Origin of the sequence: Bradyrhizobium sp. CSS354 (assembly GCF_029051725.1) — a bacterium.
Taxonomy (GTDB): Bacteria; Pseudomonadota; Alphaproteobacteria; order Rhizobiales; family Xanthobacteraceae; genus Bradyrhizobium.
Window position 1 is genome coordinate 302,749 of record NZ_JAACFU010000007.1, and the last position, 57,031, is coordinate 359,779.

Consider the following 57,031-nt stretch of genomic DNA (forward strand, 5'->3'; position numbering starts at 1 on the left):
TGCGCGATGGCGTCCTCGAAGAAGGCGGGATCGCGCGGCCGCGAATTGTCGAACCCACGAAATCTGATCCATTTGATCGAGACGATCGTTAAGAGATAGAGCAGCAGCGCCCCGAAAACGCACCATTCCGCCAGCGTCATGGTTCTTCCCCCTGCGCACGGACCCTAGCGAAACCGGCCCAATCTTGACAAGTTCGGAACAACGCGCGACGCAACGGATCATGATGACAATCGCCCCCACCCAGACCGCGATGCCGGCCACGCAGCCCGCCCCCTCGCGCGTCGGCGTGCTCCTGGTCAATCTCGGCACGCCCGATACCGCCGACGCGCGCGGCGTGCGGGTCTATTTAAAGGAATTCCTCTCGGACGCCCGCGTCATCGAGAATCAGGGCTTGATCTGGAAGGTGGTGCTGAACGGCATCATCCTGCGCACCCGCCCCCGTGCCAAGGCGCGCGACTATCTCAAGATCTGGAACACCGAGAAGAACGAGTCGCCGCTCAAGACCATCACGCGCTCGCAGAGCGACAAGCTCGGAGCCATGCTGTCGGACCGCGACCAGGTCACGGTGGAATGGGCGATGCGCTATGGTAATCCTTCGATGAAGTCGGGCATCGATGCCCTGATCGCGAAGGGCTGCGATCGCATCCTTGCTGTACCCCTCTATCCGCAATATTCCGCCGCGACGTCGGCCACCGTCTGCGACGAGGTGTTTCGCGTGTTTGCGCGGCTGCGCGCGCAGCCGACGCTGCGGGTGACGCCCCCTTATTACGAGGACGAAACCTATATCGAGGCGCTCGCCGCCTCGATCGAGACGCATCTGGCGAACCTGCCGTTCAAACCGGAGCTGATCGTCGCCTCCTTCCACGGCATGCCGAAGGCCTATGTCGACAAGGGGGACCCGTATCAGAGCCAGTGCGTCGCGACCACCGAGGCGCTGCGGCGCCGGCTCGGCATGGACGAGACGAAACTGCTGCTGACCTTCCAGTCGCGCTTCGGATTCGACGAGTGGCTGCAGCCCTACACCGACAAGACCATGGAGCGTCTGGCGAAAGAGGGCGTGCGCCGCATCGCGGTGATCACGCCGGGGTTTTCCGCCGACTGCCTCGAGACGCTGGAGGAGATCGCGCAGGAGAATGCCGAGATCTTCGAGCACAATGGCGGCGAGCAGTTTTCCGCGATCCCCTGCCTCAACGACAGCGACCCCGGCATGAACGTGATCCGAACGCTGGTGCTGCGCGAGCTCCAGGGCTGGATCTAGTGAGCCTGGATCTGAGGAGCGCCCCATGAACCGCCGCGAGGTTCTGGCGCTTCTTGGGGTGACCGCGGCGCTGCCGGCCTCGGTGCTGGCGCAAACGAATGCGACGCGCCGGCTCGGCGTGCTCTCGGTCACTGCGGCCGACGATGCGATCGGGCAGACCCGTAGCGCGGTCCTGGTCCAAGCGCTTGCCGGTCATGGCTGGAAGGAGCGCGACAACTCAAGATCGATTGGGCAACGGCGGCGGCGACCGCGCACGGATCGCGCAATTCGCCGATGAGCTGATCGCTCTCAAGCCCGACATCCTGCTCGCGGTCGGCACGCCCTCGGTGGAAGAGCTGCGCCGGCGCACGACGACGATCCCGATCGTTTTCGCCGTCGTCACCGATCCTGTCAGCCAGGGCTTTGTCCAGAATCTCGCTCATCCCGGCGGCAATGTCACCGGCTTCACCGATTACGACGGCCCGCTGGCCGGCAAATGGCTGGAGATGCTGACGCAGGTCACGCCAAGACCGTCCCGTGTGTTCGTGGTCTACAATCCCGCCACCGCGCCGTTCGCGCCCCTGATGCTGGGTACGATTGAGGACGCTGGCCGCGCGCTCGATGTGACGGTGGAGTCCGCGCCGGTGCATGACACGGCCTCGATCGTCGCCCTGGCTTCGCGGAAAGACGGCGGCCTGCTGGTGCTGCCGGACTTCTTCACCATGTCCAACCGTGCGCTTCTCCTGGCGGCCATCAACGAAGCGCGTGTGCCGGCAGTGTTCTGGAGCCGCACCTTCGTCGACGAGGGTGGCTTGATGTCCTACAGCACCGACAGCGCCGAGCAGCTCCGCCGCGCCGCCTCCTATATCGATCGCATTCTGAAGGGTGCGCGGGCGGCCGACTTGCCGGTCCAGAATCCGACCACGTTCGAGCTGGCGATCAACTTGAAGACGGCCAAGGCGATCGGCGTCACGCTTCCGCCAAGCCTGCTCGCAACCGCGAACGAGGTCATCGAGTAGGATTTGGCTGCGACCGCCGGCATGGACGGATTCGTTAACGTTGTCGCTAGGTCTGCGCCGGCACGCTTTCAAGAGCGCGTCGCAAATACATAATCGCGACCATTCCTTATCCCGGCGTCTTGTGTAGAATCCTGCCGATGCCGAAATCATCCACGACCGCTGAACACTGAATCCTTTACTGAACGCTTTACTGAACCCTTGGGGTCGTGATCCCGACCAATGACAGCGCGGAAAAGGGTCTTTTCCCGACAATCTTTCCCGCCTTGGAGGAAATATGAGCGGTTTCGACATTTTCGCGATTGTGCTGGTTTTGCTCGTCATCGTCACGTTGGTGGCCGGTGTGAAAACGGTGCCGCAGGGCTATGACTGGACCATCGAGCGGTTCGGCAAATACACCCAGACCCTGAGCCCCGGGCTCAATCTGATCGTGCCCTATTTCGATCGCGTCGGACGCAAGATCAACATGATGGAGCAGGTGATCGACATTCCCGAGCAGGAGGTGATCACCAAGGACAACGCCACCGTGACGGTCGACGGCGTCGCCTTCTTTCAGGTGTTCGACGCCGCCAAGGCGAGCTACGAAGTCTCCAACCTGACCCAGGCCGTCACCGTTCTGACCATGACCAACATCCGTTCGGTGATGGGCTCGATGGATCTCGATCAGGTGTTGTCGCACCGTGACGAAATCAACGAGCGCCTGCTGCGTGTGGTCGATGCCGCCGTCTCGCCCTGGGGCCTCAAGGTCAATCGTATCGAGATCAAGGACATAGTCCCGCCGGCAGACCTCGTCGAAGCCATGGGCCGACAGATGAAGGCCGAGCGCGTCAAGCGCGCCGACATCCTTCAGGCTGAAGGTGCACGCCAGTCCGAGATCCTGCGCGCCGAGGGTGCCAAGCAGGGCCAGATCCTCCAGGCGGAAGGTCGCCGCGAGGCCGCTTTCCGCGACGCCGAAGCACGCGAGCGGTCGGCGGAAGCCGAGGCCAAGGCGACGCAGATGGTCAGCGAAGCGATCTCCAAGGGCGACGTCGCGGCGCTGAACTATTTTATCGCCGACAAATATATCAAGGCGTTCGGGCAACTGGCTGAGTCGCCGAACCAGAAGGTCATCATGCTTCCGGTCGAAGCGATGAGCATGCTGGGCTCGCTCGCCGGCATCGGCGAGATCGCCAAGGCGACGTTCGGCGAGAGTGCGGCATCCGCCGCAGTCGCCGCTCGTCGCGGGCCGGTGCCGACGACCGGCAGCCCGCCGCCGGCGGTGCCGCCGCGGCAGGGGTAAGAAAGAGGTCGTGTCATGACCGACATGTTCGTATCGCTCGGCACCTGGAACTGGCTGATCTTCGGCTTCGTCCTGATGGCGCTGGAGGTGCTGGCGCCGGGAATCTTCCTGTTCTGGCTCGGGCTCGCCGCGTTGCTGGTCGGGCTGATCTCGTTCGGAGTAGCGATATCCTGGCAGATCCAGCTCGTGATGTTCGCGATCTTCGCTGCCGCCGCGGTGCCGGTGTGGCGCCGCCTCGCCCTTCCGAAGTCTGATGCGAGCGCGAGCCCATTCCTCAACAAGCGCGCGGATGCGCTGCTCGGCCGCGAGTTCACGCTGGAGAAGCCGATCGTCGACGGCAACGGCACCATGCGTATCGGCGACACGGTCTGGCGCGTCGCTGGTCCGGATACGCCGGCGGGCACGCGTGTGAAGGTGGTGCAGGTGGACGGTGCGAATCTGACGGTTGCGGCGGCGTAGACGAGCTTGCCGGGACGGCATCGCCAGACTTACGCGCCGCTCTTGCTGCGCCACCTCTCCGCAAACCGGTGCAGCGGCATGAACGTCTCGCACAATTCTCGCCCGAGCGCCGTCAGCCCGTAACCGCTGGCTTCGCCGAGTTCCACGAATCCGGCCTCGCGCAAATCGTCCAACCGCGCCTGCAGCACCGTCGGCGAGGCCTCGTCGCAGGCGGTTCGCAATGCACGCGAGGTGAGGGGGGCGTCGCGCAATTCCCACAGGATTCGCAGGCTCCAGCGTCGCCCCAGGATGTCGAGCAGCGCCATGATCGGTCGCCCGGAGCGCGAGCCACGGACGTTGCGCGATCTGGGGGAGGTCTGTTTCGTCATCGTGGCCCTCTTGCACACTGCTACAAATAATGTAGCGTGTTGCTACAATAAATGTAGCAAAGGAGACGGCCAATGTCCCAGGCCCCGCCGCGCATTGCCCCGCTCACCCCGCCTTATCCCCCGGAGATTCAGGCGCAGTTCGACCGCATCATGCGCGGTGCGCCGCCGCTGCTGCTGTTCCGGGTAATGGCGGGCCATACCCGCGCCTGGAACAAGTTTCGCGCCGGCGGCCTGCTTGATCCCGGCCCGCTGTCGTTGCGCCAGCGCGAGATCGTCATCGACCGCACCTGCGCGCTGAACAAATGCGAATATGAATGGGGCGTGCACGTCGCGATCTTTGCCGTGCCGGCGGGGCTCAGCGAGCCGGAGGTGCGGGCCACCGTGCAGGGCGATGCGACGTCGCCGTGCTGGTCCCCGGCCGAGCAGGCGCTGATCGCCGCCGTCGACGCGCTGCATCACCGTGCGACGTTTGACGACGCCGAGTTCGCCGCGCTGTCGGCGCATTACGACGAGGCGCAGATCCTGGAGATTATGCTGCTGTGCGGCTTCTACCGCACGGTCTCCTACCTGGCGAACGGGCTGAGATTGCCGCTGGAGGAGACGGCGGCGCGGTTTCCGGCGCCGCTCTAACCGCCGTCATTGCGAGCGTAGCGAAGCAATCCAGAATCTTTCCGCAGAGGCAGTCTGGATTGCTTCGCTGCGCTCGCAATGACGAAAGAGAAAGGGACGCGCTACGCCACGCCCGCCCGCAGCAGATCGTGCAGATGCACGATACCGACCACCTTGTCCGCCTCGGTCACGACCAGCGTCGTGATCTTGCGGGTGTTGAGCACCTCGATCATCTCGGTGGCGAGCATCGAGGGCGGCACTGTCTTCGGCTGCCTGGTCATGACGTCGTCGACCGACGCCGTCAGCAGGTCCGGTCGCATGTGGCGGCGCAGGTCACCGTCGGTGATGATGCCGACAGCCTCGGCCGCATCGTTGACGATGCAGACGCAGCCGAGGCCCTTGGCCGACATCTCCATCACCGCGTCCGACATCTTGGTGCCGAGCGGCTTGACGGGGATCTCCGCACCGGTGCGCATGTAGTCGCGGACGAATTTCAGCATCGCCCCTAGCTTGCCGCCGGGGTGGAAATGCGCGAACTCCAGCGCGGTGAAACCGCGGCCCTCGAGCAGCGCGATCGCGATGGCATCGCCGATCGCGACCTGCATCATCGTCGAGGTGGTCGGGGCCAGATTGTGCGGGCAGGCCTCGCGCGCCTTTGGCAGCTCGAGGACGATATCGGCCGCTTGTCCCAGCGAGGACGCCGCGTTCGACGTCACCGCAATCATGGGGATGGCGAACCTTGCGGAATAGTTCACGAGGGTCTTCATCTCCGGCTGCTCGCCGGACCAGGACAGCGCCATGATGACGTCATCGGTGGTGATCATGCCGAGATCGCCATGGGCGGCTTCGGCGGTGTGGACGAAGAAGGCGGGCGTGCCGGTCGAGGCCAGCGTCGCCGCGATCTTACGGCCCATATGACCCGACTTGCCGAGCCCGGTGACGATGACGCGGCCCTTCGCGTTGCGGATCAGATCGACCGCCTGGGCGAAGCTCGCGCCAAGCGGGCCGCGCAGGGCGGCAGCGAGCGCGTTGATGCCGCCGCTCTCCGTTTCCAGCGTGCGGAGTGCGGATTCGACGCTGTCGGGAATGGGGCCGGATGATTGGGTCATCAGCGGTTTCGAACTCGGCATGTTCTGGTCCAGGGAGGAGGGGCGTTCGCCCGTTGGTGCCTGCTTAGCACGCCACGGTCTTGCATGCGACGAGGGCGGCCCGACCCTCAACCGGTCGTTAACCATAATTGTTTTAACTCCATTAACGATGGTTCCCGCCGATCGGTGGGGATAATCGCGAAAGTGTTTGATTTCGTTGGAGTTCTTCCATCGTGGGGTCGTCTCCAGGCAGGAGCCGGAGCAAACGCGCGCATTTCCTGCGCGCGGCTTTGCCGTGCTTTGCGCTGACGGTCCTTGGAAGCGCCCCCGTGGCGGCCCAGAGCCTCACCCCCGACCTGTTCAGTCCCAACCGGGGTGGCTTCGCCTCGCCCGACACGCTGCCGACGCGCCGCACCGCGGGCGTGCCGCAGGCGCCGTCGGATGCGCTGCCGGCGCTGCCCGATCCCAACGCCGAGTTGCGCAAGCGCCAGCAGACGCCGGCGCGCCCTGGCCAAAACCCGACCAACCAGAACCCGACCGGCCAGGTCCCGACCTATGGCCTGCCTGCCGCCAATGGTGCGAGCAGCTCCGGCTACGACTCGCTGAACCGAAAGCGGCAGCAGCCGAAGCTCTATCCGGGTCAGCCCAAGCCGAAGCGCCCTGCCGGTCCCGGCTCGCGGGCACCGACTACAACGCCGGCCCCATCCACGCTCGGCCCGCCGAAGATCGCGCCGCCGCCGTCCGCCTCCGCAAACAAAGCGCCGGTGCCGCCGGCGCTGGCCGGCAACGTGCCCGGCCAGCCGCTGCGCCGCCGCCTCAAGCTCGACGAGGATGCGTTCGGCGCGGTCGGCGACTATGCCGGCAGCTTCCTGATCAAGGGCGGGCTCGAGCTCTCCACCGGCTACGACACCAACCCGGCGCGCCTAAACAAGCCAGTCGGCTCGCCGGCCTATGTCGTCGCGCCCGATCTGCTCGTGGCGTCCGACTGGGAGCGCCACGCACTGGTCGCGGATCTGCGCGGCTCGTTCTCCGGCTACACCAACAACATGCCGGCGACGATCGACGGCTTTGCCTCGCCTTCGCCGGTCGAGGTTGACCGCCCCGACTTCACCGGCCATGTCGACGGCCGCATCGACGTCAATCGCGATCTCAAGCTGACCACGCAGCTGCGCCTGCGGCTCGCCACCGACAATCCCGGCAGCCCGAACGTGCAGGCCGGCCTGCAAAAATATCCTGTTTACGCCGCCTATGGCACGACCGTCGGCTTCGACCAGAGCTTCAACCGCTTCCAGGTCGCGGCCGGCGCCACCGTGGACCGCACTGCCTATACCAACTCAAAGCTGACCGACGGATCGACCTTCAGCAACGACGATCGCGACTTCAACCAGTATGGCGGCGTCGGACGGTTCTCCTACGATCTCAAGCCGGGCCTGAAGCCGTTCGTCGAGATCCAGGGCGACACTCGCGTGCACGACCGGGCCGCCGACCGCAACGGCTATTTCCGCGATTCGAACGGCGGCTATGCCAAGGTCGGCACGTCCTTCGAGTTCTCGCGCATTCTCATCGGCGAGGTCTCGGTCGGCTATTCCGCGCGCAACTATGTCGACCCGCGCCTGAGCCAGCTCGCGGCCTTCCTCACGTCGGGCTCGCTGATCTGGAGTGCAAGCGGCCTCACCACGGTGAAATTCGCTACCGACACGCAGATCGCCGAGACCACCATTCCCGGCTCCTCCGGCGTGCTGGTGCACACCTACGGGATCGAAGTCGATCACGACTTCCGCCGCTGGCTCACGGCAGTGGGCAAGTTCACCTACGGCACCTACGACTATCAGGGCCAGAATCGCAACGACAAGACCTACTCGTTCGAAAGCAATCTGATCTACAAGCTCAATCGCAACATCTGGATCAAGGGCACGCTGCGCCATGACATCCTGGATTCGAACCAGCCGGGGTCAAGCTCGCAGGGCACGGTGGTGATGGTCGGGGTGAGGTTGCAGAATTAGCGCGCATGGTCGTTGCGATTGGCGAAGCCAAGACCGAGGTGTCGTCCTGGCGAAAGCCAGGACCCATCACCCCAGGGAGTAGTTTGGCGAAGACTCGTCGTTTAGTATTGCGACCGGTCAACCAGAGGGATCACGCGGTATGCGTCCTGGCTTTGGCCAGGACGACAGCGAATTGTTTGTCTGCCTTAAGCCGCCGCGCCTCCCGCCAACTCAGCGCGGCAGATCCGTCTTCCCCATCAGGAACGTATCGATCGACCGGGCGCACAGCCGGCCCTCGCGGATGGCCCAGACGACCAGCGATTGCCCACGGCGCATGTCGCCGGCGGTGAACACGTTCGGACGCGAGGTCTGGTAGTCGAGCGTGTTGGCCTTGACGTTGCCGCGGGGGTCGAGCTCGACCGCGAGCATCTTGAGCAGGCCCTCGTGCACGGGGTGGACGAAGCCCATCGCGAGCAGGACGAGGTCGGCGTCGAGCTCGAACTCGGTGCCGGCGATCGGCTTGAACTTGTCGTCGACGCGCACGCAATGCAGCTTCTTGACTTGGCCGTTCTCGCCCGTGAACTTCTGCGTCAGCACGGCGAATTCGCGGACCGCGCCTTCGGCCTGGCTGGAGGACGTCCGCATCTTGAGCGGCCAGTTCGGCCAGGTCAGGCCCTTGTTCTCGTGCTCCGGCGGTGCGGGCATGATCTCGAGCTGGGTCACGGAGAGCGCGCCCTGGCGCAGCGAGGTGCCGATGCAGTCGGATCCGGTGTCGCCGCCGCCGATGACGACGACATGCTTGCCGCCGGCCAGGATCTCCTGGACGCCGTTCAACGATTCCTCGGACACGCGGCGGTTCTGCTGCGGCAGGAAGTCCATGGCGTAGTGGATGCCGGCGAGGTCGCGGCCGGGGATCGGCAGGTCGCGCGGGGCTTCGGCGCCGCCGGTCAGCGCCACGGCGTCGTACTCGTTGAGCATCTCGCGCGGATCGACATTGCCGTCGGCGCCGACATGGCTGTTGTAGTGGAAGGTGACGCCTTCGCCTTCCATCTGCGTGACCCGGCGGTCGATGACGTTCTTTTCCATCTTGAAGTCGGGAATGCCATAGCGCAGCAGGCCGCCGGCCTTGGCGAACTTCTCGAACAGATGCACATCGTGGCCGGCGCGCGCGAGCTGCTGCGCGCAGGCCATGCCGGCCGGACCCGAACCGATCACCGCGACCTTCTTACCGGTCTTCACGGCCGCCACTTCCGGCTTCAGCCAGCCATTGTCCCAGGCGCGGTCGACGATCGCGCATTCGATGGTCTTGATGGTGACGGGGTTGTCGTCGATGTTGAGCGTGCAGGAGGCTTCACACGGCGCCGGACAGATGCGCCCCGTGAACTCCGGGAAATTGTTGGTCGAGTGCAGATTGCGCGAGGCTTCTTCCCAGTTGCCCTGATAGACGAGGTCGTTCCAGTCCGGGATCTGGTTGTTGACCGGGCAGCCGGGCGTGCCGGGCGAGACCGAGCCGGTGCCGTGGCAATAGGGAATGCCGCAGTTCATGCAGCGCGCGGCCTGGTCGCGCGTTTCCTTCTCGGAGAGGGGAACGACGAACTCGTGGAAATGCTTCACGCGCTCGGCGACCGGGGTGTACTTGCGGTCATGCCGTTCGATTTCGAGAAAACCCGTGATCTTGCCCATTAAACCCGAAGTCCCTGCCGTCTAATCGTTTGTTGTTTCCTCACCGTCATTGCGAGGAGCTCTTGCGACGAAGCAATCCAGTCTGCTTCCGAGTAGAAAGTCTGGATTGCTTCGCTGCGATCGCAATGACGGGCGCTGATGTCCTACGCCCCGATCGCGATTTTCGGCTCGGCGTCCGCGTTGGCGGCCATCTCGCGCAGCGCGCGCCGGTACTCGACCGGCATCACCTTGCGGAATTTGGGCAGCCAGTCCTTCCAGTTGGCCAGGATGTCGGCGGCGCGCCTGGAGCCGGTCGCTTTGGCATGGCGCGTAATCAGGACGTGGAGCCGCTCGACGTCGGAGGCGAGCAGGTCCTTGAACACGTCGACCCGGCCGTGGGCCTCGAGGTCACCGGAGTGGTGATAGGTGCCGGCGTTGATCAGCTCCTCCGACAGCACCGGCTCGAGCTCAACCATCGCCATGTTGCACAGCCTGTCGAAGTCGCCGGTCTCGTCCAGCACATACGCGATACCGCCGGACATGCCGGCCGCGAAGTTGCGCCCGGTCTTGCCGAGCACGACCACGATGCCGCCGGTCATGTATTCGCAGCAATGGTCGCCCGCGCCCTCGACCACCGCCACGGCGCCGGAATTGCGCACGGCGAAACGCTCGCCGGCGATGCCGCGGAAGTAGCACTCGCCTTGAATGGCGCCATACATCACGGTGTTGCCGACGATGATGCTCTCTTCCGGCACGATGCCGCTGTTGGCCGGCGGCTTGACGATGATCTTGCCGCCCGAGAGGCCCTTGCCGACATAGTCGTTGGCTTCGCCTTCGAGCTCGAAGGTGACGCCTTGCGCCAGCCAGGCGCCGAAAGCCTGGCCGGCAGTGCCCTTGAGGCTGACATGGATGGTCTCATGCGGCAGGCCGGCATGGCCGTAGATCTTGGCGACCGCACCCGACAGCATCGCGCCCGCGGAGCGGTTGGTGCTGTTGATCTTGGCCTCGATCTTCACCGGCGCACCGCGGTCGAGCGCAGGCGTCGCCTGCTCGATCAGCGTACGGTCGAGCACGGCTTCCAGATGATGGTTCTGGCGCTCGGAGTGATAGATCTTCTGGCCCTTCTCTTCCTTCTGCTTGACGAACAGCTTCGAGAAGTCGAGGCCCTTGGCCTTCCAGTGCGCGACCAGCTTGGTCTGGTCGAGCAGCTGCACCTGGCCGATCATCTCGTTGAAGCTGCGGAAGCCGAGCGAGGCCATGATCTCGCGGACCTCCTCGGCGACGAAGAAGAAGTAGTTGATCACATGCTCGGGCTGGCCGGTGAAGCGCTTGCGCAGGACCGGGTCCTGGGTCGCGACGCCGACCGGGCAGGTGTTGAGATGGCACTTGCGCATCATGATGCAGCCGGCCGCGATCAGCGGCGCAGTGGCGAAGCCGAACTCGTCGGCGCCGAGCAGCGCGCCGATCACGACGTCACGGCCGGTGCGGAAGCCGCCGTCGACCTGGACCACGATGCGGCTGCGCAGCCGCTCGCGCACCAGCGTCTGGTGAGTTTCGGCGAGACCGATCTCCCACGGTGACCCCGCGTGCTTGATCGAGGTCAGCGGCGAAGCGCCGGTGCCGCCCTCGAAGCCCGCGATGGTGACATGGTCGGCGCGCGCCTTGGCGACGCCCGCGGCCACCGTGCCGACCCCGATCTCGGAGACCAGCTTGACCGAGACCGCGCCGTCCGGGTTGACGTTCTTGAGGTCGTAGATGAGCTGCGCCAGATCCTCGATCGAGTAGATGTCGTGGTGCGGCGGCGGCGAGATCAGGCCGACGCCGGGCGTGGAGTGACGCACCTTGGCAATGGTGGCGTCGACCTTGTGGCCGGGCAGCTGGCCGCCTTCGCCGGGCTTGGCACCCTGCGCCATCTTGATCTGCATCATGTCGGAGTTGACGAGATACTCGGTGGTGACGCCGAAGCGGCCGGAGGCGACCTGCTTGATCGCCGAGCGCATGCTGTCGCCGTTCGGCATCGGCTTGAAGCGGTCGGCTTCCTCGCCGCCTTCGCCGGTGTTCGACTTGCCGCCGATCCGGTTCATGGCAATCGCGAGCGTGGTGTGCGCCTCGCGCGAGATCGAGCCGAAGCTCATCGCGCCGGTGGCGAAACGCTTGACGATGTCCTTGGCCGGCTCGACCTGGTCGAGCGGCACCGGCTTGCGCTTCTCCTCGTCCGCGTTCTTGATCCGGAACAGGCCGCGCAGCGTCAGGAGACGCTCCGACTGCTCGTTGAGGATCTTCGCGAAAGCACGGTAGCGTTCCAGCGAATTGCCGCGCGCGGCGTGCTGGAGCAGCCCCACCGACTCGGCGGTCCATGCATGGTCCTCGCCGCGGCTGCGATAGGCGTATTCGCCGCCGACATCGAGCGAGGTCTTGTAAACGAGAGCCTCGCCGAACGCGTCGGCATGACGGCGCACCGCCTCTTCGGCAATCTCGCCAAGACCGACGCCCTCGACGCGGGTATGCGTGCCGGCGAAGAATTTTCCGACGAATTCCGCCTTGAGACCGATGGCGTCAAAGATCTGCGCGCCGCAATAGGACTGGTAGGTCGAGATGCCCATCTTGGACATCACCTTGAGCAGGCCCTTGCCGATGGACTTGATGTAGCGCTTGACGATCTCGTAATCGTCGAGCGAGCCGGGCAGGCGGTCCTTCATCGCGATGATGGTTTCGAACGCCAGATACGGATTGATCGCTTCCGCGCCGTAGCCGGCCAGGCAGGCGAAGTGATGCACTTCCCGCGGCTCGCCAGACTCGACGACGAGGCCGACCGAGGTGCGCAATCCCGTACGGATCAAATGATGATGCACGGCGGCGCACGCCAGCAGCGACGGGATCGGAACCCGGTCGGTGCCGACCATGCGGTCGGACAGGATGATGATATTGACGCCCTCGCGCACCGCGCTCTCGGCGCGCGCGCAGAGCTCGTCCAGCACCTGGTCCATGCCGGCCGCGCCGAGGCCGGCGTGGAAGGTGGTGTCCAGCGTGCGCGACTTGAAGTGCGACTCGGCGACGTCTGAGATCGAGCGGATTTTTTCGAGGTCCGCGTCGGTCAGGATCGGCTGGCGCGCTTCGAGGCGCTTGGTGGTGGCGAGGCCTTGCAGGTCGAACAGGTTCGGCCGCGGTCCGATAATGGAGACGAGGCTCATCACCAGCTCCTCGCGGATCGGGTCGATCGGCGGATTGGTGACCTGTGCGAAGTTCTGCTTGAAGTAGGTGAACAGCGGCTTGGCCTTGGCCGACAGCGCCGAGATCGGCGTGTCGTTGCCCATCGAGCCTGCGGCTTCCTCGCCGGTGGAGGCCATCGGCGTCATCAGGATGGTGATGTCTTCCTGGCTGTAGCCGAACGCCTGCTGGCGATCGAGCAGCGACAGGTTGGAGCGCACGCCGGTGGTCGGCACCTTCGGCAGCTCTTCGAGCACGATCTGGGTCCGCTCCAGCCACTCGGTGTAGGGATGGCTCCTGGCGAGCTCGGCCTTGATCTCGTCGTCGGGGATGAGGCGGCCCTGCTCAAGGTCGACCAGCAGCATCTTGCCGGGCTGCAAGCGCCACTTGGTGATGATCTGGTCCTCGGGAATTGTCAGCACGCCCATCTCGGACGCCATCACGATGCGGTCGTCCTTGGTGACGAGATAGCGCGCGGGACGAAGGCCGTTGCGGTCGAGCGTGGCACCGATCTGGCGGCCGTCGGTGAAGGCGATCGCGGCGGGGCCGTCCCACGGCTCCATCAGGGCTGCATGATATTCGTAGAAGGCGCGGCGCTTCTCATCCATCAAGGGATTGCCGGCCCACGCCTCTGGAATCATCATCATGACCGCGTGCGGCAGCGAGTAGCCGCCCTGCACCAGGAATTCGAGCGCGTTGTCGAAGCAGGCGGTGTCCGACTGGCCTTCGTAGGAGATCGGCCAGAGCCGGTTGATGTCCTTGCCGTACAGCTCGGAGCTCACCGAGGCCTGGCGCGCCGCCATCCAGTTGACGTTGCCGCGCAGCGTGTTGATCTCGCCGTTATGCGCGATCATGCGGTAGGGATGCGCCAGCGACCACGCCGGGAAGGTGTTGGTCGAGAAGCGCTGGTGAACGAGCGCCAGCGCGCTCTCGAAATCCGCCTCGTGCAAATCGGGATAATACTTGCCGAGCTGATCGGCGAGGAACATGCCCTTGTAGATCACGGTGCGGCAGGACATCGAGCACGGATAATAGCCGGCGAGGCCGCGGTCGCGGCGCTGATAGATCGCTTGCGAGATCGACTTGCGCAGGATGTAGAGCCGGCGCTCGAAATCGTCCTCGGTCTTGGCGGTGCCGTTGCGGCCGATGAACACCTGCATGCAGGCGGGCTCGGTCGGCTTCACGGTGACGCCGAGCGAGGAATTGTCGGTCGGCACGTCGCGCCAGCCGAGCAGGGTCAGGCCCTCTTCCTTGATCTGATCGGCGATGATGCTCTTGATGACGTTGCGCCAGGCGGTGTCGCGCGGCATGAACAGCGCGCCGATGGCGTATTCGCCGGGATTAGGCAGCGCGAAGCCGAGCTCCTTCGCCTTGCGGCTGAAGAAAGCATGCGGGATCTGCACCAGAATGCCGGCGCCGTCACCCGCGCGCGGGTCGGCGCCGACGGCGCCGCGGTGCTCGAGGTTGCAGAGGATGCTCAGTGCGTCCGCGACGATCTCGTGGGACTTCTGGCCCTTGATGTTGGCGATGAAGCCGACGCCGCAGGAATCCTTCTCCAGGCTCGGATCATAAAGACCTACGGCCGGGGGGCGTGAATTGTGTTCCTGAATCGGATCGGTCGTTTTCGAGGCGACCGTCGCCGACAGTTGCTCTGCCACGATGTTTCCGCGCTCGATTTGCGACCCGTTCATGTCCTCGTCCTCTCCATGCGGCAAGCTGCCTCACCGCCACCTTCGGCGCACCTTGGGCGTCCCGCGGCACCCGCTTCTGGGTCACCGCTCGTCCGCTCGCGAGCCGCATTTTCTTAAATTCAGGCCAAGGCGTTCTTCGTCCCCGAGAACGGCTTTGCCTGTTGCCTTCTTGGCGCTCGAAAGCACCGATTTTCGTTGCAATCCCTATGCCGGAACCGCAAGCAAAATTGAGACAGTCTTCCTGTCCTAATCATCACCTTGCCAAATTTTTGTCTATCACACAAGCGCGCGCAAGTCCCGATTCCCCATATCTCGATCAATCGCTTTCCAGAAGTTGCGCGGCCCCGGTTTTGAAGCAAACGCGCCCTGATCCGGCCCCGCCGACGCCGGAATCCCCAATGAAGCTTCGGATCAACCCTTTGGAAGGCGCGCCACGCCGCAAGAAGCGAAAGAGGGCGATCCATCCGGGGGCCTGACAGGAGCGTCTCGACCATGAAGTTTTTCACAGGATGTGTGGCCGCCGCAACGCTGGCGCTGGCCGCGACCACGGCTCAAGCGCAGGTTCCAGCGCGAGGGGCGATGATCGCGGTCTCGGATTTCGACGGGCCGTATGCGTCGCCGGAGGCCGCGCCGCCCCCGCCGCCGCGCTATAGCTATGGCTACGAAGAACGCGGGCCGGCCCCGGTGCTGCTGCCATCGACCGAGGTCTACGCGGTGCTGCGCGAAAATGGCTTTTCTCCGCTGGGCATCCCGCGCCTGCGCGGCAGCGTCTACACCATCGCGGTGATCGACCGCCGTGGCGAGGACGGCCGGCTGGTGATCGATGCCCGCGACGGAAGGATTTTGCGCTTCATGCCAGCTGTTGACGCTTACGGCATGGCGCCGGGCTACGAGCAGCCTGCGGTTGCACCTTACCGCCAGCAAAGCGCGCTGCCGCCGCCGACCATGGTCCGCAGTGGTCCGCCTCGCCCACCGGCCCCGATCCCGCATGTCGCCAGCCGCACCGTCCCGCTGCCGAAGGCCGCCCCGCCGCGCGAGGCGCCGGTCGCCGCGGCGAAGCCGGCCGAGCCTGCGACGGCGCAGGCAGCGCAGGCTCAACCTGCCACGCAGACCGTGGCAGTCGTGCCGGCAAAGCCCGCCGAGGCCGCGCCGCAGGTCATTGCTCCAACCGTCGGTCTGGCCAAACCTGCTCCAACGATCCTGCCGACACAGGACATGCCGGCAGCGCAGGGGCTGGACTAAACGTGGGCGTTTGATGCAATGGCCCGCATCACACCAACGGTGTCGTCCTGGCGAAAGCCAGGACCCATACTGCGAGGTCTGTCGATTGTGCGTGGTGTGAGTACCGGATGACTAATCTTCGCCAAACATCCCCTTGGGGTAATGGGTCCTGGCCTTCGCCAGGACGACATTGGGGAGAGAGCGGAGCAAAACAAAAGGCGCCTGAGCACTTAGGCGCCTTTGCACCATGACAAGCGCCGCTCAACTCCGGCCGTACCCTGCCGCTTCCAGGATCAAATTCGCCACCTCCTTCGGGTGTGACACCAGCGAGAGGTGGCCGGCTTCGAGCTCGATCGTGGTTGCGTTCATGCGCTTGGCGAGGAAGCGTTCGAGATCGGGATTGATGGTGTAGTCGTTCTTCGACACAGCGTACCAGCTCGGCTTGGAGTGCCATGCCGCCTCGGTGGTGCGACCGGCGAAGATCGAGGCGGCGGTCGGCCATTGCACGGCGTAGAGCTCCTTGGCCTGCTCCGGCTTCACGCCATTGGCGAAATACTTCAGGAAGGCGTCTTCCGAGAGTTTTGTGTAACCGTCGCGCTCGACGATGCCGGCACGCACGGGGCCGGTCGGGAATTGCTTCGACAGCGCGACGAAATCCTCGTTGGCATCGGGCGCACGTGCGGCGACATAGACGAGGCCGGTAACCTTCGAGTCGATGCCGACCTGGCTGATCACGGTGCCGCCCCAGGAATGCGCGACCAGCACGGTCGGACCGTCCTGTTCGGCCAGCACGCGCTTGGTGGCTTCGACGGAATCCGCAAGCGACGACAGCGGATTTTGCACGGCAGTTACGTTGAGCCCTGCGGCCTGGAGGATCGGGATCACTTCCGACCAGCTCGAGCCGTCGGCCCAGGCGCCGTGCACCAGCACGACGTTCTTGGCCTTTACGGTCTGCGGCGTCTGCGCATGAGCGAGGCTGAGAGGGGCCGCCAGCAGGCTCGCGGCGACGAAAAAGCTGCGCCAGAAAGTCATGATCGTTCTCCGTCTGTTTTTGGTTCGATAGCCAAAGGACGACGCGCGGGGCGACGGCGTTACGCCAATTCACCGCTCTGTGATGCGGCGGAACACTCCAGCAACGCAGTCCAACAATCGCTGACGTCCTGGCAAAGGCCGAGACCATCATCGCAGGGAAGGTATGGCGGATCCCTCGTTCGGTATTCCCTCCGCGCACGATTCTCGGTCTCGCGGTAGGATTTTCCTGGTTTCGCGGGGACGAGGAGAGCCGAACAAAACAAAAAAACGCCCCGGGGCACCGGGGCGTTTTCGCAACCTGGAAGTGACGTCCGTGATTTACGCGGCTACCGAGTTCTCGATCACCTGCGCGCCTTGCGCACCGGTGTTGATCGCGATCTGGCGCGGCTTCTTAGCTTCGGGAATCTCACGGACGAGGTCGACGTGAAGCAGCCCGTTCTCGAGCGAGGCGTTCTTCACTTGCACGAAGTCGGCAAGCTGGAAGGCGCGCTCGAAGGCACGCGCGGCGATGCCGCGGTACAGCACTTCGGCCTTCGAGTTCTCGTTGGCGACTTTCTCGCCCTTGATCGTCAGCGTGTTTTCCTTCGCGACGATGGAGAGCTCATCCTTGGCAAAGCCCGAAACCGCAACGGTGATGCGGTAGTCGTTCTCGCCGGTGCGCTCGATATTGTAGGGGGGATAACCGGGGCTGCCGTCCGAACCGGCCTGGTCGAGCAGGTTGAAGAGGCGGTCGAAGCCGACGGTGGAACGGTAGAAGGGGGTCAGGTCGTAGGTACGCATGGTCAAGTCCTCCGTTGAGCGACTGTTTGAGTAATCCGCCCGCCAATCGGGCCGGGCTTTCGTCTGTGTGCAGCCTGATGTTCCGGTTCCGAAACACTGGTAGCGGCCTGCACCAAGGTGATATGGGTTGAGGAGAACGGCGTTCAAGAGGGCGGATACTTAGCCTTTTCGGCGCTCCCGCCCCCTGATTTGCAGCACTTCGTGCCCAAGCCTTCCCCATCATGACGCTGGTTTCGATACCATCCAATCCCGTTCCCGAAGACGTCGTCAGCGGCACCATCAAAACCCCTGATGGCGTCGAGCTGCGCTTTGCGCGCTGGGCGCCGCCGGCGAACCGCAAGGGCACCGTCTGCGTCTTCACCGGACGCAGTGAGCAGATTGAAAAGTATTTCGAGACCGTGCGCGATTTGCGCGACCGCGGCTTTGCGGTGGCGATGATCGACTGGCGCGGGCAGGGCCACTCCTCGCGCCGCCTGCGCGATCCGCGCAAGGGCTATGTTCGCGACTTCGCCGATTTCGAGATCGACGTCGAGACCTTCGTGCAGCAGGTGGTGCTGCCGGATTGCCCGCCGCCTTTCTTCGCGCTCGCCCACTCCATGGGCGGCACGGTGATGTTGCGGGTGGCGCATGCGGGCAAGCGCTGGTTCGACCGTATGGTGCTGTCTGCGCCGATGATCGACCTGCCCGGCCGCGCCACCTCGTTTCCGGCGCGGGCTCTGCTGAAGACGATGCGGGTGTTGGGGATGGGCGGCCGCTATGTCCCCGGCGGCAGCGACCAGATCACCGGGCTCAATCCCTTCATCAACAATCCGCTGACCAGCGATCCCGTGCGCTATGCGCGCAATGCCGCGATTCTGGAGGAGGATCCGACCCTCGGGCTCGCGTCACCGACGATCGCCTGGGCCGATACCGCCTTCCGCGCGATGCACACTTTCAGGGGCAAAAACTACCCGTCCGAGATCCGTCAGCCGATCCTGATGCTGGCGGCCTCCAGCGACACCGTAGTCTCGATCGCAGCGATCGAGGAGTTCGCCTATCATTTACGCGCCGGCTCCCATCTCGTGATCGCCGGCGCCAAGCACGAGATTCTCCAGGAGCAGGACCGCTACCGTTCCCAATTCTGGGCAGCCTTCGACGCCTTCGTACCGGGCACGCCGCTGTTCAAGTGAGGGGGAGCGATGCTTCCCTGCGACCACACGCCGTCATGCCCGGGCTTGTCCCGGGCATCCACGTTCTTCGCGCCGTGACGAAGATCGCGGATGGCCGGGACAAGCCCGGCCATGACGAGGAAGTAGCATCACCCACTACAGCGTCTTCAGATACTCGATCAGATCGTAGCGCTCGTTATCGTCCTTGAACACGCGACCGATCACGCCCGGACGTTTTTCCTCGCCCGGCTTGCGTTCGAAGGAATGGCCGAGCACGCTGTTGCCTTGGATTGGATCCTTCTCCGACCCTGCTGAAAACTCGGTTTCACCCGTCTTGCACTTCTCGTCGGCGGTGACCGCAAAGCCGACGGTCACGGGATCATAGTCGCGGCGGCCCATGCAGAATTTTTGCGGGCGCTCGCTTGCAGGCTTCAGCAGCCAGTAGAGAGACGGCACCGAACCGTTGTGCAGATAGGGCGCCGTTGCCCAAATGCCGTTCAGCGGCCGTGCCCGATAGCGCGCTCCCCCCACCGGATTGAGGCAGTTCTTGCGCGCGAGATTCCACAATTTCGCCCGCTCGGCGTCCGGAGTCTTCTCGTCGTCCATCCATTTGCGGGCGACGAGATCCACCACAGTCATGAGTCCGAGCGCATACACCATCTCGGTCGGCGAGCTCGCGGTCGAGACGTCGCATTGCCACCATTTCTGGAGGTCGGCCGTATCCACCTTGAGGAAGCCGGGCACATCGACGATCCTGTTGCTGAGCACGAGCGACTGTTCGGGATCCGTCTTGATCTCGTCGAGGGGGATCGTCACCGCGTTCAGCACCTTGCTGTCGCCGCTCGGCTCCCAATGTCTCGACGACCAGAAAGCCGGAGTGTCGATCGCCGGCAGATGGCAGCCTGAACACATTTCGGCGTAAATCTTGCGGCCATTGTCGACCTTCTTCTGATCGAGCCTCCAATTGTCGCCAAGGATCTGCGAGGGCCATTTCGGCGCAAGCAGGCCGCCGAACTTCGGACCGGTGGAGGGATCTGCCGTCGTGAACGGATCTGGCCCCCTGAGCATGTCCTCGATCCAGCCGAGCGTGTTGATATGGACCGAGGAGCGCCACAGCCTGTCCTCCGGATAGGCGTCGGACAGGTTGAGCAGCGCTGTCACGCCGAGGGCTTCGCCGGCGTTGCGGATCAGCGGCTGCTCGATCGAGGCGTCGTACTGGGCGAACTTGAACCAGGGCACGGTCCAGATCGGGGGATAGCTGACCGGGGCGTCCTGGGCGTGCAGGTTCTTCTCGAATCCCTTGATCCCGCTCAGCGCGAGATCCTGCGAAAACACCTGATTGCCGATGCGATTGAGAGCGTCGAGGCGACCGAACCCTTCCTCGGTGTCACTCTGCTGCCTGCCGTTCCAGGTCTTCTTGCCTTCAATCGTCTTTTGCTGGGTTTGCGCCCAGTCGATCAGGAAGTTGCCGATCGCGCTGAGCTTCTGCTTGAGCGCGGCGCGGTCAGCCTTGCTGGCATCGGGGCCGAGCACGCGATCGGCGAAGCGCTGGAAGCGGAACGGCACGTAAAGCGTGTAGGCGATCGACAGGCCGGTGGAGAGCTCGAGCTTCTTCAGGTCGGTCATGGCCGGGCCGCCGTCGAAACGCACGTCCACGCCCTGGTAGTGGATCTGGCCGGTATGGCAGGCCGCGCAGGTCAGCCCGATCTTGTCCTCTTCGCGCCGGCCCGTCGCGGGATCGCTGACACCGGTCATCCGTGCGAAGCCGACCGGCAGGCCGTCGACGTTCTCCGCCGGCGTCCACCTGGTCGACCAGTCCGGCACCTGCGTCGTCTCGTAGACATTGGCGTAACCGAAGCGGCGTAGTGACGTCGCATCGGTCTGGATCGACTGCGGGCTCGGGATGAACCCGAAGCGCTCGAGATAGGCGCTGTCCGTCATCATGCCCGGCCGCGAGAACAGATGCAGGCGCGGCTGCTCCAGGGCCATGAACCATTCATAGGGCACCGGGAAGGTCGCGGTGCCCTGGCTGGCATGGTGAAACCAGTGCCTGTCCTTCAGCGACCAGTTTTGCTCGAGCCAATAGGCCGCTTTCGTCTCAGGGGCCGTGGGCAAAGGGGGCGGCAGGAGATTCACGAGAATTCCCTTTTGCGGTAGCATGGCGCGCACCTGGTCGGGGAATTCGGCGACCGCAACGAGCAAGGCAAGACCGAGGGCGACGAGCAGGGCCGTAACCTTGAGCGCGCCCCGCACCACGCGCTGGCAGGTCGACAGCACCGGCTGAGATTCGAGCCGCTGGTTGATGCGAGCAGGGAATTGTCGCTCGTTGAACAGAGTGCGCACGTCGGCCACGCTGAGATAGCGGTCCTCACCCGCGCCCTTGCCCACGATCTTCAGGAGGATCGGCCATTCGAACTTCATCAGCAGGGGGTAGTACCAGCGCGCGGCGCTGCCGGCGCGCTTGAGGTTGTCGCGCATGAAGACGCCGATTTCCGAGGCGTTGAGACCGGGCTCGGAGCCGCCGCCGTTCGGATCCTGGTAGTTCCGGCCGAAGCTCGCAAACCGCGCAAGCTCGTCCTCATCGACCGTGCCGTCGACGCCGAGGACGCGCGAGCCGGCACCGCGCTTGTCGAGAGGGCCGCCACGCAACGCATCGAGCTGCGCGCCCGAAAATATGCTCTTCAGGATGTGACCGAGACCGTTGGCGATGAGCGCGACGCCGCGAACCTGGATGCGGGCCGAGACCTTCTTCAGCCCGGTCTCGCCGCTCGCATTCGCGATCGTTTGCGACAGCGTGCCGAGCGGGACGGTTCCGCCGTGAACAAACCCTTCGCCGACGAGGCCGCGCAGGAATGGACAGGGATTGTTCGGCGAGACCTGGATCGAGGGGTCGAAGGGGGGCTTCGGAGCGGAGTCATGCATGGCCCAAAATCCTGAAAACGGCGAATCGTGAAATAAAGACGCGGCGATAGAGCGCGGAAAGTCCTGACAAACCGACAACACGTTATACTACTTCAGCGTGTAGTGGAGTGTGGCTGAAGTCACTGTCGTGTCAATAAGGGCAGAGGGGACATTGCCGCGTGGCCGCGGCTGGCCCTCAGGATTCGGCGACGCGTTTGACGTCGCTCGAGACCAGGGTCAGTTTGCCGACCGGCACGCCCGCATTCAAGAGTCCGGCGCGGTAATGGGCGAGGTCCTCGGGCCGCTTCCAGTGGAAATTGCGCAAATGGCGGTCGACATTGAGAGTCGGGTAGTTACCCATGAGCACGCGGGTCGCCTCGATCGCCTCGTCGGCCCGCCCCAATTGCGCCAGCGCCGCGGCGCGGATCGCCAGCGCCTGCAAATGGTTCGGGTTGATGTAGAGCTGTTCCCGGGCCCATGACAGGGTCGCGTCATATTGGCCCAGCAGATAATGGCTGAAGGCGTTCAGTGCGGCCCATTGGTAGCGCGGATCGCTGTTGTCGCGCTGTGCGGCCATCGAGAACAGCTCGATCGCCTCGCGGTGCTCGCCGATGGCGAAATGGCAGATGCCGAGCACGCCGCGCGCGCCGTTGTCGTAGGGGTTGAGCGCGACGGCGCGCTTGGCGGCGTCCATCGCGGCCTCGTAATGGCCCTCCAGCGCGTGGGTCCAGGACAGAATCGAGAACGCAAATGACGAGCGTGGGTCGAGCCGGACACTGGTTTCGGCAAGCTTCATCGCTTCGGCCCACATCTCGCGCGTGCCCTTGACCCAGCCGAACTGGATGCTCTGGATCTGGATCGTGGCGAGATAGGCATGCGCAATCGACAGCTTGGGCTCGAGCCTGATGGCCTCCCGGAACAGGTCGACGGCGATGGCCAGGTCTTCCTTGGTTTGCCGATAATAGTGCGACAGCCCTTTGAGGAAGCGGTCCCAGGCCGTGACGTCGGTCGAGAGCCGCGCCGGCGCCGAGGCCTCGGCCCGGACGATCTCGGTGGCGATGGCGGCGGACAGGTTGGTGGTGATCTCGTCCTGCATCGCGAAGAGATCGCCGATGTCGCGGTCGTAGCGGCCAGTCCAGAGCTGCTCGCCGGTCTCCGGCGCGATCAGCTCGGCGGTGACGCGGATCTTGGCTCCGGCACGCCGCACCGAACCCTGGATCAGATAGCTAGCGTCGATCTCCCGCGCGATCAGACGGGTGCTGACGTTGTTGCCCTTGAACACGAAGGTCGAGTTGCGGCTAAGCACGCGATAAAAGGATTGCAGCGACAGCGCGTGGATCAGATCCTCGGTCAGGCCGTCGGAGAAATACTCGTCCTGTGCGTCGCTGAGATTGGCGAAAGGCAGCACGCCGACGATCGCGGTGCGATACTGCTGCGAGAGGGCGGATGCCTCCCTCAGCGCGGGCGCAAGCGCCGGTGCACCCTCAGGCGTCCAGGTCCAGACCCCGATCGGATCCTTGATGTTCTTGAAGCGGTGGTTGCCGGCATCGACCAGCGGCACGGTGAGATGCTTGCTGGCCTCCTTGTAGGCCTTGGCCGAGATGGCGAAGCCGCCGGGGCTCGCCACGGCTTCGAGGCGGACGGCAATGTTGACATCGTCACCGAAGACCTCGTCCTCGTCGGCGATGACGTCACCCATATGGATGCCGAGGCGAAACTGCATGGCGCGATCGGCGGGCAGATGGTGATTGCGCTCCGCCATCAGCGTCTGCATCGCGATCGCGGCCTCGGTGGCGCCGACGATCGAAGGGAACTCCAGCAGGAAGCCGTCGCCGGTGTTTTTGACGACGCGGCCGCCGTGATTGAGGATGATGGGGTGGATCGCGCTGCGATGGGCCTTGAAGGCGGCATGGGTGCCGGCCTCGTCGGTGCCCATCATGCGCGAATAGCCGGCGACATCGGCGCAGACAATGGCAGCCAGACGTCTTTCCATTCCGGAGCTCCAAGAGACTTGCAAGAGACTTGGAAGAGACCGAGGACCGGCCACGGCGTGGCAGTCGCCTCGAATCCCCGCATTCAAGAAGCACTCCTTATAGAGCAGATGAGGCCGAGCGAAAGTATGATCCGCATTGCAAATTCGAGGTAAATCCTCGGCAATCCCGGCGGTGGACGGCGACGAGCGAACCCACTAAGCCGAGCTCTGGGGGCGACGATTGGGCGGCGGAGGCACGTCACACATGCTGGGCATTCACGAAATCTGGCTTTTCGTCCTGTCGGGCGTGCTGCTCAACATCACGCCGGGGCCAGATACGGTCTATGTGATCGGCCGCAGCATGCAGCTGGGCTGGCGAGGTGGCGCCGCGGCGGCGCTGGGCATCAGTTGCGGCTGCTTTTTCCACGTCGCGGGCGCCGCGATCGGCCTTTCGGCCCTGCTGATGGCTTCGTCGACCGCGTTCTCGATCCTGAAGCTGGTCGGCGCGGCCTATCTCGTCGTGACCGGGCTTCAGATGCTGTGGTCGCGCCCGGTGCTGGCCTCAGCCATCGACGAGCCGGTGCACAGCTCGCTGCGGCGGGTTTTCCTCCAGGGCGTGTTCACCAACGCGCTCAATCCCAAGGTCGCGCTGTTCTTTTTGGCCTTCCTGCCGCAATTCGTCGCAGCCGACTCGGCGCACAAGCCGCTCGCGTTCCTGACGCTCGGCCTGATCTTCATCTGCACGGGAACGCTGTGGTGCCTGGTGCTGGCGGCGTTCGCGGCAAAGGCCGCCCACCGCTTGCGGAGCTCCGAAGGCGCGGTCGCCTGGGTCAACCGTGCCCTCGGCGGCCTCTTCATCTATCTCGGCATCCGCGTCGCCATGCTGGAGACGCGGTAAATTCTTTCACGCGAATTCCTTCAGCAGCGCGCTGCCGGCGAGATAGAGGCCGAGCAGGATCATGGCGATCAGGAACCAGCGGCGAAACGCTTCCGCCGGCATCCGCGCCCGCACCGTTTGGCCGATGTACATGCCGGCAAACGCGCAAGCGATGCCGACCGCGCCCGGCACTGCATTGGCCGGCGTCAGCAATCCGCCCGCGGTGAGGTTGAAGGCGAGCGCCAGTGTCGCTGTCGTGAAGAACACGCCGAGCGCCTGCACCAGCTCGTCCTTCTCCATGCCGATCGCCTGCATGAACGGCATCGAGGGGATCACCTGCACGCCGGTCGAGGCCGAGATCACGCCGGTGACCACGCCGACCACGCCGCCAACCCATTTCTCGTTCTTTGGCGCAACGTGAAACTGGAATTTGTTCAGCCCGATGATCGCGTAGATGACCAGGAGTACGCCGAGCACGATCGTGCCGTAGCGCGCATGCGGGCCGGTGAGCGCACCGGCATTGAGCCAGCACCCGATCACGGTGCCGACCATCAGCGGCCACAGCCGCCTCAGGATGTCGCGCAAATGGGGGCCGACGAAAGTCTGCCAGATGTTGGTGACGATGGCAGGCACGATCACGATGGCGATCGCGCGGCTGGGCGCCATGCTCACCGCGAGCAGGCCCATGGACACCGTCGGCAGGCCGAGCCCGACCACGCCCTTGACGAATCCGGCGAGCAGGAAAACGGCGGCGATGAGAACGAGGAGCGGGTCGATCATATCTGCACATTGACCGATGCCGCGCGTCGGCACAATCTGTAGGTTACGGAGATAGCCTTCGTTCGGAGCGAAGGCTGAAGGGATCCGATGCGCTTCGACCTCGTCGACCTCCAACTGTTCATCGCGGTCGCCGACCAGCGCAGTATCACCCGCGGCGCGGAGCGGTCGCATCTGGCCCTGGCCTCGGCCAGCGCGCGCATCAAAGGGCTGGAGGATGCGCTCGGCGTCGCGCTGCTCAAGCGCGGGCGCCGCGGCGTTGAGTTGACCTCGGCCGGCGAGAGCCTGCTCGATCACGCCCGTCTCGTCATTCACCAGATCGACGCCATGCGCGGCGATCTCGCTGGCTTTGCCAGTGGCGTGCGCGCGAGCGTGCACTTCCTCGCCAATACCTCCGGCCTTTCGGAGCATCTGCCGAAGGCGCTCGCCGGCTTCCTGCACGAGCACCGCGACGTCGCCATCGACATCGAGGAGCGCGAAAGCACCGACATCGCGGCCGCGATCACCGCCGGTGCCGCCGATCTCGGATTCGCCGCCGAGCACGCGCTGCCCGATCATATCGAGCGCTTCGCCTTCAGCGAGGATCGCCTGACGCTGGTGACGTCCAGGCGCGGCCCGTTCGCCGGCCGCCGCGCGATCGATTTCCAGGAGGCGGGCGCTTGCGACTTCGTCGGGCTCACCAGCGCCACCGCGCTCCAGGTTCATATTTCAAAGCACGCCGCCCGGCTCGGCATGCGGCCGCATTACCGCGCGCGCCTGCGCGATTTTGATGCGATCTGCCAGATGGTCGCCGCCGATGTCGGTGTCGCGCTGGTGCCTGAAGCCGCGGCCCGCCGCTGCGCAAAACTGATGCCGCTCGCCATGGTCCGCCTGCGCGATATTTGGGCCAACCGAAAACTCGTGATCTGCGCGCGAAGCTTCAAGACGCTGCCGCGCCCGGCCAAGATGCTGGTGGAGCATTTGCGGGCAGAGGCGGTGTGAGCTCTGCGCTACTTCGCAGTCTCCACGCCGGCGTCCTTGATCACCTTCGCCCATTTCCTGGTCTCGTCGCCGATAAAGGCGCGAAAATGCTCCGGCTCGTCGCCGATCAGCGTCGCGCCTTGGGCGGTGAGCTTTTCCTTCACCGCAGGATCCGCCATCGCCTTCGTGGCCAAATCATGCAGCGCGGTGACGATCTCCTTCGGCGTGCCCTTTGGCGCGACCATGCCATACCAGTTCTCGATGCGGAGATCAGGAAAGCCGGCTTCGGCCGTGGTCGGCACGTCAGGCGCCGTCGGCGAGCGCTCGGCCGAGCCGACCGCGATCGGTCGCAGGGCGCCCGCCTTGACCTGCGGCAGCAGCACGGGGAGATCCAGAAACGTCATCTGCACCTGCTGGCCCAGCAGATCGTTCACGGCCGGCGCCGCGCCGCGATAGGGCACGTGCACGATGTCGATCTTCGCCGTCAGCTTGAACAATTCACCGGCGAGATGCGGCAGGCTGCCGGGTCCGGAGGAGGCGAAGTTGAGTTTTCCCGGCTGCGCCTTGGCGAGCGCGGTCAATTCCGCGATGTCCTTTGCTGGGATGTTGGTGGCGACAACGAGCATTTCCGGCACGGTCGCAACCAGAGTCACCGGCGTGAGGTCGTTCAGCGTATCGTAGGCGACCCGCTCCATGCTCGGGCTGATCGCCAGCGCGCCAGCGCTGGAGATCGCGATGGTGTAGCCGTCAGGTGCAGCCTTGGAGACGGCATCGGTCCCGAGCACGCCGCCCTGGCCGCCGCGATTGTCGATCAGCACCGGCTGCCCTGATAGCTCCGACATGCGCTGGCCGATCACTCGCGCGATGATGTCGTTGGGGCCGCCAGCCGGGAACGGCACGATCAGCTTGATTGGCTTGGTCGGGAAATTCTGGGCGGAGGCGAGCGTCGGAAACAGAAGCAACGCCGCGAGAAGGAGCGTGCGCGGGTTGGTCATGCAGGCTCCTGTATCGCTTATCCGTTGAGCAGTTTCAGTGCTTCTTCGTGAACCCTGGCGTCGCCGGCTGCGATGATGCGGCCGCCGCCCTGCGCCGGCTTGCCTTCCCAGGTGGTGACGACGCCGCCGGCGCCGGTCACGATCGGGATCAGGGCTGCGATGTCGTAAGGCTTCAGCTCGGTCTCGACCACGAGATCGACGTGACCCGCCGCCAGCATGCAATAGGAGTAGCAGTCGCCGCCATAGCGCGACAGCCGCGCGCCCTTCTCGATGCGGCCGAAGATGGCGCGGTCGCGCTCGTTCATCAGCAGCGGGCTGGTGGTGTAGGTCGTCGCCTCCGACAGCGAAGTACAGCGCCGGACCTGGAGCCGGCGCTCGCCGGAGGGGCCTTTATAATGAGCTGAGCCGCTGTCGCCGGAAAAGCGTTCGCCGATGAAGGGCTGGTGCATCATGCCGTATACCGGCGTGCCCTTGTGCAGGAGCGCGATCAGCGTGCCCCAGATCGGAAAGCCGCCGATGAAGGATTTGGTGCCGTCGATAGGGTCGAGCACCCAGACGTAGTCCGAATCCTCGCGCTCGTTGCCGAATTCCTCGCCGACGATGCCGTGCTGGGGAAAGTTGGCCTTGATCAGACGCCGCATCACCGCCTCCGCGGCGCGGTCGGCCTCGGTCACGGGGTCGAAATCCTTGGTCTTGCTCTTGTCCTCGATCGACAGCGAGGTGCGGAAGAACGGCAGGATGGTTTCGCCGGAGGCGGTGGCGAGCCGTCCGATGAAGGCGGAGAAATCGATCACCGTCACGGCGTGTCCTCAAAAAGCGAAAGTCGGGTGAAGCTCACTCCTGCCTAGCTCAAATCGGAAGGATCGTGCAGCGCTGTCTTGCTTTTCCACCCTGGTATTTTGGATGCGGGAAGCGTTCGCCTCGTCGAAGACACCCGCTGGGCAAATATCGAACATTGAGTTGAAACCTTAGTTCCGGATCTGCCTTGTTCGTATGCAAATGACAATCAACCCATTGAAATTCCTTATCAAAGGAACTGAATCTGGGTTTCTCTGGAAGCAACCGAGCTATGTCCGCATTGCATGGGAAACTGCTCGAAAGCTCTTGCACTTTGTGCGTCGCGGCCGCATATTGTTGCGGTGCGGTAGCGCTTCTCGCGTTACTGCTGCCCTCCTTGGGCGTTTCCTCCCTAGACTTGGGCCGCTTCTTCATTAGAAGCGGCCCTTTTTTCTTTCAGCCTCTCATTTCTTTCAGCGTCGGCTTTCATTTCAATGCGCGCCGCGAAACGCGCTCGCGCTGATCGCACCGAACATAATCTGTTCGAAGAAAACGTTGCGCCTATTCCGCCGCGGCCTGGAACGGGCCGAGATCGCCGAACGGGACCGTGGTCGCGAGCACGTCGGCGAGCACGCCGAAGTCCGACGCCACTTGCGCAAAGCGCGGAGTACGTTCGCGCCGCCGCTCGTCCATGTAGATCGCTCGGTTGAGCTCGAGCTGTACGGCGTGCAGGCCACTGGCCGGGTTGCCGTAATGCTCGGTGATGAAGCCGCCGGCATAGGGCTTGTTACGGCCGATCGAATAGCCGAGCCCGGTCATGGTCTCCTCGACCCGGTCGGGCAATAGCGGCGTGCAGCTGGTGCCGTAGCGGTCGCCGATCACGATGTCGGGCCGGCGCGGCTCGTCGCGGGAGACGCCGACCGAGGGCATCGAATGGCAGTCGACCAGCACGACGGTGCCGAACATTTGGTGCACCTTGTTGATCAGCCGGCGCAGCGCGCGATGATAGGGCTTGTACAGCGTCTCGATCCGTCCCAGCGCATCGTCGACCATGATACGTTCGCGATAGATCTCCTGGCCGTCGCCGACCACGCGCGGAATGGTGCCGAGCCCGCCGGCAACCCGCATCGAGCGGGTGTTGGCGAAGCTCGGCAGGCGCCCGGTGAACATCCGGGGATCGAGCTCATAGGGCTCACGATTGACGTCGACATAGGAGCGCGGAAAGTTGACCCGCACGGTCGGAAAGCCGCGCTCGCTGAGATGGCCGATTAGCTCGTCCATGAAGGAATCTTCGGAACGCCGCAGCGTCGGCAGGTCGATCCTGGAGGCGCTGAGGAATTCGTCCGGATAGGTCGAGCCGGAATGGGGCGAGTTGAAGATAAGCGGCGCGCGCCATTGCGCGGGCTCAACGATCTCGAAGGCTGGCGACTTGTCGCCGTCAAACCGGGTCATCTTCTCAGGCTTCGTCCCTTGGTGTCAGGCTTCGTCCTCTGCGCCGCACGATCCAACAAGCCCGGCACAGGCCTCAACACATGATTCGGCCGATCGGGCGGCTCTTATGTGTCGTCATTGTCCGGAATCGCAACCATCCTGCCAAGCGAAAAGATGAAATCTGCGCTGGAACATGTCTTAACCCTGCGGGCAGCGAGGTGGGGACCGGCAGGTCCGGCTCGATTGCTTCGTGCCGTATTCCGGTTCACAAGTGTCCGGCGGCGCGAGCTGCGAAGGGTAAAGATTTTCACCCCAAATTTACCCTCCGTCGGGCTTAGTGACCTCTGCTGATATCCTCTGGGGATTCGACATTTCCGCCATGCCAAAGATCCTGCTCGCCGAAGATGACAACGACATGCGCCGTTTCCTGGTCAAGGCGCTGGAAAACGCCGGTTTTCAGGTCTCGTCCCACGATAACGGCATGGCCGCCTATCAGCGGCTGCGGGAAGAGCCGTTCGAGATGCTCCTCACCGACATCGTGATGCCGGAGATGGACGGCATCGAGCTCGCCCGCCGGGCCTCGGAACTCGACCCCGACATCAAGATCATGTTCATCACCGGCTTCGCCGCGGTCGCCCTGAACTCGGATTCGGACGCCCCCAAGAACGCCAAGGTGCTGTCCAAGCCCGTGCATTTGCGCGAATTGGTCAGCGAAGTGAACAAGATGCTGGCGGCCTAAATCGGCCCCCTTCCGTCCTTGCACCGGCTCCCCTGAGCCGTTATAGGGACCCGACCCGATCTAGACGACATCTAGGGCGCGTAGCTCAGCGGGAGAGCACTACCTTGACATGGTAGGGGTCACAGGTTCGATCCCTGTCGCGCCCACCATCCTTCGCTCGCGAAGCGAGTGAAGGATGCCACGCCGAGGCCCAAAGGGCGCAGGCGGGCTGCCGCCGCGAGCTTCGGCTCGGCAAGCCACCAATCTCGTTGAGAAGCGTGTCCGGCGTAGTTCGAAGAGCGTACACGGACTTTTCCGTCGAGAGCTCGGTCCGGCAAGCCACAATCTCCTATAGCAACACTGATGTGCTACCGTCGTCTCGGACGCGGGGCCGCCCATGAGCATTTCCGTCATCGAGCAAGCAAAGATCCAGGCGCAGGTGCTCGTGCCCCCCGTCAAGGCGCTTCAGGCCGAGCTCGGCGAGGTGCGCGCCAACGCGCTGGTGCGCAAGGCGCTCGGCGATCTATATCGCGATTTCGGCGAGGAATTCTGGAAAGCCAAGAACGAGAGCGATCTCGGCAAGGCGGTGTCGTCGGCATTCAAAACCTACGCCCGCGACGATGCGCTCGCCTATGAAGTCATCGAACAGTCGCAGGATTCATTCGCGTTTGACGTCACGCGCTGCGCCTATGCCGAGTTCTACAAGGCGCTCGGCGAGCCCGAACTCGGCTTTCTCCTGATCTGCACCGCCGACTTCGCGACCGCGGAAGGTTTCGGCTCCGACATCAAGCTCACGCGGACGCAAACGATCATGCAAGGAGCCGGTCATTGCGACTTCCGCTACCGGCGCGATGGAGAGGGGTCACAGTGAGGAACTCCAGATGATGCGGGTGAGCTGTTTTGCGGTGGCCGCGTTGGCGCTGATTACGTCGCGCGCTGATGCCGCGACCATCGACTGGCAGGCCGAGCTGCAGCGCTGCCGCGCGCTGCGCGAAAACGTGGCGCCGTTGCTTCAGGCTGGCGAGGGGATCTCGGCGATCGGCCGCTCCAACAGATCCGTGCGTCGCTGCATATGGATCCAGCGCATGGCGGTACGCAGGAAAATCCCGGGGGCAGAGACGTGGTAGCGCGGGCACCTCTCAGGGGGCGCCTTCTTCGGCCCGCGCAGCAGGTCCTTCCATGACCTCGCGGGAACGTATCTTGTCGGGCTGAATCCGCACCGCCGTCCACTGCGAAGCTGCGCAGCCTTGATCCGTAACTTGCCGCCTGCCATTGTTCGATCCTTCACCGCGGCTGACCTGGCATTCGGCGAAACTGTATCGGTTAGTGGGACGTGGAAAGAAGGCAGGTTACCGAAATGAGTAGCGTGAACAAGCCGGGCGGCAACTACCTGCCGGTGATCATCCATAGTGGAATTGCGTATGTCAGTGGTCAGCTGCCGCGTCGCGGCGAAGACCTGCTGTACTCAGGCAAAGTCGGCGCAGGTGTCGATGTCCCCGCCGCACGGGAGGCTGCTGCACTCTGCGCTGATCTCTGCATTTCGGCCATCAACCACGCAACAGGCGGAGAGGACAAGATCGTCCAGGTCTTGCAGCTCGTTGGATACATCGCCTCGGCGCCTGGATTTACGCAGCAATCGCAAGTCATGAACGGCGCCTCCGACCGGCTGATCGAGCGCCTAGGTGATCGCGGTCGTCACACGCGTACATCCGTCGGCGTCGCCGAGTTGCCGCGGGGCGCCCCGGTCGAGCTGAGTATGATTGCCGCTGTTCGGTCGTAGGACGGCATGCCGCTCGGCGATCGTCAGGCTCCGACGTCCGCACTTTGATGCATCGCGACGAAACGCGGCCTATTCGACCAGATACTTCTTCACCGCCACCTCGTCCCACGCAATTCCGTTGCCGGGCTCCTCGCTCGGCAGCGCAAAGCCGTCCTTGATCTGCAAACGGGTCGCGAGCACCGCATCGGCCCAGTCGACATATTCCAGCCAGTGCGCGGTCGGCGTTACGCAGAGCAGATGGGCGCTGACTTCCGAGAACAGATGCGTTGACATCTCGATCCCGGCGGCGTGAGCCAGCGCGGCGGCGCGCAGCCAGCCGGTGACGCCGCCGATACGCTGCACGTCCGGCATCACGTAGTCGCAGGCCTCGGCGGAGAGCGCGGATTGCATCGCGAACGGGCTATCAAAATTCTCCCCGATCTGGACCGGGGTGCGCAGCGCATCCGCGATACGGGCGCAGCCCTCATAATCGTCGTGACGGATCGGCTCCTCGATCCAGGTCAGCCCCTCATCGTCGAGCATCTCGCCGCGGCGGATCGCCTCGCTGACCGTCAGCGCCTGGTTGTAGTCGCACATCAGCGTCACGTCGTCGCCGACGGCCTTGCGCACCGCGCGCACCACCTTCAGGTCTTCCCGCGCATCGGGGCGGCCGACGCGGATCTTTGCGGCCTGAAAGCCCTCGGCCAGCAGCTTGTGGGCTTCCTCCACCGCGGCACCAACCGGCATGATGCCGAGCCCCTTCGAATTGTAGGCCCTGACCGGTTTCGGCGTGCCGCCGAGCAGGCGCGCCAGCGGCAGGCTTCGAGCGCGTGCCAGCGCGTCCCATGCCGCCATGTCGATGCCGGATTGCGCCAGCCGCTGCAGGCCGGCGAGCCCGAGCAGGGTGAAGCGCTGGGTCAGCTTGCGCTCGATCTCGAAGGGCAGCAGCTCATCGCCCGCAAGCAGGTCCGACATTTCCGTAACCATCGCCGTCAGCGGCTTCAAGGCCGATGGGGTGATCGAGAACAGATACGCGTGCCCGGTTGCGCCGAGGTCAGTCTCGCAGTCGATCAGCACCAGCGGCGCCTTTGCGACAGCCCCGGTCGAGGTTTTGAGCGGGAGGTTCATCGGCACGATGACGGCGCGCGCATTGAAGCGCTTGATGCGGATGGTCTCGGTCATTTGGTGGATCTCCCGGCGAAGTGAATGGAAGTCAATGCCGATCTTAAACATTCGCCATGAAACGAAAAGCCGCTTGGCGCGACCACCATAAAATGGGGTTGCGCGGGAGCGCGTTTATTGGCTCTGTGCCGCAAATCCCCCGAGATCAAGACAAGAACGCTCATCACGGAGCCAAAGAGTGAAGCAAGAGATCTCCGAAGAACAGCGCAAGAGCGGTATCTTGACCGGTGCCGCGATCGTCTTCCTGCTGCTCGCCCTGCCGCTGGCCGTATGGCTGGATCTGACGGAGCTGAGCAAGACGGGGCTGCGCCGGCAGGCCGTCGATCTCAATTCGGTCATTACCAGCGTGCGCAGCTACTACGCGTCCAACGTGGTCGGTCGCATCCTCGCCAATCAAAATGGCTCGACAAAGGTCGCTCACAACTACGAATCCGTTCCCGGCGCGATCCCGATCCCGGCGACATTGTCGCTGGAACTCGGGCGGGTGATCGGGGCGCAGCAGGAAAACATCACCTACCGTTTCGTCTCGGACTTCCCGTTCCAGAACCGCGCCCCGCACCAGCTCGACAAGTTCGAGAAGGATGCGCTCGAATCGCTTCGCAACGATCCCGAGCAGAAGATCGTCGAGACCGAGACCTCGCTGTTCAACGACAAGGTCCGGCTGATCGCTCCTGTCACGATGGGCCCGGCCTGCGTTAGCTGCCACAACAGCCACCCCGAGAGCCCGAAGAAGGACTGGAAGGTCGGGGACGTCAGAGGCATCCAGGAGGTGATCATCGCCCAGCCGATCGCCGCCAACATCTTCTCGTTCAAGTTTTTGCTGGCCTATTTTCTGATCGCCGCCGGCAGCGGCCTGTCGTTCCTCTCGCTGCAGCGCCGCCAGGCCAGCCGCATCAAGGGCATGAACAAGGAACTCGAATCCGCCAACGACTTCCTCGCCTCGCTCTCGATGAAGATCTCGCGCTACATTCCGCCGCAGGTCTACCGGAGCATCTTCTCCGGCCAGAAGGACGTCACTATCCACACCGAGCGCAAGAAGCTCACCATCTTCTTCTCCGACATCCAGAACTTCACCGCGACGGCGGAGCGACTCCAGCCGGAGTTACTGACGCAGCTCCTCAACGAATATTTCACCGAGATGTCGGCGGTCGCCCACGAATATGGCGGCACCGTCGACAAGTTCATCGGCGATGCCATGCTGATCTTCTTCGGCGATCCCGAGACCAAGGGCGACCGGGCCGACGCGCAGGCTTGCCTCCAGATGGCCTGGCGCATGCAGCACCGCCTCACTGAGCTCAATGCGAAATGGCGCGCCTCCGGCATCGAGTTGCCGTTCAAGGCCCGCATGGGCATCAATTCCGGCTATTGCAATGTCGGCAATTTCGGCAGCAGCGACCGCATGGACTACACCATCATCGGTGCCGAGGCGAACCTCGCCGCGCGCCTGCAATCGATCGCCGAGCCCGGCGGCATCGTGCTGAGCTACGAAACCTTCGCGCTGGTCAGCGACATTGTCCGCGCCCACGCGCTGCCCGCGATCACGATGAAGGGCATCAGCCGCGAAGTGATTCCCTATTCGGTCGACGCGCTGAACGACGCGGCGGCCGAAAGGAGCGGGATCATCACCGAGCGTGCGCCCGGGCTGGAGCTCTATCTCGACCCCGCGGTGGTGAAATCCGGCGACGCGGCGCGGGTACGCTCGCTGCTGGAGAACGCGCTGGCCTCGCTGAAGCCGGCGTGAGGAAGCGGACAGACTTGCGGAGCGGCTTGTGTGATCGAGAGAGTCCCTGTGTGGCCCCTCTGGAGGCCTCATGGCGTCAATTTGGAAGCGGAACAATCGCTATAAGCCGAAATTCTCAACCAAAAGGCGCAGGATGTTGGCACTGGTGTAAGCTGCGTAGTGTCGATAAGCGTCGTTCTTCGCAGAATCTGCAAAGTCAGATACGCCCTTGATTATTAGCGCTTCCGGTCTTGGAGCAGACACTTCAGAACCGGCAGCCATGACGCCGTAGCTCTCCATATCGATTCCGAGGAGCTTGCGATTCTGTTGGGACTTTAGCGACTCAATGATCTTTTCATCAGCAAGCACCGCCGCTCCAGACGCTACAGGACCAATTAGTATACGCAGAGTACTATCCGGCTTTTGCCCTTGAAAGCTTCCACGAAGGGAGTGCAGCAAGTCCGATCGATCTTGGAGTGATTCTACTAAGCCGCGAATCCGAGTGGAAAGAACAAAAGGTTGGGGAGCCGGTTCAAACGTTCGAACTCCGGCCTTTACGAGCCGCTTGCCGCTTCCGTAGTCCCAACTCGGATTCGAAACGAGAACGTCTCCGAGATTCACGTCCGATGATTTCACGCCTGCGCAAATGCCGCACATGACGACGCATCGCGGGCGATAGTGAAGGATCATTTTCGTTGCGAGTATTGCCGCCTGGGCCATACCCATGCCGGGAGCCTTGGCGGCGACAATCTTCCGGTTTGCTCCATTGCATGAAGTGAGCCCCAAATGATATTTTGTCGCGTCCGAGCTGTCGGCTTCCTCTTTCCAACTCCAGTCTAGGGCAAGAACAGCGTCTAGCTCGGGGTCTCCCAAGGCCGTGACCACACCTATATCGCTAAGAAAATGCTGGCCTTGCTCCTCAGCCAGCTGCGAGGCGACAATGTGGCGTGCTTTGATCTGCAGTTGCTGTAGCCACTCAGATGACGTCCTATCATATAGAATTACCGACCACGCCTCGGCTCCAAGTTGAGACAGCGCTTCATCGAATATCTCTTCATAGGCTGTGAGGCCGATGAAGTGACGAGGTTGCTTATACAACTCCCTTGCTGTGACTTCATTGAAGAGGGCAATTCCGCCCCTTCGATCTGGCTCCTCGTGCTCTCTTGCTGGGAGTGCAATATCGAGCACGACGAGGTGGTAAAATGTATCTCGCAGCAGCCTTTTTGCTGCAATTCCATTCCCCGCGAGATCGATTTGAGAAAATCCTACCTCCCTTAATCCCTGCTCGGCCTGACGAGCCTTGTCGGCATCGTCTTCTACAATGAGTGCTTTCAACGGCATGCTTTGATCTCGGGCAGGTTAGCTTCTATCGTATTCGCAAGAGCAGTTGTCCAATCATAAATGGAAGCGTGATAATATACCGCTCCCTTGTATGTGTGAGGAAAGCCCTCTCTCAATTCTTCGTCTAGCTCTGCTAGTCCTTTTGCATCTGGTGGTTCGCCAAAGTTTTCAAATTGCGTGAGCACAAACACTGCAGTCTCGATCTTGAAGCGGCTGACTTGTCGAAGGAACTCCTGTCCACCAAACGGGTGCATTACGCCACCAGACTCGCCCTCCACCACGTCATAGTTAGGCAGCGTCATGTCGAGGATAACTAGCGATGGATTTTCTTGCTTGAGCGCGCGGAGAGCCGAAACGAGCGACGCTGTTTCCTTAAGATCAAGTTGGGGGTATCGATCCCGCAGAAAGCTGACCAGCTGTTCTCTTTTGTTGTCGTCGTCTTCAACAATCAGAGCCATCATTCGGCACCCTCCTTGTCATTTCCTTGAATGACTGTAGCCGAAACGCCAAATTCAACTGAGAATGTTTGCTTGTCGTCACTTAGTCCGAACTTGAGATGAGGCTGTTGGCCGTCCCGTCTGATCAGCTTTGCGAGCTTCGGCAGCCCCGTTCCTCCTTCGCTGCGAACGGCATTTAGGTACGCTCCGCTCTCAATGCGTTTTCTGGCGCGATCGACAGAGTGGGCTATTCTGTCCATGTCTTGGCCATCCGCCACGTTGTTCGTCACGCGAACGAGGATCATATCGGTCTGAACGTTGGCTTCAATCTCGATCGACGGAGCAATGGAGTCGCCAGAGTACAGACTAATATTCTCGAAGAGAATGAAGAAAATGTCCGAAAATAGGTGGAGTGCTCCGGAGAGAGGAGGAAGGTCAGGTGCCGTGAGCGAGACTGATGGATTGAACTCCGGCCTGAAGCCCTTAATCGTGGTCAAAGCGATATCTACTAACTCTTGCATCTCGAATGGAAGAGAACTATTCGCAGTCGGAAGCACGAACCAGTCTCGCATTGCTTCCAATCTAGCTCCTGTCTCGGTACGGGCCCTCCTAATTGCGTCAGAAAGCGTCGCCGTATGAATCCCTGGAATTCGTTGGAGAGCGGCGTCTAAATTATCAAATCTGTCCCTGATGGCGGATCGCAGCTCGCGATCGATATATTGGTTAATCTTCATCAAGCTTTGATCCGCGAGTGCCCAAAAGGAATCAATGCACGCGTCGATCAAATCGTCGAACGTTTTGTCGGCTGAAATTTCTGATGCCAGAGAGTTTACAGTCACCTCGTTGATCTGAAGTCGAAATAAGCCGCTTGGCTTTTCTTTGCTGAGTACTTGGACTTTTTGATCTGTAAATTCAAAGATCAGATTGTCGTAATCGCGCGAGAATGCTGTCAGTTCTTTCTGAATTTCAACAAGGTACTCAGCTTGCAAAAACGGGCCTATTCGCTGCCCCCAATATTGGTTGGCCTGATATTCCTTGGTGGCAGCATCCCTGCGCGTGATTATGTGTTCGCGCTCGGCCGGACCGCGGAGTTGACCAGACAAAGTGCCATGCCTGATGCGAAGGCTAAGGTAGCAATCCAAGCCGTGTTCGGGATTAAACGCTAGCTCGGCCAAAATCGATACAACTATCGACGCGAATAGCGCGCTTGCCTCATTTTCTGGGACATCGAAGAGAGATTGAGGAATCTCACCAGAAGAGATCGCCTTAAGGAGGTTTTTTCGATAATTCTCGTCGACGACAGCGACACCCGCTCTGAGCAAGGCAATATAACGATTGAAATCCTCAGAAAGGTTCTTCTGGATAACGCTACGCAGAGCGTCTTCGTCGATCGAAATTTTGCTGCGCTGAAGTTCTTTGAGTGCGTCCTTTATCGACCGCGCTCGGACCAGTTCACGGGCCCTGTCTTCATATTTTTCAAGATTATCAGGATCTAAATCCGTCAGAACACGACAAATGGCAATGAGTTCCTCGTCGAGTTCGCGTTCCGTCTGATAGGCAATTGAAAGTCTCAGAACAGGAGCCGTGCAGACCTCTGCGAAAAAGTATATGAGCTTCTGCTTTGCCACATCGAGGTTCGAAGCTGAGAGTTGAGATGGCTTTTCCGCCCCCTTTCTATTGACGAAGTCCTCCGTGGCGTAGGCTCTTAAAGAGTTGAATTCGCCCCCAGCGTGCTTCGCTAGTGAGTCATACAAGATCGGCTTCTCGATCATCGAATCGAAGGGGCGCTTGCTTTGCTCAATGGCCGAGGCAATCTCGCTCAGGGGTAACCACAGCGTTAAAGTTGGGTCTCCAACTAGCCAATCGACGGCGGTTCGAAGAGCGTCTTCAATTCGGTCCAATCGTATCAAGGAGATGATGTGGGCTTGTAAGGTGATCTTGCTCGCTGTTTCAAGATTACCATTAAGTTTGGTCGAGATAGACAAAGCGTTCTCGAACTTCGATTGGTGGGCAAGTCTGATCAGTTCAATTTCTGATGCGAATAATTCGTCCAGCCCTGCGGCCAGCGCGTCCTCGTAAGTGATGGCTCCTGAAGCAAGGCGGGCCGCCAAGACAGTTGGGCAGTCTCCGTATGCTCGCTGTATTTCTCTATCGAAGTTCTGTCGTTCTCTGGCCGGAATGTCGGCCAGCAACATCGGTTCCAAGTCAGGTGTGTTTAAGAGACGTATTTTGGCCAAGCTATCGATGGAAATGGAATCGGGCTTTCGGGCTTGTAGCGCTCGAGCGACGCACCATCCGCCAACACTAAGTTTGTCGAGCATAGCTCCCATTCTGGTGAGGTCGTCGGCCGATTTGGACCCAGCGGCATTTCGTTCGTTCAGCTGACGCAGCAGCGCGAAAATGATTCCAGGGAATGGCTCTTCGGGCGCGACCAGAGCGTTTGTCAACTCCCCAGCGGCAGCAAGTTCTTCGAGACCGTTTGGCCGCAAAATAGGCAAAGAGATTGGTGACCGAGAGCTCAGTCTGGTGTTTCGGATTAACAGGGTTGCCACTGAGGCTTGTGAGCCGGTTGGCTTCCCGGTGACTAGCAACGCCTTTCCGATTCTTGGATCGATCGCACCCAAGTCTAGGCGAGCTGCCATCTCCGCCATGAGAGTAGCCGCGGGGCGTTCCTCTGCTGCTGCGGTTACAAACAGATCTGAGAAGATTTGGTAGAGATCAACGATACTGGAATAGTTCGAGCGCGCGAGCAGGGTCTGTTCGAGCCCCATTGGGGGCATCACGCCGACAAGGAGATATCCAATGTATGCGTTGACCTCCGGCGTCAAGCTCGCTCGTTCCATTTGGCGACCCAAACGGAGAGTATACTTGTCGAAGCTAGTATCGTTCTCCGCTCGCACACCCCACCAGTAGGCGAGGAAGTATGTATTGTGCCTCGCGCCCGAACTTTTGATCTCAACAATGTATTGCTTCTGCGCTTCAATGCCGTGAAAGATCTGTAGGAGCGCAATCTTCGTCGCAATGAACCAGTAGGACAGCCCACAATTTTGCTCAATGCAGTCAAGCAGCCTAAAGCACTCCTTTTGATCGCCATCAAGGAGCGCTTTCTCGATCTGCCATTTCAAAGAGACGAATTTGCTAACCTGCGCGATTTGCCGCTCTAATAGCGCGCCGCACCAGGCCAGCTCGCGTTCAAAGTCTATCGCTGAAGCGCTGTTCAGATCACTAAGTTCGGACAGCTTTCGGGGAATCGGCCTTTGAGGACCAAACTGTAGAACTGCCGCTCCCCATTTCGCTAGGTCTGGAAGTAGCAAGAACGGAGCACTTGCTTTGACTTGGTCAAGCGCTGAAAGTTTGTCTGCTTTGCCTCGAACGAGATTCTTGAGAGCACCGAGAGGGGTTGTCGGGCGGCGCAGCTTCCTATTTGTCGGTCGTCGTTTGGCTGACATTCACGCTTCGGATTGGGGTGAGAGCGAATCCTAACTGGCGCTTTGATATTGCGAATCGTTCGCCACTTTGCAACGCAAACTAAGTCTCATAGACGCCCTGCAACCAGTTATGCAGGTTGCTGTTGGAGGCGTTTCTTTCGCATTTGCGAAGAGGGGCGAGGTTGCAATCGGGGCGCGGGCAATATTTTGAGCTCGCCCTGCTTTTCGCGCTTGTTAAGGCGTGGGGTAGAGAAAGGGCCCCCTTCGCTTATCCCGTCGCGAAATGGCTTGGGTCGTGTTGACTGCTAGCTTTTGCTCAACATGGCTGGGCAGGGGGGCTGGCCCGGCAAACGGTGCGAGCGATCGGAACACGCAACCACGCTACGCCCGCCTACCGCGCCGCGCCTTCCGTAAACGCCGTCTCGATCACGTCGCCGAAGGGTTGCCAGGAACGGCCGTCGAACTGGACCAGCCGCATCTGCCTGATCGGCAAATAGCTGGTTGGCGAGGTGTTCATCCTGATGTCGGGCAGGGCGACCGAGGGCTGATAATTCTTCAGCGAAGCAGCCTGACGCATGATGTTCTCGCGCGAGAAATCGTCGCCGCATTGCTTCAGCACCTGTGTCAACCCCTCGGCTGCGGCATAGCCATAGAGCGCCGCGCTGTTGTTGGTGCTTTCGACGTGATGGTACTTGTCCATGAAGGCGAACCAGTCCTTCATGGCGGGATCGTCCTTCCATGCGGGATCGCTCGGGTCCTTCAGGAAGGCCGCCGAGATCACGCCGGAGGAATTCTCCAGGCCTGCGGGCGCCATCGCGTTCGCGATCGAGGCGGAGGCGTCATTGACGATGAAGACCGGGCGCCATTTCATTGCCGCTGCCAGCTTGATCACCTTGGATGCCGTCGACGGCACGCCGAGAAAGACGAAAATATCGGCGCCGGCGCGCTTGAGGATCGACACGTGTCCGTCGAGATGCTCGTCGGCAATGTCGAAAGCGATGTCGACGAGGACGAGACGGTTCAGATCGCCAAGACCTTCCTCCATGCCCTTGAGAAGCGCACGCCCGAACTGATCGTTCTGCCAGAGCACCACGATCTTCTTCCTGGGATAATAGGCTTGGAGATAGTTGGCGTAGATGCGCCCCTCCGACCGGTACGACGGCTGCCAGCCCATGGTCCAGGGAAACGCCTTGGCCTGGCTCAGCTCCTCGTCGCCGGAGGCGACGAACAGCTGCGGGATCTTCTTCGCGTTCAGATACCAGCGCGCGGCGAGATTGCCCGGTGTGCCGAACGAGCCGAACATCAAATGCACGTCGTCCGTCTCGACCAGGTTGCGGGTCAGCTCCAGCGCGGTCGTCGGATCGGAATTGTCGTCGCGGGTGATGAAGCGGATCTTGCGCCCGTTGATGCCGCCGCGCGCGTTGACCATGTCGAAATAGGCCGCTTCCGCCTGTCCGATGGCGCCGAACTCCGAGAGCGGCCCCGAATACGGCATGACATTGCCGATGCGGATTTCGTTGTCGGCGGTGGGTTGATCGGCACGTTGCTCGGACATCGCGCCGAGCGACGCGAACGCGATCATCGAAACGAACAGCATCCTGCCGGTGACGCCCATGCTCAACACCTTGTCGTTGGCCCCCAACGAGGTCGGCTCACTCCGCAGCAAGACGAGTTGATCTACGTCAAGCGTTTGTCAAAGCTGTGGCTGGATGGCGCGCTTCGACGCGGCGCCTGTTGAAGTCCGACGGAAAGCGGCAGGCGTGCTGACGCGCCGACGATCGAGAGAGTCCCCGTGTGGCACCCCTCTCCCTAACCCTCCCCCACAAGGGGGGAGGGAACGCAGTTGTGCGTATCGCGGCTTCAGGTGATCACAATTGGCTTTGGCTCTGTGAGCTCATCGAGCTGGTGAGCCCTATTTTCACCCGGGGCACACTGCGCTCCCTCCCCCCTTGTGGGGGGAGGGCGGGGGAGAGGGGTAGCCCAGCAAAAGGAGTGTGTCTTAGCGTACGGCTGCAGGCAAACCCCTACGGCAGCCCACGCGCCTCGAGCTGATGCACCAGCAGCAGCGTCGGCTCGGCGAGGCTGTCGCCGGAGCCGTCGAGGCCGAAGGCGCTTGCGATGCCGTCGCGGCTGCGCAGCAGCGCGCTACGCGGACAATGGCCGGCGCCGCAGAGCGTCTTCTTCAGGGTTTCGCCCTGCGCCGTGATGCCGGCGGAATCATCCGCAGCCCAGGCCAGCACGATCGGGACGTCGACATTGAGGATGCCGGGGAAGACCGAACGCTTGTTGTACTGGCTGGCGTCGCTGCCGAGATAGGCCTTCTCGCTGTCGCTCGCGTCCTTGCCGGCGCGGTAGACCCCGGAGACCAGCACGACAGCCGCGACGTCGGCGCGGTCGGTCTGGAGTTCGGGATGGGCCAGCAGGGTGGCGACATGGAAGGCGCCGGCGCCGTAGCCGACCGCGACGATCTCGCGGGCATCGCCGTTGAACAGGTCGATATTGCCGTGGACCCATGACAGCGCCGCCGCCACGTCGGTCGCACCCGCCGGCCACGTCGCAGAGGGCGCCAGCCGGTAGTTGACGCGCACGCCGATCATGTCGTTGCGTGCGGCAAAGCACATGGCCTGGTCCTGGATCTGGCGCGACAGCTCCGGCGCGGCGCGGTCGCCGGTGAAGGTGTCGCCGGTCACGAACAGCAGCACCGGCCGCGGCGTATCCGCCTTGGTCGTGGCGGTGGCGACATCGAGCACATTGGCTTCGCTCTCGCCGTAGCGCAGGCCGCGCGAGAAGGTGACCTGCTCGCACAGCCGCGCGGTGCCGCCCGCGGCGGTGTCGTTGTCGGTGAGGCCGACCCGGACGAGATCGGACGGCGCGGCCGGCAGCATCGGTAGGGGACCGTGTGCGGAGGCTGCCGTGATGCCCAGAATTAGAAAAAATGCGAGAAAATTCTTCATGTCGGTGTCGGCCCTGCGTGCCCGATATGGGCTCACTCGTTTGGCCCGTCTTTTCAATTCGCCTTATTAGTTAGTTGGTCATGAGGCGATTTCACGGCACCGCGGTTCTCTCCCGGCTCCATCGCCACGCGTGGTTCAATTGCCCGGCTGGAAGGTGCAATCCGCCCCGCTGCCGTCCTTCCGGCGGATGGCGTTGGGGTCGATCGTGCAGCTCAGCTTCGTCAGGCTCTCGAAATTCGATCCCGCGGCGCCGTCGGGCGGAATGCCGGCCAGGGCTTCGGTGGCGAAGATCTCGCCGGCCGTGGAGCCATTCACCGTCCTGGTCTTCTTGCCGAATGTGACCTCGCAGTTCCGCACGGTGATGTCGACATTGCCGGCGCGACAGATGATTCGATCGGCGGTCACCACGATCGGCTTCTTGTAGGGAATGTCGCTGTTGGCGGCGAACAGCATCGCCATTGCCTTCTTCTCGGCGCCGGACAGGGCCGACGACAGCGGCGCGATCACCCCCGCGAGCGCCAGCGCCGTCGAGCCCGAGACTTTTCCGGGCGTCGCGTCGGATGCATCGACGCCGGAGGCGGTTGCGACAACGAGGGCGCAGGCGAGGATCAATCGACCGGCTTTCATCTTGCCTCCCTGGACCTGCAATCGCGGCTTCCCTCCCGCGCGGCGCGTGGAACCAGTTTAGCACGTAAACGCGAATTGGAAGGCAGGTTCGCCCCGCCTTGCGCCCTTGCGGGGTGCGGCTGTTTTGCCCCGAGGTGTCAAACGGTTATGCCGCGAGGCCGAGCCTCGCGCCGACACGACCGTTCTACTGTGCATGGGGTTGTTTTCGCGTTTTTTTGTTTGGCCGGCGGGTCAGGCCTGCTTCATCGTCCGGAAGGTGATGGAATAGCGGCGCGCCTCGACCGGCGGGATGCTGTGCTCCCATTGCGACCGCGCTTCGCCGTCCATCATGTAAAGCGAGCGCGGCCGGGCTTCGAGCGTGTGGCGCTCCCATTTGTCGCCGCTACGGCGGCGGAAGCGGAATTTGCAGGACGAGCCCAGCGACAGGCCGAGGATTTTGTCGAAATGCGGCTTGTCGCGATGCCAGCCGATGCCGACGCCGGCCTCGTATTCGGTGCAGAGCACCTGCCGCACGCTGCCGCCGGCGAGACCCGCCCATGCCTCGACCTGCCGCGCGACGGGGAGGACCCAGTCCGGGATCGGCTCGGCCTCGGCCAGCCGCTGCGCTGTGTAGTCATAGCGATAGCCGAAGGACGCCACCCGGCGGTTGCCCTCGAAGGCGCCGAACTGGAAGCGCTGGAGCGGCAATGCTGCGATGCGGCCAATGAGCGCCTGCTCGAAGGCGGCCTTGACGAAGTCATCGGCATAGCGAAGGCCGGCAGGCCCTGCTTGCGGATCGGCGAACAAACCAAGCTGCGTCATTCCTCGCATTTCCGTGATGGAACCTAATGGTGGCTGATGCGACTTACATATGACGCGGAAAGTAACGTGCGAGGCTGTCATGGCAGAGAAGCATACCGCCGATCCGGCAGAGATCATGCGGGCGACCGGTCATCCTGAGCTGGAATACGCCGCCGGCTGGACCATCGCCGGCTTGGTCACCATCGGCACCATCGTCGCCGCGTGGGTGTTCGCGATCTAGCCCATTGGAAACTGGAGCTCGAACGCCGCGCCCCGATCGGTCGGCTTGAGCCTGATCGAGCCGCCATGGCTCGCCATCACCGCGCGCGCAATCGCGAGCCCCATCCCGGTGCCGCCCTGGTCGCGGCGGGTGGTGAAGAACGCATCGAATATCCTGTCGCGGTTCGGCGCCGAGATCGGCTCGCCGTCATTACTCACAGTCAGAAGCAGGGTCGTACGCTCATCGATCGCCTCCAGCCTGATTGTCCCGGCCTTGTGCCGCATCGCATTGTCCACGAGATGCGAAAGCACGATCAGCGCCTTCTCCGCCGACATGCCGATCATCAGGTCGAGGCTGCCGCTGGCCTTGATTGAGCTCACCGGAAACCGGCTCCTGAGTTCGGCAATCACGGGCGCCAATTCGGTGCGCTCGTTTTGCGGCAGGCTTTCGGCACGCGCGAGTTCGCGCAGCCGCTGCGCCATCGCTTCCAGCCGCTTTGTGTCGGACAGGATGTTGGCGATGAACGTCTCCTGCTCGGCCGGCGTCAGGCTGCCCGCTTTGCCCCGAACCGAATCCTGCAATAGCTCCGCGGCGCCCTTGATCGAGGTCAGCGGCGATTTCAGCTCGTGGGTGAGATGGGCCGAGAAGGTCGCGATATAGTCCGAGCGCCGCGCCAGCTGCTCGGCCATGCCGAGAAAGCTGTGCGAGAGCTGGGCGAACTCGCGCGTACCGTAATGTCGGAGCGGCCTGAACGCCTCGCGGTCGCCGCGGCCTATTCGGGTGGCGCGATCGATCAGCTCGCGCATCGGCAGCGTGATGGTGCGCGAGAATACGAGGCCGATGGCGATCGTGCCGAGAATCACGGTAAGCCCCGCCAGCACAAACTTGGCCCGCTCCTGGTAGAGATGGTCGAAGATGTTGCTCGGCGTCCGCGTCGTGTAGATCACCCCTGCGACGCGGTTGTTGACGATGACAGGCATTGCCGAAAACACGTGGACGCCGAGGCCGCGGCTGAAGGAATAGATCGACGGCGGCGGCTTGTCGGGCACGCGGTTGCGCAGGGTGGCGCGGTATTGCCCATGCAGCGCGTCGGCGACCTCCTCGATATGGGCGAGCGATTGCCCGATCTCCTGCCGCCCGGCGATCACCACGCCTTGGGGATCGAGGATGCGAAAGCCTGCCAGCGTCACCTTCTGGGTCTCGCGGATGATCGGCGTCAGTCTTGCGCCAATATCGACATAGGCTGGCTGCGCCGGCCGGATTGCTGCTTGCGCGTCGGGTCGCCGCCGCAGCAGGTCGTTGGCGGTGAGGTCGAGCGCGGGGCGGATCGGGGTGACCTGGTCGCCCGGATCAGGCAGCACGTTCGGTGGCACCTCGGCGCCGAGCGAGAGGCCGCTGTCGAGCCGCGTCGTGACCTCCTGCGCGTAGATCGTCGCGAGCACGCGGCTCTGTGCGATCAGCTCGGCCTGGGTCTGGCGGATCAGCTGGTTGTCGTAGAGGCGAAAGAAGAACAGGCCGACCAGCGGCAGCACGCCGACGGTCGCCAGTACCGTGAAGATCACGAGGGTGAGCGATGGCCGCCATTTGTCGGGCGCGGCGCTCATGCCTCCTTCTCGCAGCGGCCGAGCTTGAAACCGACGCCGTGGATGGTCTCGATGACGTTGTCACAGGCCAGTGCCGCGAGCTTGGCACGGATGTTGCGGATGTGGCTGTCGATGGTGCGGTCGGAGACCTGGATGTTGAGCTGGTAGGCGGCCCGCATCAGCTGCTCGCGATTGAACACGGAGGTCGGCCGGGTCAGGAACGCGCGCAAGATACCGAACTCGATCGTGGTCAGCTTCAGCCGCGTGCCGGCGAAGGTCGCGACATGCTGCTCGGGGTCGATCAGCAGGCCGCCTTGCGCGAGTGCCGACGGCCCCGGCTTGGCCTCGCCATTGCGCGGGCCGAGCCGGCGCAGGATGACGTTGACCCGCGCCACCAGCTCGCGTGGGCTGAAGGGCTTTGTCACATAGTCGTCGCCGCCGATCTCGAGGCCGAGGATGCGGTCGATCTCCTCGTCGCGGGCCGACAGGAACAGGATTGGAACGTCGGAGCTCTTGCGCACCTCGCGGCAGACGTCGAGGCCGTCGAATTCGGGCATGCCGATGTCGAGTACGATCAGATCAGGCTTGTCGGCGGCAAAGCGGCTCAGCGCCTCCTTGCCGTCGCGCGCCTCGATCACGTCCATGCCGGCTTTCTCCAAAGCGACGCGGATGACCTCGCGGATATGGCCTTCGTCGTCGACGATGAGAATGCGATGCGCCAAGAACCTCTCCGCTGCCTCGTCAGCCCGCCGGCCGAGCTTTCGCCAGCGCGTCCAGCCTGCGCTGGAGCCGCCAATTCCGGAAGCCCCAGCTCCGCCAAGCCAGATCCTGAGGCTGGACTTCTACAAGCCGATCGCGCCGCGACACAAGGCAGTTGTCGCCCGGGCGATGAGCGATGACCTTGTCGAGGGCAGGCAGCGCCTGCGGCCCGAGTGTGAGGAGATAGTCGGCGTCGATGTTCAAGCCCTTACCGGACATTTCGTTGCTGTGGCTCAGATTATAGTCGGCGATGAAGGCATCGAAGTTCACCAGCGAGCAGCCATACAGCGCGATCGTTAACGCGATCAGATTGGTGCCGACGAGCCATTGGTTGGGCTTGTCGAGCACGATACGGGCGACGATCAGGATCAGCCCGAGCGCCACCAGCCCCATCCAGATGAAGGCTGCGATGCGCCAGTAGGTCAGCATGTAGATGTCGACGTAAAGGTCGAGGCGAAGGATGGAGGAGGCGACCAGCAGGACGTTCTGTCCCACCCAGAGATAGACCAGCGGCCGGATGATCTTCGATTTCTCGGCCGGGCCGCCCGGACGCATCGCCACCAGCACGAAGGCGGCGGCGAGCAGGGCGGTGGCGATCAGTGGGTAGGCGCCGCGATGGGCATAGGCGGCATAAGTCATGTTGGCCGGCAGCGCGACATGGCCCCAGAGGTAGATGCCGTCGAGAATGGACTGTGCCGCGAACAGCAGATTGAACAGGATCAGCGAACGCAGGATGGTGGACGGGCCCAGGAACTCAGCTGAGACTTGCGACTGCAGCGGCGGCGGCACGGGGATGTCTGCGATGGTCGTGGTGACAATCTCTCTGCGCCGCCAGCGCACATGGATGAACGGCCAGACCAGCGACAGCATCATGGTCCAGAACAGCACGCGCGGAATGCTGACATAGTCGAGGATGAGCTTTGGATTGAGCAGGAACACCCACTGCTCGATCAATGGATTGGCTGCGGCGAACAGTGCGATGAAGACGGTGCTCAGCGCTGCAGGCAGAAGCCAGAGTGCGATGCTCCGAGTGAGTGCCGACATGTTGAAGATTTGAAGCGCTTCGGGGAACACCCTGAAGGGCCCGAACAGGACAAAGTTTCGTATCGCCCGGGCACGGTCCGCGAAGCCCGTCGTCTCCGAATTGGTCGCGAGCAGCAGTGCCATGAGCAGCGCCGCGACGAGGATCAGGAAGGACAGCGCATTGAGCTCCTCTGTCGCCGGCACGAGACCGGCGACGAGAATGGCCGCGCTGGTGATGCCGCGTCGCAGGTCCAGCGCCGCATGATTGAACAGCATCGACACGCAAGCCGTCGCGATCGCAAAGAGCGTCAGCGATAGGCCGATCCGTGGGCCATAGAACAGCCAGTCGGCGACCGCGGCCAGTGCCAGTGCGAGACCAAGCTTGGCAGGAATGGAGGAAGGCCTGATCGGCTGGAGGTCCGCTGCTATCGTCGTAGCCAGGCTCGTCATGTCCAGAAGACCTTTCGTGAATGGTGGCATCACGAAGTCTGAACGTCGTTCGTGCAGAAGGTGAGATCGTCGTCTGCACGGTTTCAGGAGTCTTTTGCAGATTTCGTGCAGGCGCGCTTTTGGTCCTTACGCGGCGCAAATCGCTTTGATAGGTGCGATGCGTTCATCACATTGGGCGTGACGCATCATGCAATCCCTCAACCGCATCGGTCTCATTCTGCTCTGGCTTGCCGCGCCTCTCGTCGCATTTGCGGCCGCGAACAAGAACGATCCCTATCTGCTCGTGCTGCGCGGCGCTGGAAACATCGCGGTTGTCGTCACAAGCATCGTGATCGTCATCGTGCTGCTGCGCCGCGGGCGTTGGCGCAGCACCGTGGGCAAGCTGCTCGTCATGCTCTGGTGCGCTCCGCCGCTCCTGATGTCGGCGGCGCATCTGAAATTCGAACTGCGCAAGCACGATGTGCTTGCCGCCAGTACGGCCGAGGCGCGTCAGCTCGGGCCTCACTTCATGGTCGGTTATTCCTCCTTCCCGGAGGTCGCGCGCCTTGCCGAGCAGGGTTTGATCGGCGGTGTCTACGTCACCCGGCACAACATCCGGGGCCTGACCGCCGAGGCGCTGCGTGCCGAGATCGCGGCGCTCCAGGACAAGCGGCGAGCCGCCGGGTTGCCGCCGCTGGTGGTCGCCGCGGACCAGGAGGGCGGCATCGTCGGGCACCTTGCGCCGCCGTTGACGAAGCTGCCGGCGCTGGCGACGCTTGCCGGGCTTGCCCCCGATGACCAGCAGGCCAAAGCAGCAGAGTTCGGCCGCATCCACGGACGTGAACTCGCCGGGCTCGGCGTCAACCTCAATCTCGCACCGGTGCTCGATCTCAAGCCGCCGGTCCGGCGCAATCGCCTCGATTTCCACACGTTGATCGGCCAGCGCGCGATTGCGTCCGATCCAGCTGTCGTCGGCGCGATCGCGAGCGCTTATGTGCGCGGGCTGGAAGAATCCGGCGTCGGCGCCACGCTCAAGCATTTTCCCGGCATCGGGCGCGTGCGCACCGACACGCACCATTTCAGCGCCAACCTCGACGCGCCGGTGAAGGAGTTGGAGGCAACCGACTGGCTTCCGTTCCGCGAGGTGCTGTCGCATTCGCGCAGCGCGCTCATGGTCGGACATGTCACGCTCACGGCCGTCGATCCCGACCGAGCCGCCTCGCATTCGAAGCGCGTCGTCGAGGGGATCATCCGAGACAAATGGGGCTATCAGGGTATCGTCATGACCGACGATCTCGTGATGGGCGCGATCTATCAGCACGACGTCTGCCAGGCCGTGGTCGAGGCCATCAACGCGGGCGTCGATTTGCTGCTGGTCGCCTATGACGGCGCGCAATTCTACCGGATTTTCGCTTGTGCCCTGGATGGATCGCGGCAAGGCAAGCTCGATGCGGCGATGCTGCGCGTGAGCGAGGCGCGGTTCGCGCGCGGTTTCCCGTCCGAGCAGACGCGAGCCGCCTCACGCCCTGTGAACGTCGCGGGTCAAGACTAGCCCTTTGCGAACTGACGGTAGTCAGGCTCGCGATGAAACCAGAATTCGTAGCCGGTGATGGCCTTCTGCATGGCGACATCGTGGATCGGCTGGTTGAGCGGAATGACGGGAACGTCGCGCATGCAGAGCGCGATGAAATCCTTCACGGTCTTGTCGTACTCGGCAAAATCCGTGGTGAACCGTGCCTTGTCGATCAGCGCGTCCATTTCCTTGTTCTGGTAGGAGGAGATGTTGAAGATCGAGTTGTTGCCGTGGAAATTCCAGTAGAAGTAATATTCGGGGTAATCGAGCCAGCCGCTGAAACGGTTCAGCGCGAGGGGGAGCTCCTTCTTGTTCAGCGTGGTGCGCCAGTTCGCGCCGGGAATCTTTTCGATTGCCGCCTTGATTCCGATCTTGGCGAGGCTCTCCTGGATCAGGATCGCGGTCGGCTCGCCGACCGTGGCCGTGCCGGTGTCGAGCGACAACGTCGTCTCTAGCCCTGACTCGAAGCCTGCCTCCTTCATCAAGGCTTTGGCCTTGTCGAGATCGGTGACATAGGGAAACGCCTGTGGCCAGACCGGCTTGGAGACGTCTGCTGCTCCGCCATACATGGGAACGGCACGTCCGAAGAACGCGCTGTTCTGGATCTGCTCATAGGGCATCGCCCAGGCGACGGCCTGGCGCAGCTTCACATTGTCGAACGGCGGCTTTGCCGTGTTCAGCGCGACGGACCAGAGCGCATTCGGGATCGGCACGCCCGAGACCTTGACCTTGCCCTCCTTGATGATCTGCTCGAAGTCACGCGGCGCGAAGCCGCTGGAGATATCCGCATCGCCTCGTTCCAGCATGGCGCGGCGAGTGCCGGCGGAGGGGACGTCGCGCGCGATCACGCGCTTGAGCTTCGGGAGAGGTCCGCTCTTCCAATCGTCGAAGCGCGCCAGCACGGTCTCGCTGCCCGGCTTCCAGCTTTCGATCCTGTAAGCGCCGCCGCCCGCCTCGTTGGTCCTGAGCCAGGCCAGTGCCCATGGGTCTTCCGCGGTCGCGTTCTTTTTCGCGAGCTCCGAGTTGATGATGAAGGGCACGACCACAGCGACGTTGAACAGCAGCATCTTGTCTTGGCGCACATAGTCGATGCGGAAGGTGTGGTCGTCGATCACGACGAACTGCTCGGGCTTTTCCAGCGACCCCGCCGACATCTGAAAGGTCGGAAAGCCGCCGACCTTCACCGCGCGGTCGAACGACCATTTGACGTCTTTCGCGGTGACCGGCGTGCCGTCGTGAAATTTTGCGTCCTTCCGCAATTTGAAAGTGCAGGACATGCCGTCGGCCGCAACCTCCCAGCTCTCGGCGAGTTCAGGCGCGAGCTTTTCGCGGTCATAAGACAGCGTGCCGTCGGGGAGCGTCTTGGAGGCGTAGCTCAGCAGGCGGTCGTAGCAATTCCAGGACAGCCCGTTCACGGTCTGATTGGAGCCGACGCCCTGCATATCGAGCGAGTTTGGCCCGAGCTCCTGCACCACCAGCAGCGTCTCCGCTCGCCCTTGCGCCGAGGCAAAGCGCGGAGCAAGGGCGGTCATTCCGGCGATGCCAAGTCCGCCGAGCATCACGTTGCGGCGGCTCAGGTCGGAAGATGATGCGCTCATGGGTGCCTCGCTCTTGAGAGATTTGCACCCTAAAGAGGCAAGGCGCATGCCATCGGCCGCGCTTCACGGCGCCGCATCCGGTGCGCATCTCAGCTCTACGGCGACACCGCTCCGCGGCTCACGGCCCGCGGGGCAGTCAGGTCTTTCCAGGTGGAATTGGCGACATGCACCGGCGAGAACGCCGGGCGCTCGACATAATGGCCGTCGCCGGCCTCGGCGCGCAGATCGCCATCCTTCCAGACCATTCGGCCGCGCGACAGCGTCACCGCCGGTCCGCCGGTGCAGGAAAAGCCCTCGAACACATTGTAGTCGATCCGGCTCATCTGCCGCTTCGCGCTGATAGTCCTGCTCGCCTTGGGATCCCAAACCACGACATCCGCGTCCGAGCCGGCGGCGACCGCGCCCTTGCGCGGATAGATGTTGAGGATGCGGGCGATGTTCGCCGAGGTCACTGCGACGAATTCCTCCTTCGTCAGCCGTCCCGTGGTGACGCCCGCGGTCCACAGCAGCGCGAGGCGATCTTCGAGGCCGCCGGTGCCGTTCGGGATCTTTCTGAAATCGCCGCGCCCGAACCGCTTCTGCTCGGTGGTGAAGGCGCAGTGGTCGGTCGCGACCACCTGCAGCGAGCCGGCTTGCAGACCGGCCCAAAGACTATCCTGATGCGACCTGTCGCGGAACGGCGGCGACATCACGCGCTGCGCGGAATGATCCCAGTCCTTGTTCTGATATTCACCGGCGTCCAGCAGCAAGTGCTGGATCAGCGGCTCGCCGTACACGCGCTTGCCCGCCGCACGTGCGCGCGCGATCGCCTCATGCGCTTCGCGGCAGCTCGTGTGCACGATGTAGACCGGCGTCCCTGTCATGTCGGCGATCATGATGGCGCGGTTGGTGGCTTCGCCCTCGACCTCCGGCGGCCGTGAATAAGCATGTCCCTCGGGGCCGGTGACACCGCGCGCGATCAGCGCCTCCTGCATCAGGGCGACGACGTCGCCGTTCTCCGCATGCACGACCGGCATGGCGCCGAGATGGGCGCAGCGGGCGAACGAGTTGTAGAGCTCGTCGTCGTTCACCATCAGTGCGCCTTTGTAGGCCATGAAGTGCTTGAAGGTGTTGATGCCGTAGGTTTTGACCACGGTCTCCATCTCGTCGTGGATCTGCTTCGACCACGACGTCACCGCCATGTGGAAGCCGTAGTCGGAGGCCGCCTTCTCGGATTTGTGCCGCCACTCCTGATAGGCCGCGAGCATCGACTGGCCGGGATCGGGCAGGCAGAAATCCACCACCATGGTGGTGCCGCCGACCAGTGCCGCCTTGGTCCCCGATTCGAAATCGTCGGCGGTGACCGTGCCCATGAACGGCATTTCGAGATGGGTGTGCGGATCGATGCCGCCGGGGATGACGTAGGCGCCGCCGGCATCGATGGTCTCGCTGCCGACGGGCGCATCGAGCGACTGCCCGACCGCGACGATGGTCGCGCCGTCGATCAGCACGTCCGCGCGGCGCGAATGATCATGATTGACGACGGTGCCGCCGCGGATGAGGAGGGGCATTGGAGGCTCCGGAGTGAGGCGTGAACCTCGCGAAGCTAAGCGCGCTGCATGCGACGCGACAGGTGAAATTTTAGTCAGCCATCGCCGACAGTTGAGCTGTGCTCTCCGCCTCTACGCCGCCCGCGCGATCAGCCCGTCAATCATCGCGCGCACCAGGCCCGCGATTTCCTTCCGGAGCGCCGGTAGCGGTACCGCGACCAGCTTCTGCTCCAGTCCCAGCGCCACCATGCCATGCACCGCCGAGAACAGGCTGCGCGCGGTGATGCCGAGCTCCTCCCGACTGCGTTGTGGAAACAGCGCGGCCAGCGGCTGGTAGACGTGGCGGAACAGCTGGAGCTGGTCGTCGATGGACCAGTCGGGGAGGGGCTTGTCGGGGTCCATGCGGTGCTCGAACAGCGCGCGCCACAGTTCGAGATTTTCCGCGGCGAAATCGCAATAGGCGAGGGCGATGCGGACCAGAGTCGCCTGCGGCGACGGCTCGCCGCTTTCCACCGCGCTCAGGGCCTGGTCGAGCCGATGCAAGGTGCGCGAGCCCACGCGCAGGATCAGCTCGTCCACATCGGCGACGAGATTGTAGACGGCGCCGTTGGCGCAGCCGATCTCGCGGGCGAGATCGCGGGTTTTCAGGCCCGCCAATCCCCTGTCGGCGATCATTCGTTCCGCTGCCAGGATCAGATCGGATCGAAGTTTCTCTCGGCGTTCCAATGTCTTAGTCATCTGCGGCCAAATTTCTGAGCGTTGCTCAAATATTGATTGAACGATGTTCAAGTTTGTTGCTACAAACCATCTGTGAGCAACGCTCATAACAGGGAGCTTCAGATGTTCAAGACCGTAGTGACACTCTTCCGCGGCAGCGTGGCCGCCGCGGGCGAAGAACTGGAAGACCGGACGGCCCTTCTGATCCTAGATCAACAGATGCGCGACGCCGCAGCCGCCCTCGAGCGCGGCAAACGGACCCTGGCGCTGGCGATCGCACAGGACCAGCAAGAAGGCCGCAAGCTCGAGGCGACTGTCGCCCGCATCGCCGATCTCGAGACCCGCGCCGTGGCGGCGCTCGACGGCGGCCGCGAGGATCTCGCCAACGATGCCGCTGAAGCCATCGCGGGCCTGGAGGCCGATCGCGACGCGGCGCTGACGGCACGCGCGCTGTTCGCAACCGAGATTGCGCGGCTGAAGCGGCACGTCGCAAGCGCGCAGGCCCGCATCACCGAGCTCGATCGCGGCCGCCGCGTCGCCCGTGCCTCGGAAGCGGTGCGCTCGCTTCGCCGCAGCGGCATCGAGGCAGCACGTCCCTACGAATCCACGCTGCCGGAGGCGGAGAGCACCTTGAGACGTCTTCGTGAGCGGCAGATGGAAGCCCAGGCCGCCGACGACGCGCTGGTCGAGCTCGATGCCGCCAGCGGTCCGCTCGCCACCGCCGAAAAACTCGCCGAGCAGGGTTTTGGCCCCCGGCTCAAGACGACCGCGGACGACGTGCTGGCACGGTTGAAGTCCAAGCGCACGCCGACTGCCTGATTTCAACCCAATCATTCGAACCAACAGGAGACCATCATGAACCAGAATGGCCAGCCCCACAGCGGCGCCTGGGTGACTTTCACTTACTTGTCCTTCGCAGCCTCCGCCTTCCTCATCGCCATCGGCATCTTCTTCCTGCCGATCGACCTCTGGATGAAGGGTTATCTCACCATGGGCATCGTCATGCTGATCCAGACTTGCATCACCCTGACCAAGACGGTTCGCGACAACCATGAAAGCAGCCGGATGGTGAACCGCATCGAGGATGCCAAGGCGGAACGTCTGCTGATGGAAGTCTCCAAGACGGCTTGATAGGCATAGCCATTACGCAAGGAGGCAGTGGAGCAACGCGCTCCGCTGCTTCGCGCCGGAGCGCATTCCGCCCCTCGTTTCGCGCTTGCGAAATGCAACCGAGCCATGACGGATCGCGCGGGCGTGCGCTCTTGCGCAACCGCACGGGCAGGGGCAGTCTTCACAGGCGGCGCACAAGAACGCCGCCAATAAGATGTGATTACAAGATCTCGGCGAGGAACCTCATGGCAGCGATGCGGATCGACTGCGACATCCACCCGGCGGTTGGTGGCACGCGCACGACGTTGCTGCCCTATCTCAGCGATCACTGGAAAGAGCAGGTCGTGAGCCGCGCCATCGACGGGCTCGATCTCACCTCCTATCCGCCCGGCATGCCGCTCACCGGCCGCGCCGACTGGCGTCCGGCGAACGGCACAAAGCCTGGTTCCGATCTTGCGATGGTGCAGAAGGGCGCATTCGAGCAGTTGGGTGCCAGCCACGCGATTCTCAACGTGCTCTATGGTGCGCAGGCCGTGTTTGACCCCTACATGGCGGCCGACTTCTGCAAGGCGATCAACACTGGATCGCCACTGAGTGGCTGTCGCGCGATCCGCGCTTGCGTGCTTCGATTGTGGTGCCGATGCAGGACCCGGATCTGGCGGTCGAGGAGATTGAGCGCCGCGCCGCCGATCACCGCTTCGTCTCGATCCTCGTGCTGGCGCAGGGCGAGACGCTGCTGGGACGGCGGCATTTCTGGCCGGTCTATCGGCTCGCCGAGAAATACAAGCTGCCGCTCGCGATCCACGCCGGCACGCAATATCGGCAGGCGCCGAGCTCGGCCGGCTGGCCGTCGCACCGCTACGAATATTACTTCGTCGAGGCGCAGGCGTTTCAGGCGCAGATCTTGAGCCTGATTTATGAGGGCGTGTTCGGCAAGTTTCCGAACCTCAAGGTCGTGCTGATGGAATCCGGCGTGAGCTGGCTGCCGGCCTTCATGTGGCGCGCCAACAAGACCTGGCGGGGGGTGCGCGTCGAGGTGCCCTGGGTCGAGCGCGAGCCGGCAGCGATCATTCGCGAGAATTTCCGCGTCACCATGCAGCCGTTCGATGCGCCGGGCGACGCCAAAAGCGTCGAGGACATCATCGACCAGATCGGCTCCGAAAAGATGTTCCTGTTCGCGTCCGACTATCCGCACTGGCAGTTCGACGGCGACGATCCGATCCCGCCGAACCTGCCGAACAGCATCATATCGAAGATGTGCGTCGACAACCCGCTGGAGACGTTTCCGCGGCTGTCGCTCGCTAACTGACTTTGGAGGTTCGCATGAGTGAAGTCATCGACCGCCCGCTGCGGGAAGACGAGAAGCCCGTCGCTTCGCGGCTGCGCATCGTCGATTGCGACGTCCATCCAAGCCTGCATTCGTTCGACGATCTCAACGAGTTCCTGCCAAAGCGCTGGCAGCAGCATCTGAAGGAATATGGCAGCCATTTGCGCACGCCCTATCTGTTCACCACGCCCTATCCGCGCTCCTCGCCGCTGATCGCGCGGCGCGATGCCTGGCCACCGTCGGGCGGTCCCCCCGGCTCGGATCTCGCTTTCATGCAGAAGCAGCATCTCGATCCGCTCGACGTCGAGTTCGGGATCTTGCAGGTGCTCGATCTCTTCATCTTCTCGCAGCAGAACCTTGAATTCGGCGCCGCGATCCAGCGCGCCATCAACGACTGGCAACTGGCGTTCTGGTCGCATCGCGACCCGCGCCTGAAGGCTTCGATCCTGGTCGGTCAGGATGGTGTTGATCTCGCCATTGCCGAGATCGAACGCTGCGCGAAAATCGGCGAATACGTCCAGATCAACGTCTCGCCGCGCGCCAACGAGCCGCTGGGCCGTCGCCGCTACTGGCCGATCTACGAGCGTGCCCAAGAACTAGGTCTGCCGCTCGGCATCCATGTCGGCGGCTATGGCGGGCATGCGCCGACCGGTGGCGGCTGGCCGTCCTATTATGTCGAGGAGCACCAGTCCAACGCGCACACCATTGCAGCGCAGCTTGCCAGTCTCGTGATCGAGGGCGTGCCGGA

Annotated in this window: 48 protein-coding genes, 1 tRNA gene and 1 pseudogene (2 of these 50 running past the window's edge); 23 read left to right on the plus strand and 27 right to left on the minus strand. The window is 63.0% G+C overall.

Annotated elements, in window-relative coordinates; all coding sequences use genetic code 11:
• Positions 1 to 140: the beginning of an MAPEG family protein gene (locus tag GWG67_RS19760; protein WP_275170997.1), read on the minus strand. The gene continues 259 nt to the left of window position 1, outside the view; the window shows 140 of its 399 coding nt (coding positions 1–140); it begins with the start codon at positions 138 to 140; the stop codon falls past the left edge of the window.
• An 80-nt stretch (positions 141 to 220) separates the two neighbouring features.
• Here GWG67_RS19760 and hemH point away from each other — a divergent pair, with 80 nt between their 5' ends.
• From hemH to GWG67_RS19785, 5 genes are all read left to right on the plus strand, one after another.
• Positions 221 to 1,258 carry a ferrochelatase gene (gene hemH, locus GWG67_RS19765; protein WP_275170998.1) on the plus strand — a complete coding sequence of 346 codons (1,038 nt, stop codon included), beginning with the start codon at positions 221 to 223 and terminating at the stop codon, positions 1,256 to 1,258.
• 25 nt (positions 1,259 to 1,283) lie between these two features.
• Complete coding sequence (locus GWG67_RS19770; RefSeq protein WP_275170999.1) at positions 1,284 to 1,535, plus strand: hypothetical protein; 252 nt, start codon at positions 1,284 to 1,286, stop codon at positions 1,533 to 1,535.
• Complete coding sequence (locus GWG67_RS19775; protein WP_275171000.1) at positions 1,486 to 2,256, plus strand: ABC transporter substrate-binding protein; 771 nt, start codon at positions 1,486 to 1,488, stop codon at positions 2,254 to 2,256. Before GWG67_RS19770 ends, GWG67_RS19775 begins: the two co-directional genes overlap by 50 nt.
• Before the next feature lie 274 nt (positions 2,257 to 2,530).
• A complete protein-coding gene (locus tag GWG67_RS19780; RefSeq protein WP_275171001.1) occupies positions 2,531 to 3,532 on the plus strand; it encodes an SPFH domain-containing protein in 1,002 nt (333 codons plus the stop codon).
• 15 nt (positions 3,533 to 3,547) lie between these two features.
• Positions 3,548 to 3,991: an NfeD family protein gene (locus tag GWG67_RS19785; protein ID WP_275171002.1), complete on the plus strand. Its 444-nt coding sequence runs from the start codon at positions 3,548 to 3,550 to the stop codon at positions 3,989 to 3,991.
• A gap of 29 nt (positions 3,992 to 4,020) precedes the next feature.
• Here the strand turns inward: GWG67_RS19785 and GWG67_RS19790 are convergent, their stop codons facing one another.
• Positions 4,021 to 4,359: a helix-turn-helix domain-containing protein gene (locus tag GWG67_RS19790; protein WP_275171003.1), complete on the minus strand. Its 339-nt coding sequence runs from the start codon at positions 4,357 to 4,359 to the stop codon at positions 4,021 to 4,023.
• Positions 4,360 to 4,431: 72 nt separating this feature from the next.
• Here GWG67_RS19790 and GWG67_RS19795 point away from each other — a divergent pair, with 72 nt between their 5' ends.
• The gene (locus GWG67_RS19795) at positions 4,432 to 4,989 is read left to right on the plus strand and encodes a carboxymuconolactone decarboxylase family protein (protein WP_275171004.1); all 558 of its coding nucleotides are present in this window, start codon (positions 4,432 to 4,434) and stop codon (positions 4,987 to 4,989) included.
• A 101-nt stretch (positions 4,990 to 5,090) separates the two neighbouring features.
• Here the strand turns inward: GWG67_RS19795 and GWG67_RS19800 are convergent, their stop codons facing one another.
• Positions 5,091 to 6,098: an SIS domain-containing protein gene (locus GWG67_RS19800; RefSeq protein WP_275171005.1), complete on the minus strand. Its 1,008-nt coding sequence runs from the start codon at positions 6,096 to 6,098 to the stop codon at positions 5,091 to 5,093.
• 191 nt (positions 6,099 to 6,289) lie between these two features.
• Here GWG67_RS19800 and GWG67_RS19805 point away from each other — a divergent pair, with 191 nt between their 5' ends.
• Entirely contained in the window at positions 6,290 to 8,059 is a 1,770-nt protein-coding gene (locus GWG67_RS19805) for an outer membrane beta-barrel protein (protein WP_275171006.1), read from the plus strand.
• 210 nt (positions 8,060 to 8,269) lie between these two features.
• On the opposite strand, the gene GWG67_RS19810 is transcribed toward GWG67_RS19805, so the two are convergent.
• Both GWG67_RS19810 and gltB read right to left on the minus strand, forming a co-directional pair.
• Positions 8,270 to 9,721, minus strand: a complete 1,452-nt coding sequence (locus GWG67_RS19810) for a glutamate synthase subunit beta (RefSeq protein WP_275171007.1) — start codon at positions 9,719 to 9,721, stop codon at positions 8,270 to 8,272.
• Between the two features lie 143 nt (positions 9,722 to 9,864).
• Positions 9,865 to 14,598, minus strand: coding sequence for a glutamate synthase large subunit (gltB, locus tag GWG67_RS19815; RefSeq protein WP_275171008.1), 4,734 nt, complete (start codon positions 14,596 to 14,598; stop codon positions 9,865 to 9,867).
• Positions 14,599 to 15,090: 492 nt separating this feature from the next.
• On the opposite strand from gltB, the gene GWG67_RS19820 reads away from it, so the two are divergent.
• Entirely contained in the window at positions 15,091 to 15,840 is a 750-nt protein-coding gene (locus GWG67_RS19820) for a hypothetical protein (RefSeq protein WP_275171009.1), read from the plus strand.
• Between the two features lie 240 nt (positions 15,841 to 16,080).
• Here GWG67_RS19820 and GWG67_RS19825 read toward each other — a convergent pair whose 3' ends face one another.
• Positions 16,081 to 16,851: an alpha/beta fold hydrolase gene (locus tag GWG67_RS19825; RefSeq protein WP_275171010.1), complete on the minus strand. Its 771-nt coding sequence runs from the start codon at positions 16,849 to 16,851 to the stop codon at positions 16,081 to 16,083.
• Positions 16,852 to 17,169: 318 nt separating this feature from the next.
• Entirely contained in the window at positions 17,170 to 17,631 is a 462-nt protein-coding gene (locus tag GWG67_RS19830; protein ID WP_007597127.1) for an Hsp20 family protein, read from the minus strand.
• Between the two features lie 221 nt (positions 17,632 to 17,852).
• On the opposite strand from GWG67_RS19830, the gene GWG67_RS19835 reads away from it, so the two are divergent.
• Positions 17,853 to 18,800 carry an alpha/beta fold hydrolase gene (locus GWG67_RS19835; protein WP_007615136.1) on the plus strand — a complete coding sequence of 316 codons (948 nt, stop codon included), beginning with the start codon at positions 17,853 to 17,855 and terminating at the stop codon, positions 18,798 to 18,800.
• 135 nt (positions 18,801 to 18,935) lie between these two features.
• Here the strand turns inward: GWG67_RS19835 and GWG67_RS19840 are convergent, their stop codons facing one another.
• Positions 18,936 to 21,701: a di-heme-cytochrome C peroxidase gene (locus tag GWG67_RS19840; protein WP_275171011.1), complete on the minus strand. Its 2,766-nt coding sequence runs from the start codon at positions 21,699 to 21,701 to the stop codon at positions 18,936 to 18,938.
• Between the two features lie 175 nt (positions 21,702 to 21,876).
• Positions 21,877 to 23,673 carry an adenylate/guanylate cyclase domain-containing protein gene (locus GWG67_RS19845; RefSeq protein WP_275171012.1) on the minus strand — a complete coding sequence of 599 codons (1,797 nt, stop codon included), beginning with the start codon at positions 23,671 to 23,673 and terminating at the stop codon, positions 21,877 to 21,879.
• Between the two features lie 244 nt (positions 23,674 to 23,917).
• Here GWG67_RS19845 and GWG67_RS19850 point away from each other — a divergent pair, with 244 nt between their 5' ends.
• Positions 23,918 to 24,550 carry a LysE family translocator gene (locus GWG67_RS19850; protein WP_275171013.1) on the plus strand — a complete coding sequence of 211 codons (633 nt, stop codon included), beginning with the start codon at positions 23,918 to 23,920 and terminating at the stop codon, positions 24,548 to 24,550.
• 6 nt (positions 24,551 to 24,556) lie between these two features.
• Here the strand turns inward: GWG67_RS19850 and GWG67_RS19855 are convergent, their stop codons facing one another.
• Entirely contained in the window at positions 24,557 to 25,309 is a 753-nt protein-coding gene (locus tag GWG67_RS19855) for a sulfite exporter TauE/SafE family protein (RefSeq protein WP_275171014.1), read from the minus strand.
• A gap of 87 nt (positions 25,310 to 25,396) precedes the next feature.
• Between GWG67_RS19855 and GWG67_RS19860 the strand changes: the two genes are divergently transcribed.
• Positions 25,397 to 26,287: a LysR substrate-binding domain-containing protein gene (locus GWG67_RS19860; RefSeq protein WP_275171015.1), complete on the plus strand. Its 891-nt coding sequence runs from the start codon at positions 25,397 to 25,399 to the stop codon at positions 26,285 to 26,287.
• Between the two features lie 8 nt (positions 26,288 to 26,295).
• Here the strand turns inward: GWG67_RS19860 and GWG67_RS19865 are convergent, their stop codons facing one another.
• The 3 genes from GWG67_RS19865 to GWG67_RS19875 form a co-directional block, all read right to left on the minus strand.
• On the minus strand, positions 26,296 to 27,261 hold the full coding sequence (locus tag GWG67_RS19865; protein WP_275171016.1) for a tripartite tricarboxylate transporter substrate binding protein: 966 nt from the start codon (positions 27,259 to 27,261) through the stop codon (positions 26,296 to 26,298).
• Between the two features lie 17 nt (positions 27,262 to 27,278).
• The gene (gene hisN, locus GWG67_RS19870) at positions 27,279 to 28,061 is read right to left on the minus strand and encodes a histidinol-phosphatase (protein WP_275171017.1); all 783 of its coding nucleotides are present in this window, start codon (positions 28,059 to 28,061) and stop codon (positions 27,279 to 27,281) included.
• Between the two features lie 538 nt (positions 28,062 to 28,599).
• The gene (locus GWG67_RS19875) at positions 28,600 to 29,490 is read right to left on the minus strand and encodes an N-formylglutamate amidohydrolase (RefSeq protein ID WP_275171018.1); all 891 of its coding nucleotides are present in this window, start codon (positions 29,488 to 29,490) and stop codon (positions 28,600 to 28,602) included.
• Positions 29,491 to 29,848: 358 nt separating this feature from the next.
• On the opposite strand from GWG67_RS19875, the gene cpdR reads away from it, so the two are divergent.
• The 5 genes from cpdR to GWG67_RS19900 all read left to right on the plus strand — a co-directional run bounded on the left by cpdR (position 29,849) and on the right by GWG67_RS19900 (position 31,967).
• On the plus strand, positions 29,849 to 30,208 hold the full coding sequence (gene cpdR, locus GWG67_RS19880; RefSeq protein ID WP_007597092.1) for a cell cycle two-component system response regulator CpdR: 360 nt from the start codon (positions 29,849 to 29,851) through the stop codon (positions 30,206 to 30,208).
• A 74-nt stretch (positions 30,209 to 30,282) separates the two neighbouring features.
• A tRNA-Val gene (locus tag GWG67_RS19885) sits at positions 30,283 to 30,357 on the plus strand.
• 227 nt (positions 30,358 to 30,584) lie between these two features.
• Complete coding sequence (locus GWG67_RS19890; RefSeq protein ID WP_275171019.1) at positions 30,585 to 31,058, plus strand: L-2-amino-thiazoline-4-carboxylic acid hydrolase; 474 nt, start codon at positions 30,585 to 30,587, stop codon at positions 31,056 to 31,058.
• Between the two features lie 10 nt (positions 31,059 to 31,068).
• Positions 31,069 to 31,314 (plus strand): hypothetical protein, encoded by a 246-nt coding sequence (locus GWG67_RS19895; RefSeq protein WP_275171020.1) that lies wholly within the window; start codon positions 31,069 to 31,071, stop codon positions 31,312 to 31,314.
• Positions 31,315 to 31,544: 230 nt separating this feature from the next.
• Positions 31,545 to 31,967, plus strand: coding sequence for a RidA family protein (locus GWG67_RS19900; RefSeq protein WP_275171021.1), 423 nt, complete (start codon positions 31,545 to 31,547; stop codon positions 31,965 to 31,967).
• Between the two features lie 69 nt (positions 31,968 to 32,036).
• Here the strand turns inward: GWG67_RS19900 and GWG67_RS19905 are convergent, their stop codons facing one another.
• On the minus strand, positions 32,037 to 33,128 hold the full coding sequence (locus GWG67_RS19905; protein WP_275171022.1) for an enolase C-terminal domain-like protein: 1,092 nt from the start codon (positions 33,126 to 33,128) through the stop codon (positions 32,037 to 32,039).
• Between the two features lie 178 nt (positions 33,129 to 33,306).
• On the opposite strand from GWG67_RS19905, the gene GWG67_RS19910 reads away from it, so the two are divergent.
• Positions 33,307 to 34,869, plus strand: a complete 1,563-nt coding sequence (locus GWG67_RS19910) for an adenylate/guanylate cyclase domain-containing protein (RefSeq protein WP_275171023.1) — start codon at positions 33,307 to 33,309, stop codon at positions 34,867 to 34,869.
• A 99-nt stretch (positions 34,870 to 34,968) separates the two neighbouring features.
• Here GWG67_RS19910 and GWG67_RS19915 read toward each other — a convergent pair whose 3' ends face one another.
• From GWG67_RS19915 to GWG67_RS19945, 7 genes are all read right to left on the minus strand, one after another.
• Positions 34,969 to 36,189 (minus strand): hypothetical protein, encoded by a 1,221-nt coding sequence (locus GWG67_RS19915; RefSeq protein ID WP_275171024.1) that lies wholly within the window; start codon positions 36,187 to 36,189, stop codon positions 34,969 to 34,971.
• The gene (locus tag GWG67_RS19920) at positions 36,180 to 36,650 is read right to left on the minus strand and encodes a response regulator transcription factor (RefSeq protein WP_275171025.1); all 471 of its coding nucleotides are present in this window, start codon (positions 36,648 to 36,650) and stop codon (positions 36,180 to 36,182) included. The genes GWG67_RS19915 and GWG67_RS19920 overlap by 10 nt, the downstream gene beginning before the upstream one ends.
• Positions 36,647 to 40,075: a hypothetical protein gene (locus tag GWG67_RS19925; RefSeq protein ID WP_275171026.1), complete on the minus strand. Its 3,429-nt coding sequence runs from the start codon at positions 40,073 to 40,075 to the stop codon at positions 36,647 to 36,649. Before GWG67_RS19925 ends, GWG67_RS19920 begins: the two co-directional genes overlap by 4 nt.
• Before the next feature lie 370 nt (positions 40,076 to 40,445).
• Positions 40,446 to 41,669 (minus strand): ABC transporter substrate-binding protein, encoded by a 1,224-nt coding sequence (locus GWG67_RS19930; RefSeq protein ID WP_275171087.1) that lies wholly within the window; start codon positions 41,667 to 41,669, stop codon positions 40,446 to 40,448.
• 409 nt (positions 41,670 to 42,078) lie between these two features.
• Entirely contained in the window at positions 42,079 to 43,008 is a 930-nt protein-coding gene (locus GWG67_RS19935) for an alpha/beta hydrolase (protein ID WP_275171027.1), read from the minus strand.
• A 135-nt stretch (positions 43,009 to 43,143) separates the two neighbouring features.
• Positions 43,144 to 43,635 (minus strand): hypothetical protein, encoded by a 492-nt coding sequence (locus GWG67_RS19940; RefSeq protein WP_275171028.1) that lies wholly within the window; start codon positions 43,633 to 43,635, stop codon positions 43,144 to 43,146.
• Positions 43,636 to 43,866: 231 nt separating this feature from the next.
• Positions 43,867 to 44,436, minus strand: coding sequence for an alpha-ketoglutarate-dependent dioxygenase AlkB (locus tag GWG67_RS19945; protein ID WP_275171029.1), 570 nt, complete (start codon positions 44,434 to 44,436; stop codon positions 43,867 to 43,869).
• A 79-nt stretch (positions 44,437 to 44,515) separates the two neighbouring features.
• On the opposite strand from GWG67_RS19945, the gene GWG67_RS19950 reads away from it, so the two are divergent.
• Positions 44,516 to 44,656: a hypothetical protein gene (locus GWG67_RS19950; protein WP_007597071.1), complete on the plus strand. Its 141-nt coding sequence runs from the start codon at positions 44,516 to 44,518 to the stop codon at positions 44,654 to 44,656.
• On the opposite strand, the gene GWG67_RS19955 is transcribed toward GWG67_RS19950, so the two are convergent.
• The 3 genes from GWG67_RS19955 to GWG67_RS19965 are packed head-to-tail and all read right to left on the minus strand — an operon-like array spanning position 44,653 to position 48,450.
• Positions 44,653 to 46,239, minus strand: a complete 1,587-nt coding sequence (locus GWG67_RS19955) for an ATP-binding protein (protein ID WP_275171030.1) — start codon at positions 46,237 to 46,239, stop codon at positions 44,653 to 44,655. The two genes, GWG67_RS19950 and GWG67_RS19955, sit on opposite strands and share 4 nt — an antisense overlap.
• Entirely contained in the window at positions 46,236 to 46,940 is a 705-nt protein-coding gene (locus tag GWG67_RS19960) for a response regulator transcription factor (protein WP_275171031.1), read from the minus strand. Before GWG67_RS19960 ends, GWG67_RS19955 begins: the two co-directional genes overlap by 4 nt.
• 19 nt (positions 46,941 to 46,959) lie before the next feature.
• The gene (locus GWG67_RS19965; RefSeq protein ID WP_275171032.1) at positions 46,960 to 48,450 is read right to left on the minus strand and encodes a DUF4173 domain-containing protein; all 1,491 of its coding nucleotides are present in this window, start codon (positions 48,448 to 48,450) and stop codon (positions 46,960 to 46,962) included.
• Between the two features lie 187 nt (positions 48,451 to 48,637).
• On the opposite strand from GWG67_RS19965, the gene GWG67_RS19970 reads away from it, so the two are divergent.
• Positions 48,638 to 49,981 (plus strand): glycoside hydrolase family 3 N-terminal domain-containing protein, encoded by a 1,344-nt coding sequence (locus GWG67_RS19970; RefSeq protein ID WP_275171033.1) that lies wholly within the window; start codon positions 48,638 to 48,640, stop codon positions 49,979 to 49,981.
• On the opposite strand, the gene GWG67_RS19975 is transcribed toward GWG67_RS19970, so the two are convergent.
• The 3 genes from GWG67_RS19975 to GWG67_RS19985 form a co-directional block, all read right to left on the minus strand.
• Entirely contained in the window at positions 49,978 to 51,600 is a 1,623-nt protein-coding gene (locus GWG67_RS19975) for an ABC transporter substrate-binding protein (protein WP_275171034.1), read from the minus strand. The two genes, GWG67_RS19970 and GWG67_RS19975, sit on opposite strands and share 4 nt — an antisense overlap.
• A 95-nt stretch (positions 51,601 to 51,695) precedes the next feature.
• On the minus strand, positions 51,696 to 53,150 hold the full coding sequence (gene hydA / locus GWG67_RS19980) for a dihydropyrimidinase (protein ID WP_275171035.1): 1,455 nt from the start codon (positions 53,148 to 53,150) through the stop codon (positions 51,696 to 51,698).
• 111 nt (positions 53,151 to 53,261) lie between these two features.
• On the minus strand, positions 53,262 to 53,867 hold the full coding sequence (locus GWG67_RS19985; protein WP_275171088.1) for a TetR/AcrR family transcriptional regulator: 606 nt from the start codon (positions 53,865 to 53,867) through the stop codon (positions 53,262 to 53,264).
• A gap of 102 nt (positions 53,868 to 53,969) precedes the next feature.
• On the opposite strand from GWG67_RS19985, the gene GWG67_RS19990 reads away from it, so the two are divergent.
• The 4 genes and pseudogenes from GWG67_RS19990 to GWG67_RS20005 form a co-directional block, all read left to right on the plus strand.
• Entirely contained in the window at positions 53,970 to 54,665 is a 696-nt protein-coding gene (locus tag GWG67_RS19990) for a PspA/IM30 family protein (protein WP_275171036.1), read from the plus strand.
• 36 nt (positions 54,666 to 54,701) lie between these two features.
• On the plus strand, positions 54,702 to 54,977 hold the full coding sequence (locus GWG67_RS19995; RefSeq protein WP_275171037.1) for a YiaA/YiaB family inner membrane protein: 276 nt from the start codon (positions 54,702 to 54,704) through the stop codon (positions 54,975 to 54,977).
• A gap of 224 nt (positions 54,978 to 55,201) precedes the next feature.
• Positions 55,202 to 56,265: pseudogene (locus tag GWG67_RS20000) on the plus strand (amidohydrolase family protein).
• Positions 56,266 to 56,279: 14 nt separating this feature from the next.
• Positions 56,280 to 57,031: the 5' portion of an amidohydrolase family protein gene (locus tag GWG67_RS20005; RefSeq protein ID WP_275171038.1), read on the plus strand. Its footprint extends 361 nt past the window's final position; 752 of the gene's 1,113 nt are visible here — the first part of the coding sequence; its start codon is at positions 56,280 to 56,282; its stop codon lies beyond the right edge, outside the window.

Bases quoted from the DNA above. Each gene is read 5' to 3' on its own strand.
- hemH (WP_275170998.1), top strand. From the start codon at position 221: ATGATGACAATCGCCCCCACCCAGACCGCGATGCCGGCCACGCAGCCC.
- GWG67_RS19770 (WP_275170999.1), top strand. From the start codon at position 1,284: ATGAACCGCCGCGAGGTTCTGGCGCTTCTTGGGGTGACCGCGGCGCTG.
- GWG67_RS19780 (WP_275171001.1), top strand. From the start codon at position 2,531: ATGAGCGGTTTCGACATTTTCGCGATTGTGCTGGTTTTGCTCGTCATC.
- GWG67_RS19785 (WP_275171002.1), top strand. From the start codon at position 3,548: ATGACCGACATGTTCGTATCGCTCGGCACCTGGAACTGGCTGATCTTC.
- GWG67_RS19790 (WP_275171003.1), bottom strand. From the start codon at position 4,359: ATGACGAAACAGACCTCCCCCAGATCGCGCAACGTCCGTGGCTCGCGC.
- GWG67_RS19795 (WP_275171004.1), top strand. From the start codon at position 4,432: ATGTCCCAGGCCCCGCCGCGCATTGCCCCGCTCACCCCGCCTTATCCC.
- GWG67_RS19800 (WP_275171005.1), bottom strand. From the start codon at position 6,098: ATGCCGAGTTCGAAACCGCTGATGACCCAATCATCCGGCCCCATTCCC.
- GWG67_RS19810 (WP_275171007.1), bottom strand. From the start codon at position 9,721: ATGGGCAAGATCACGGGTTTTCTCGAAATCGAACGGCATGACCGCAAG.
- gltB (WP_275171008.1), bottom strand. From the start codon at position 14,598: ATGAACGGGTCGCAAATCGAGCGCGGAAACATCGTGGCAGAGCAACTG.
- GWG67_RS19820 (WP_275171009.1), top strand. From the start codon at position 15,091: ATGAAGTTTTTCACAGGATGTGTGGCCGCCGCAACGCTGGCGCTGGCC.
- GWG67_RS19825 (WP_275171010.1), bottom strand. From the start codon at position 16,851: ATGACTTTCTGGCGCAGCTTTTTCGTCGCCGCGAGCCTGCTGGCGGCC.
- GWG67_RS19830 (WP_007597127.1), bottom strand. From the start codon at position 17,631: ATGCGTACCTACGACCTGACCCCCTTCTACCGTTCCACCGTCGGCTTC.
- GWG67_RS19835 (WP_007615136.1), top strand. From the start codon at position 17,853: ATGACGCTGGTTTCGATACCATCCAATCCCGTTCCCGAAGACGTCGTC.
- GWG67_RS19840 (WP_275171011.1), bottom strand. From the start codon at position 21,701: ATGCATGACTCCGCTCCGAAGCCCCCCTTCGACCCCTCGATCCAGGTC.
- GWG67_RS19845 (WP_275171012.1), bottom strand. From the start codon at position 23,673: ATGGAAAGACGTCTGGCTGCCATTGTCTGCGCCGATGTCGCCGGCTAT.
- GWG67_RS19850 (WP_275171013.1), top strand. From the start codon at position 23,918: ATGCTGGGCATTCACGAAATCTGGCTTTTCGTCCTGTCGGGCGTGCTG.
- GWG67_RS19855 (WP_275171014.1), bottom strand. From the start codon at position 25,309: ATGATCGACCCGCTCCTCGTTCTCATCGCCGCCGTTTTCCTGCTCGCC.
- GWG67_RS19860 (WP_275171015.1), top strand. From the start codon at position 25,397: ATGCGCTTCGACCTCGTCGACCTCCAACTGTTCATCGCGGTCGCCGAC.
- GWG67_RS19865 (WP_275171016.1), bottom strand. From the start codon at position 27,261: ATGACCAACCCGCGCACGCTCCTTCTCGCGGCGTTGCTTCTGTTTCCG.
- GWG67_RS19875 (WP_275171018.1), bottom strand. From the start codon at position 29,490: ATGACCCGGTTTGACGGCGACAAGTCGCCAGCCTTCGAGATCGTTGAG.
- cpdR (WP_007597092.1), top strand. From the start codon at position 29,849: ATGCCAAAGATCCTGCTCGCCGAAGATGACAACGACATGCGCCGTTTC.
- GWG67_RS19890 (WP_275171019.1), top strand. From the start codon at position 30,585: ATGAGCATTTCCGTCATCGAGCAAGCAAAGATCCAGGCGCAGGTGCTC.
- GWG67_RS19895 (WP_275171020.1), top strand. From the start codon at position 31,069: ATGATGCGGGTGAGCTGTTTTGCGGTGGCCGCGTTGGCGCTGATTACG.
- GWG67_RS19900 (WP_275171021.1), top strand. From the start codon at position 31,545: ATGAGTAGCGTGAACAAGCCGGGCGGCAACTACCTGCCGGTGATCATC.
- GWG67_RS19905 (WP_275171022.1), bottom strand. From the start codon at position 33,128: ATGACCGAGACCATCCGCATCAAGCGCTTCAATGCGCGCGCCGTCATC.
- GWG67_RS19915 (WP_275171024.1), bottom strand. From the start codon at position 36,189: ATGCCGTTGAAAGCACTCATTGTAGAAGACGATGCCGACAAGGCTCGT.
- GWG67_RS19920 (WP_275171025.1), bottom strand. From the start codon at position 36,650: ATGATGGCTCTGATTGTTGAAGACGACGACAACAAAAGAGAACAGCTG.
- GWG67_RS19925 (WP_275171026.1), bottom strand. From the start codon at position 40,075: ATGTCAGCCAAACGACGACCGACAAATAGGAAGCTGCGCCGCCCGACA.
- GWG67_RS19930 (WP_275171087.1), bottom strand. From the start codon at position 41,669: ATGGGCGTCACCGGCAGGATGCTGTTCGTTTCGATGATCGCGTTCGCG.
- GWG67_RS19935 (WP_275171027.1), bottom strand. From the start codon at position 43,008: ATGAAGAATTTTCTCGCATTTTTTCTAATTCTGGGCATCACGGCAGCC.
- GWG67_RS19940 (WP_275171028.1), bottom strand. From the start codon at position 43,635: ATGAAAGCCGGTCGATTGATCCTCGCCTGCGCCCTCGTTGTCGCAACC.
- GWG67_RS19945 (WP_275171029.1), bottom strand. From the start codon at position 44,436: ATGACGCAGCTTGGTTTGTTCGCCGATCCGCAAGCAGGGCCTGCCGGC.
- GWG67_RS19950 (WP_007597071.1), top strand. From the start codon at position 44,516: ATGGCAGAGAAGCATACCGCCGATCCGGCAGAGATCATGCGGGCGACC.
- GWG67_RS19955 (WP_275171030.1), bottom strand. From the start codon at position 46,239: ATGAGCGCCGCGCCCGACAAATGGCGGCCATCGCTCACCCTCGTGATC.
- GWG67_RS19965 (WP_275171032.1), bottom strand. From the start codon at position 48,450: ATGACGAGCCTGGCTACGACGATAGCAGCGGACCTCCAGCCGATCAGG.
- GWG67_RS19970 (WP_275171033.1), top strand. From the start codon at position 48,638: ATGCAATCCCTCAACCGCATCGGTCTCATTCTGCTCTGGCTTGCCGCG.
- GWG67_RS19975 (WP_275171034.1), bottom strand. From the start codon at position 51,600: ATGAGCGCATCATCTTCCGACCTGAGCCGCCGCAACGTGATGCTCGGC.
- hydA (WP_275171035.1), bottom strand. From the start codon at position 53,150: ATGCCCCTCCTCATCCGCGGCGGCACCGTCGTCAATCATGATCATTCG.
- GWG67_RS19985 (WP_275171088.1), bottom strand. From the start codon at position 53,867: ATGACTAAGACATTGGAACGCCGAGAGAAACTTCGATCCGATCTGATC.
- GWG67_RS19990 (WP_275171036.1), top strand. From the start codon at position 53,970: ATGTTCAAGACCGTAGTGACACTCTTCCGCGGCAGCGTGGCCGCCGCG.
- GWG67_RS19995 (WP_275171037.1), top strand. From the start codon at position 54,702: ATGAACCAGAATGGCCAGCCCCACAGCGGCGCCTGGGTGACTTTCACT.